The 57,671-nt window shown below is 42.1% G+C and carries 41 protein-coding genes and 2 pseudogenes (2 of these 43 running past the window's edge); 12 read left to right on the top strand and 31 right to left on the bottom strand.

The features are described from left to right. From CJF29_RS05355 to CJF29_RS05320, 8 genes are all read right to left on the bottom strand, one after another. Positions 1 to 378 carry the start of an acyltransferase family protein gene (locus CJF29_RS05355; RefSeq protein ID WP_099146373.1) on the bottom strand. The gene continues 738 nt to the left of window position 1, outside the view, so only the first 378 of its 1,116 coding nucleotides appear in the window; it begins with the start codon at positions 376 to 378; the stop codon falls past the left edge of the window. 21 nt (positions 379 to 399) lie between these two features. Continuing rightward, entirely contained in the window at positions 400 to 2,028 is a 1,629-nt protein-coding gene (locus tag CJF29_RS05350; RefSeq protein ID WP_004296726.1) for a beta-N-acetylhexosaminidase, read from the bottom strand. A gap of 20 nt (positions 2,029 to 2,048) precedes the next feature. Next, positions 2,049 to 4,559, bottom strand: coding sequence for a family 20 glycosylhydrolase (locus CJF29_RS05345; protein WP_099146372.1), 2,511 nt, complete (start codon positions 4,557 to 4,559; stop codon positions 2,049 to 2,051). A 38-nt stretch (positions 4,560 to 4,597) separates the two neighbouring features. Continuing rightward, positions 4,598 to 5,980, bottom strand: coding sequence for a DUF5016 domain-containing protein (locus CJF29_RS05340; protein ID WP_099146371.1), 1,383 nt, complete (start codon positions 5,978 to 5,980; stop codon positions 4,598 to 4,600). A 33-nt stretch (positions 5,981 to 6,013) separates the two neighbouring features. Continuing rightward, positions 6,014 to 7,489 carry a RagB/SusD family nutrient uptake outer membrane protein gene (locus tag CJF29_RS05335; RefSeq protein ID WP_099146370.1) on the bottom strand — a complete coding sequence of 492 codons (1,476 nt, stop codon included), beginning with the start codon at positions 7,487 to 7,489 and terminating at the stop codon, positions 6,014 to 6,016. A gap of 11 nt (positions 7,490 to 7,500) precedes the next feature. Beyond that, the gene (locus tag CJF29_RS05330) at positions 7,501 to 10,743 is read right to left on the bottom strand and encodes a TonB-dependent receptor (protein WP_032849568.1); all 3,243 of its coding nucleotides are present in this window, start codon (positions 10,741 to 10,743) and stop codon (positions 7,501 to 7,503) included. 226 nt (positions 10,744 to 10,969) lie between these two features. Next, a complete protein-coding gene (locus tag CJF29_RS05325) occupies positions 10,970 to 11,965 on the bottom strand; it encodes a FecR family protein (protein WP_004326057.1) in 996 nt (331 codons plus the stop codon). Between the two features lie 97 nt (positions 11,966 to 12,062). Continuing rightward, positions 12,063 to 12,629 (bottom strand): RNA polymerase sigma factor, encoded by a 567-nt coding sequence (locus CJF29_RS05320; RefSeq protein WP_004326058.1) that lies wholly within the window; start codon positions 12,627 to 12,629, stop codon positions 12,063 to 12,065. 269 nt (positions 12,630 to 12,898) lie between these two features. On the opposite strand from CJF29_RS05320, the gene CJF29_RS05315 reads away from it, so the two are divergent. From CJF29_RS05315 to CJF29_RS05300, 4 genes are all read left to right on the top strand, one after another. Further along, positions 12,899 to 15,190, top strand: a complete 2,292-nt coding sequence (locus tag CJF29_RS05315; RefSeq protein WP_099146369.1) for an NADP-dependent malic enzyme — start codon at positions 12,899 to 12,901, stop codon at positions 15,188 to 15,190. Continuing rightward, positions 15,187 to 15,363 carry a hypothetical protein gene (locus CJF29_RS05310; RefSeq protein ID WP_004297674.1) on the top strand — a complete coding sequence of 59 codons (177 nt, stop codon included), beginning with the start codon at positions 15,187 to 15,189 and terminating at the stop codon, positions 15,361 to 15,363. The genes CJF29_RS05315 and CJF29_RS05310 overlap by 4 nt, the downstream gene beginning before the upstream one ends. Positions 15,364 to 15,610: 247 nt before the next feature. Next, complete coding sequence (locus CJF29_RS05305; protein ID WP_074638512.1) at positions 15,611 to 16,945, top strand: NADP-specific glutamate dehydrogenase; 1,335 nt, start codon at positions 15,611 to 15,613, stop codon at positions 16,943 to 16,945. Positions 16,946 to 17,199: 254 nt separating this feature from the next. Further along, positions 17,200 to 18,660 (top strand): catalase, encoded by a 1,461-nt coding sequence (locus CJF29_RS05300; RefSeq protein WP_099146368.1) that lies wholly within the window; start codon positions 17,200 to 17,202, stop codon positions 18,658 to 18,660. A gap of 1,218 nt (positions 18,661 to 19,878) precedes the next feature. On the opposite strand, the gene CJF29_RS05295 is transcribed toward CJF29_RS05300, so the two are convergent. The 9 genes and pseudogenes from CJF29_RS05295 to tnpC form a co-directional block, all read right to left on the bottom strand. Then, entirely contained in the window at positions 19,879 to 21,006 is a 1,128-nt protein-coding gene (locus CJF29_RS05295; RefSeq protein WP_176553120.1) for a PCMD domain-containing protein, read from the bottom strand. Next, positions 20,996 to 21,649: a calycin-like domain-containing protein gene (locus CJF29_RS05290; RefSeq protein WP_255299341.1), complete on the bottom strand. Its 654-nt coding sequence runs from the start codon at positions 21,647 to 21,649 to the stop codon at positions 20,996 to 20,998. The genes CJF29_RS05295 and CJF29_RS05290 overlap by 11 nt, the downstream gene beginning before the upstream one ends. Positions 21,650 to 21,657: 8 nt before the next feature. Beyond that, the gene (locus CJF29_RS05285; protein WP_099146365.1) at positions 21,658 to 21,894 is read right to left on the bottom strand and encodes a hypothetical protein; all 237 of its coding nucleotides are present in this window, start codon (positions 21,892 to 21,894) and stop codon (positions 21,658 to 21,660) included. Between the two features lie 312 nt (positions 21,895 to 22,206). Continuing rightward, positions 22,207 to 22,803: a calycin-like domain-containing protein gene (locus CJF29_RS05280; RefSeq protein ID WP_176553119.1), complete on the bottom strand. Its 597-nt coding sequence runs from the start codon at positions 22,801 to 22,803 to the stop codon at positions 22,207 to 22,209. A 117-nt stretch (positions 22,804 to 22,920) separates the two neighbouring features. Next, positions 22,921 to 23,151, bottom strand: a pseudogene (locus CJF29_RS05275) (IS66 family transposase); the annotation flags it as partial. 85 nt (positions 23,152 to 23,236) lie between these two features. Continuing rightward, positions 23,237 to 24,502, bottom strand: coding sequence for a group II intron reverse transcriptase/maturase (ltrA, locus tag CJF29_RS05270; protein WP_099147667.1), 1,266 nt, complete (start codon positions 24,500 to 24,502; stop codon positions 23,237 to 23,239). 10 nt (positions 24,503 to 24,512) lie between these two features. After that, positions 24,513 to 24,866, bottom strand: coding sequence for a hypothetical protein (locus CJF29_RS05265; RefSeq protein WP_141561043.1), 354 nt, complete (start codon positions 24,864 to 24,866; stop codon positions 24,513 to 24,515). Beyond that, positions 24,866 to 25,237 carry a hypothetical protein gene (locus CJF29_RS05260; RefSeq protein WP_413544526.1) on the bottom strand — a complete coding sequence of 124 codons (372 nt, stop codon included), beginning with the start codon at positions 25,235 to 25,237 and terminating at the stop codon, positions 24,866 to 24,868. The genes CJF29_RS05265 and CJF29_RS05260 overlap by 1 nt, the downstream gene beginning before the upstream one ends. A gap of 120 nt (positions 25,238 to 25,357) precedes the next feature. Next, positions 25,358 to 26,770, bottom strand: a complete 1,413-nt coding sequence (tnpC, locus tag CJF29_RS05255; RefSeq protein WP_229112578.1) for an IS66 family transposase — start codon at positions 26,768 to 26,770, stop codon at positions 25,358 to 25,360. A 174-nt stretch (positions 26,771 to 26,944) separates the two neighbouring features. Here tnpC and istA point away from each other — a divergent pair, with 174 nt between their 5' ends. Both istA and istB read left to right on the top strand, forming a co-directional pair. Further along, entirely contained in the window at positions 26,945 to 28,540 is a 1,596-nt protein-coding gene (gene istA / locus CJF29_RS05250; protein ID WP_369689161.1) for an IS21 family transposase, read from the top strand. Positions 28,541 to 28,552: 12 nt separating this feature from the next. After that, a complete protein-coding gene (gene istB / locus CJF29_RS05245) occupies positions 28,553 to 29,323 on the top strand; it encodes an IS21-like element helper ATPase IstB (RefSeq protein WP_004322674.1) in 771 nt (256 codons plus the stop codon). A 79-nt stretch (positions 29,324 to 29,402) separates the two neighbouring features. Here istB and CJF29_RS05240 read toward each other — a convergent pair. From CJF29_RS05240 to CJF29_RS05190, 11 genes and pseudogenes are all read right to left on the bottom strand, one after another. Beyond that, positions 29,403 to 30,863, bottom strand: a pseudogene (locus CJF29_RS05240) (IS66 family transposase); the annotation flags it as partial. A gap of 72 nt (positions 30,864 to 30,935) precedes the next feature. Continuing rightward, a complete protein-coding gene (gene tnpB, locus CJF29_RS05235; RefSeq protein ID WP_099147663.1) occupies positions 30,936 to 31,271 on the bottom strand; it encodes an IS66 family insertion sequence element accessory protein TnpB in 336 nt (111 codons plus the stop codon). Continuing rightward, positions 31,265 to 31,618, bottom strand: a complete 354-nt coding sequence (locus CJF29_RS05230) for a hypothetical protein (RefSeq protein WP_099147662.1) — start codon at positions 31,616 to 31,618, stop codon at positions 31,265 to 31,267. Before CJF29_RS05230 ends, tnpB begins: the two co-directional genes overlap by 7 nt. 250 nt (positions 31,619 to 31,868) lie before the next feature. Further along, complete coding sequence (locus CJF29_RS05225; RefSeq protein ID WP_074638717.1) at positions 31,869 to 33,461, bottom strand: PCMD domain-containing protein; 1,593 nt, start codon at positions 33,459 to 33,461, stop codon at positions 31,869 to 31,871. A gap of 2 nt (positions 33,462 to 33,463) precedes the next feature. Continuing rightward, positions 33,464 to 34,693: an efflux RND transporter permease subunit gene (locus CJF29_RS05220; protein WP_081352753.1), complete on the bottom strand. Its 1,230-nt coding sequence runs from the start codon at positions 34,691 to 34,693 to the stop codon at positions 33,464 to 33,466. Between the two features lie 4 nt (positions 34,694 to 34,697). Then, complete coding sequence (locus tag CJF29_RS05215; RefSeq protein WP_074638718.1) at positions 34,698 to 35,543, bottom strand: hypothetical protein; 846 nt, start codon at positions 35,541 to 35,543, stop codon at positions 34,698 to 34,700. Positions 35,544 to 35,555: 12 nt separating this feature from the next. Continuing rightward, on the bottom strand, positions 35,556 to 36,299 hold the full coding sequence (locus tag CJF29_RS05210; protein WP_004306842.1) for a hypothetical protein: 744 nt from the start codon (positions 36,297 to 36,299) through the stop codon (positions 35,556 to 35,558). 7 nt (positions 36,300 to 36,306) lie between these two features. Next, positions 36,307 to 38,478, bottom strand: a complete 2,172-nt coding sequence (locus CJF29_RS05205) for a DUF4493 domain-containing protein (RefSeq protein WP_099147096.1) — start codon at positions 38,476 to 38,478, stop codon at positions 36,307 to 36,309. Continuing rightward, positions 38,475 to 39,746, bottom strand: coding sequence for a DUF4493 domain-containing protein (locus CJF29_RS05200; RefSeq protein ID WP_074638723.1), 1,272 nt, complete (start codon positions 39,744 to 39,746; stop codon positions 38,475 to 38,477). Before CJF29_RS05200 ends, CJF29_RS05205 begins: the two co-directional genes overlap by 4 nt. 8 nt (positions 39,747 to 39,754) lie before the next feature. Further along, a complete protein-coding gene (locus CJF29_RS05195; protein ID WP_099147097.1) occupies positions 39,755 to 42,283 on the bottom strand; it encodes a DUF4493 domain-containing protein in 2,529 nt (842 codons plus the stop codon). Between the two features lie 291 nt (positions 42,284 to 42,574). Beyond that, positions 42,575 to 45,550, bottom strand: a complete 2,976-nt coding sequence (locus tag CJF29_RS05190; protein ID WP_099147098.1) for a PEP/pyruvate-binding domain-containing protein — start codon at positions 45,548 to 45,550, stop codon at positions 42,575 to 42,577. A 171-nt stretch (positions 45,551 to 45,721) separates the two neighbouring features. Between CJF29_RS05190 and CJF29_RS05185 the strand changes: the two genes are divergently transcribed. The 5 genes from CJF29_RS05185 (at position 45,722) to CJF29_RS05165 (ending at position 53,995) form a co-directional block, all read left to right on the top strand. Further along, entirely contained in the window at positions 45,722 to 47,839 is a 2,118-nt protein-coding gene (locus tag CJF29_RS05185; protein ID WP_004326065.1) for a prolyl oligopeptidase family serine peptidase, read from the top strand. A 200-nt stretch (positions 47,840 to 48,039) separates the two neighbouring features. Next, positions 48,040 to 49,377 (top strand): NADP-specific glutamate dehydrogenase, encoded by a 1,338-nt coding sequence (gene gdhA, locus CJF29_RS05180; protein ID WP_004317267.1) that lies wholly within the window; start codon positions 48,040 to 48,042, stop codon positions 49,375 to 49,377. Between the two features lie 233 nt (positions 49,378 to 49,610). After that, positions 49,611 to 50,774 (top strand): M24 family metallopeptidase, encoded by a 1,164-nt coding sequence (locus CJF29_RS05175; protein ID WP_008998777.1) that lies wholly within the window; start codon positions 49,611 to 49,613, stop codon positions 50,772 to 50,774. Between the two features lie 82 nt (positions 50,775 to 50,856). Then, a complete protein-coding gene (locus CJF29_RS05170; RefSeq protein ID WP_008998778.1) occupies positions 50,857 to 52,419 on the top strand; it encodes a sulfatase family protein in 1,563 nt (520 codons plus the stop codon). Between the two features lie 49 nt (positions 52,420 to 52,468). Continuing rightward, entirely contained in the window at positions 52,469 to 53,995 is a 1,527-nt protein-coding gene (locus CJF29_RS05165) for an arylsulfatase (RefSeq protein ID WP_099147099.1), read from the top strand. A gap of 466 nt (positions 53,996 to 54,461) precedes the next feature. Here CJF29_RS05165 and CJF29_RS05160 read toward each other — a convergent pair whose 3' ends face one another. After that, the gene (locus CJF29_RS05160) at positions 54,462 to 55,895 is read right to left on the bottom strand and encodes a CCA tRNA nucleotidyltransferase (RefSeq protein WP_074558791.1); all 1,434 of its coding nucleotides are present in this window, start codon (positions 55,893 to 55,895) and stop codon (positions 54,462 to 54,464) included. A 95-nt stretch (positions 55,896 to 55,990) separates the two neighbouring features. Between CJF29_RS05160 and CJF29_RS05155 the strand changes: the two genes are divergently transcribed. Continuing rightward, positions 55,991 to 56,827, top strand: coding sequence for a hypothetical protein (locus tag CJF29_RS05155; protein ID WP_099147100.1), 837 nt, complete (start codon positions 55,991 to 55,993; stop codon positions 56,825 to 56,827). A gap of 175 nt (positions 56,828 to 57,002) precedes the next feature. Here the strand turns inward: CJF29_RS05155 and CJF29_RS05150 are convergent, their stop codons facing one another. Continuing rightward, the gene (locus CJF29_RS05150; protein WP_099147101.1) at positions 57,003 to 57,140 is read right to left on the bottom strand and encodes a hypothetical protein; all 138 of its coding nucleotides are present in this window, start codon (positions 57,138 to 57,140) and stop codon (positions 57,003 to 57,005) included. Positions 57,141 to 57,180: 40 nt separating this feature from the next. Beyond that, on the bottom strand, positions 57,181 to 57,671 hold the 3' portion of the coding sequence (locus CJF29_RS05145; protein WP_074558788.1) for a DUF3843 family protein. It continues 499 nt past the right edge of the window; only the last 491 of its 990 coding nucleotides appear in the window; its start codon lies off the right edge, out of view; the stop codon is at positions 57,181 to 57,183.

Here is a 57,671-nt window from a genome sequence, read left to right as displayed (position 1 = left end):
GAAATAAGCCAATGCCAACCGCTGCAACACTCCCAGAATACGTATGTGCGAGAAAGGTTGTTCTACTCCTGTGCACACCAACGAGAACCAGGAAAGAAAAAGTCCCAACAAAAACAAGATCACCGTGCGCCGTACCAGTTTGATGATAAAACCGCGACTGAAATGATGATCGAACCGGGATAAGGCAAAACTCATGGAAACGCCCATTATAAACATGAAGAACGGGAAGACCAAATCAGTCGGAGTCAGTCCGTTCCATTCGGCATGTCGCAAGGGTGCGTAAATGGATTCCCATGTTCCGGGGTTGTTCACCAAAATCATTCCGACAATGGTGATTCCCCGGAGTATATCTAATGAAAGTAAACGTTCTGATTTCATATTGTTCTTAGTGTACCGGGATTAAAGAAATCCCGGTTTGGTGAAATAGAATCCATTCGCATTCAACCATTTAACATGCCATTTCAGGCGATTGGTAAAATCAATCCAGTTACGGCTACTTCCCCACGCCAACTCCGAAAATGCTTGAAGAGAGGGAAACACGTGCTGGCCAAACTTCCGTTCATTAGGAATCATCTCCGTCCATACACAAGCCTGGAAGCCTAATACATTTTGCTTCACGATGCCGGGAAACTGGGGTTCGAACTCGAAGTTATACAAAGAGCTTAATCCTTCGTCTGAAGGCGTTGCACTCAAATAGAAACGGGACCATTCCATGAATATAATCGGATAACCTTTCTGGGTAATCTTTCCCGGCTGATCGGGCAGCCAGTCACGCCAATAAGTATAAATCAAATCCTGTGGCTCTTTTTCAAGAAAAGCATCGTCCCATCCCATCACTTTCTTGCCTTTACCCTTCACATAGTTCGTCATAATCTTCACAAAACGGTTTTGCAGTTCATCCACTTTCTGATAACCTTCCTGCTGCATCAATCGCTGACAAACTTCACACTGTTCCCAGTTATCTTTCTCCACTTCATCTGCTCCGATATGGAAATATTCCGAAGGGAAAATCTCGACCATCTCATCAATGATGGACTGCACGAACTGATAGTTCTCCGGGCGCGAGGGACAGATAGGATAAGAGAATTCTTCTCCCCATCCGGCTTCTCCCGTGCACGACAACTCGGGATAGACTTTGATAGCCGCCGAGAAATGACCTGGCATGTCAATTTCGGGTACAATATCGATCCCTCTTTCCAACGCATAACTTACCAAACCTTTCATCTCTTCCTGCGTATAATGACCGCCATATTGAGAACCGTTTCTCACGAAACGGGGATCTATCTCATAGTTATAATCCTGTTGGGAAAGTTCTACGCATCTCTTGTCATATTCGTCAAAGTCGCGCCAGCTGCCTTCCTGCGTCAGCAACGGATATTTTTTCACTTCAATGCGCCAACCCTGATCGTCCGTCAGATGCAAGTGAAGCTTGTTTATCTTGTAGAAAGACAAACAGTCTATCACCTTTTTCAGATAATCAACCGTAAACATGTGGCGGACTACATCGATATGAAATCCGCGCCAATCATATTTGGGAGCATCTTTTATATCGACCATCGGAAGATATTTAGCACTTCCGGAAGTGAAGAAATTTGCTTGTTCGAGCGCTTGTCTCAATGTCTGGATTCCCCAGAGAAGTCCGGTTTCCGTTGAATAATAAACGCAGGCTCCCTCTTTGGTAACGGTGAGCCGGTAAGCCTCTTTTGCCAAATCCGATTCCTGTTTCACACGGATAAAGGCACGATCGTTGGAGGCATCACTGACGGAAAGAGAAAGTTTCTCTTCCAGGGTGGATTTCAACAGTTGCGACGTGGAAGCCGGAATGTTCTGGCTGACAGTCACATTCTGCGGAAGAGAGACAACCGATTCTTTATAATCGACTCTTTCCGGCAAAGGCATCACCGACAGGCGGGTGGGCACTCGCTCCGGGTAGTTCGCGTTATCATTATCATTGCACGACAACGATGTGATCGCACCTATTCCCAACAAGAATAATATTCCGGTTCTTTTTATCTTATCATAGTTCATAACTTATCTACTTTTGTGGATTAATCTACTTTGAGAGTGCTTGTTACACTCTCTTTATTTAAATGAAACAGTTTCGCTTTCACAACGGAAGCATCACAGGCTACGGGAGCTTTCCAAAGTTCCGAACGAAGGGTCGGTTCCGTGCCATCGGTCGTATAGCGTATTTCGCCTCCCCGGATAGGGGTACTGGCATGGAGTTGCCCTTCTTTGATGCAAAGTCCGGGATGAGGTAAACGGAAATTGATACTTCGGGACGCCCAGTGAGGCATTTCTTTCTCACTCACTTTGGAGTAGAACAGGCCCAGTTCTTTATTGAAAGCCTGACGTTCTTTCTCTCCTGTTAAAGTGCTCCAGGCGGGAAAAGCGTTCCAACCGCGTTCCACCAATCCGAGGATTTTGGGGAAGGTGTAATATTCCACCCATTCAAAATCACGGATGGTTTCAGCAAATAATTGTGCCTGCACTCCCTGGATATGTTCCTTTCCGGAAGCGGTCAAAGTCGTTTTTCCCTTTCCTGCGATGTCCGGATCGACCGGATTGCCTGCCATATCGGTACGCGAAGAACGATAAATGCTATATGGAAGCATGGAGAAACCTTTGGACTCGTCGACATATCCCGCCCACGAGAGACCTCTTTCGTCGGGATGAGCGTCATAGGCCAAATCCAGATAGAAATTGTTCACGTTGCAGAGAATCACCGGATATCCTTTGTTAGCTATCTGGTAAGGTATTTCATCCGCTTCCCATTCAGGAACCGTATTCCAGCAATACACTCCTGCTGCAAGTTGGTTCAAATGCCGATCGGTTGTTTCCGGATGTCCCAACGCTACTTCCTGCCAGCCGCTGAATTGCAAATGATGTTGTTGCAGATAGTCTGCCATCTTCGTAATATAGTATTCAGACAGTTCGTGGGCACTTGTCATCCCGTTTTCATCCATAAACGTCCGGCAGACAGGAGAACCCATCCAGGCTCCTTCGGGTACTTCATCGCCACCTAAATGAATCGTAGTCAAAGGTACCTCCGCTTCCTCATACATGGCTATCAACTCACGAATCACTTTTTCCATAAACCGGTATGTAGAAGGCAATGCTACATTCATGACATTATCCGTATAAGACTGCGCGGAAACATAACGGGAAGTGTCTTGTGCGTCACTTAATAAATATTCGTTGGCCTTTTCAGGGGCAGTATTCACATACTTATGATAGCGCGCTTTCATGGACACGATTGCCGCACGGGCATGTCCCGGAGACTCAATCTCCGGAATCACACGCACATGTCTTTGAGCTGCATAACGCAATAAATCGATAAATTCTTCACGGGTGTAATATCCGTTGCCGGAGGTAGCTGCAGACGGATCATAGTTGCCATCGTAGCCCGGATATAAACATTCCAGTTCATCCGTGGTATGTCCCCGGCGTGCGCCAACCGAGGTCAATTCTTCCAAGCCGGGAATCTCCAGACGCCAGCCTTCATCATCCGAAAAATGGAAATGCAGTACGTTCAGTTTATAAGAAGATATTACATCTACCAGCTTTTTCAGATGTTCAACAGTCGTAAAGTTCCTGGCAATATCGAGCATTTGCCCGCGATACGGCAAATCGGGATAATCGCGGATGGAGAGAGCTCCCAAACGGAACGGCTTTTCCTGACCTTTCAACAGGGAGAGCAAGGTTTGCGTCCCATTGAAAATGCCATGTGAAGTGGAAGCTGAAATATTTATCAGCCCGTTTCCCGTATCAATCCGATAATATTCGCCGTTCACTGCTGTTTCCCGTTCCGGCAAATAATCCAGATGAACTGTTACCGGTGCTTCGGATACAACTTCCAGGCCATGGATGGTTGCCAGCTTTTCTTTCAGTAATTCAGCTTCGTTGGCAAAATCGGGATGGAAAGTCAGTTTTACTTTATTTTCTATAGCAAAACCCTCTTTGCCGGTAGCCGGCACCGCTTCTTTCACTGACGGAAAAATATCAGTTTGCTGCAACTGGGCTGTAGTCTCCAACGCCAAATTCGAAGCATATATCTTATCAGGTGCGGGATACCAGTCTTCTGTCTCCATTCCTTTCAGCGGCTGTATGGTCAGTCCGACAGGCAAGGGAATACCTTGCTTACTGCCTGACTGACTCACCCAGTAAGTGCCTTCGGGAGCATGTGACATTTTTTTCAATCCGTTGGTACAACAGAATTTGACGGTCAACGAATCTCCCGGAGCCAGTGGTTGAAAATTTTCTGCCGGATACATCCGGAAGAAGTTCGCATTCACCACTTCCACTTTGACCGGAGCAGACTCTTCCTGCAGAATCTCACGAGGCAGCTGCGAATAATAGATGATCCAATCCTTTCCTAAAGGAACATCTGAGATGTTCTTCAGGACAAATGAATTCTCATAGTAACCGGGCTGTACTTCCACAGCTCCCATCTTCCAAGTCAATGACACGGGGGCTTTCGCCCCGTCAGTCGATTTACAACCGGAAATGACCAGCAGGAGGCACAGACTTCCCCATATTGTATATAGCATATTTCTCATAGGCTTTCCTGTTTTTCTATATATCATTCTTTTAGGTATTAATCACTCAATCGTTCGATGTGCAAAGTTTCTTTGCCTACTCCCTGCGAGGCGTCGAAAGTCAGACGATAATAGCCGGGAACGAAACCGTCGCCACTCGTTATTCCATTGGAACCAGATAGTTCAATTCCATCCGTATCACCGGACAATGAACCCTCTTGCAGTAGCATGCCTTTATCTTTATTCCATTGCAAATCGCTGTAAATTTCAATTTCGAAGGATTCCCATTCATGAGTGTTACTCAAATACACGGTGGTCTGGTATTTCTGTTCACCGATTGACACAATATATCCTAACTGTGATATGTCTTCCAAATTCCAGCCTCCACTATTATATGCTTCATTCCAGACGGGTGCGCATGTAAATCCGTGTCCTACCAGCCAGAAGCAAGTGGGAGCCGTATCACCCATCCGTGCCACCCAGATATAATTATACTTAGAAGAATAATAGATCTCCCAGGTTCCTGATTTGCGCAAGAAGGTAAACTTGCCATTATTCGGATTATAGCTAAAGAAGTCGCGATTGTAAGCGTGTTCCACATCTTCAAATCCACTCATTTCGAACTCTTCCCCCTGCGTAAAGCTAATCTGTGCACGGAAAAATCCCTCACTGGCTATCAACTCGGTTTCTTTAATTTTCAGGTTCTTTTGGTAGCCGACTACTCCCAGTTCAAAAGTCATCACATTGAAAGTGATTTGTTCGACAAACCAATCCCGGTAATCAAAAGCAAAGCTGGGTCCCGACGCTTCAATAAGGACTGCCGTATTGCTTGCTTCGGCAGCTCCCCAAATCAGTTTTGCATCATCCAATGATGCTGTGGTTGAGATCTTTCCGGATAGCTCCATCGGATAACCCTCTTCCGAATCGGAAACTTCCGTAAGGTACAGGTAAGGATTGTCCTCACTCCGGGTCATTTCTACCACCTCACCGTTATAGTGAAGATAAAGCACTTCGGGAATCTGCGGACGGGTTATATGGAAATCAAATGTTTGAGTGACTTCACTACCTTCCACATTAATGGCTGTCAGAATCACCTTCGCTTCCTGATTCTCTTCAAGTCCGGCTTCAAACGGGATATAAATCCCTTTTTCAACAATCGAAACATCAGTGCCTTTCGTACGGATCGACTGCGAACTGACCAAAGTTTCACCTGTCATCAATTTCACTTCCAGCGTAGACAAAGGAGTCTGCGGATCGTGAATCTTCACAGAAAAATAAAGAGAATCGGCAGCAGGTGTCTGATCGGTAGTTGAGAATTGCAGTTCCGATATTTCGGGACACGAATATGGATACGTCACCCGGCCATCTTCTTCGCTGCATGAAGCCAGCCAACAAACAGTCAGCCCCAGCAGCCATAAAAACAGATTATTGTGTTTCATCATTTTTTCTTTTAAAGTTTTACGTTCCTCTTTTCATTAATAGCCTTCATTTTGAGTCAGATTGGTGTTCTTATCTTTCTCTCCTTGAGGAATCGGCCACAACTGCCGAAAAGCCTGCAAACCTGCAAACAGCAATCTGCCGTCTTTGTCTTTATGCTTCTGCATCACTTCCAGCAAACGATCATTGCGTACCAGGTCGAACCAGCGTTGACCTTCCATATACAACTCTAATTGGCGTTCGTTCTCTACCGCCAGGCGTCCTCTGGCCTGCCCCATATTTTCATCTAAAGAAGAAGGAGCAAAACCGGCACGTTCTCTAATACTATTTACAATCCGGATGGCTTCCGGGGTGCGGTCCAACTCTACCAGTGCTTCGGCTTTCAACAGCAGTATATCTGCCAACCGCATCAAAATGATATTGGAAGTCTTCTCGCGAATCTTATAAGACAACGGGTAACTGTCTGCCGGCCAATAGGTATCATAAGGCACTGATTTCCAAAGAATACTGGATGCATAACGGGTATCTTTCTCTTTGTCAAATTTAGCAACCAGATCATGAGTAGGTGTACAATAACGTCGCCAGGTTACTGATCCGTCATCTTCTTTCAGCAATACCCAGTAAGCCCAGTTGGGTGCATCGGAGGTGTAATAGACTTCAAAGATGCTTTCTGAAGAAAATTTCTTGTCGGGTTGCCACAACTCGTCAAAATTGCTGACCAGCGTATAGCCTTCTGCTATTACTTTGTCACAAGCCTCAACCACTTTGGTATAGTCGCGTGTTGATTTCTCCCCTCTCGTTGCTAACACTTTGGCACGTAAGGCATAGGCTGCTCCCTTAGTTGCCTGGAAAATTCCTTTATTCTTGCTTACCAGGTAACGAATGGTATTTTCTTCATTCAGGTCGTCCAGGATCTGGTCATATATTTTATCTGTGGCAGAACGTTCCGGATACATCACCGGATACCATTTATCGAGGTTTTCGGCTGTAATGGTCGGAATCAAATCCAGCACCATCGGGGCATCACCCCATAAACGGACAATATCAAAATACGCCCATGCCCGCAAGAACTTGGCTTCTGCAATAACACGATTACGTTCTTCTGCTACGGTAGAAGTAGGATCCATCATCTTCGTATTTTCAATCACACTGGTTGCAGTGCCCGCCATCGAATAATACTGTGACCAGACCAGTTCTACTTTATAATTGGTAGAGGTCAGTTTCAACAAATCAAACTCCTGTTCGGCCACACCATCTCCGCCGATATAACAATTATCGGACTGCACATCTCCAATAGTATAATTTTCCGACTGGAATATATCTGCTTTAAAACTCTCATACACACCCTGCAACTCGGCCTGTGCATCTGCCAGACTTCCATATTTAGACTCCTGATCTTCCGTTCCGGTACCTTCCTGCATAAAATCCGATTGCGGTTTCTCATCTAGGAAACTACTGCATGAAACGACTAATGTACAGAGTACGACATACACTAAATTTATTATGTTTTTCATTTTTGCAGCTATTAAAATTCAACATTCAAACCAAAAATTACCGCCCTCGATTGAGGATAAGTACCATAGTCCACTCCTTGAGCAACGGAGTCTCCGCCAAAAGCATTTACTTCAGGATCGTATCCTTTGTATTTTGTCAGTGTGAAGAGATTCTGTCCGGTGACGTAAGCCTGCAATCTGGACAGATGTATCTTATTCAACCATTTCTTAGGAAAATTATAGGATAAAGTGACTGTTTTCAGGCGCAGGTAAGATCCATCTTCTACAAAACGGGAGGAGTTATGATTATTCTCTGTATTACCAACGCGGGGGACATTGGTAATCATACCCGGTCGTTTCCAACGATCCAACACACGAACCGACTGGTTTCTAAAGTCTGTCATGCCTTCCATATCAATACGCGATGCATTAAAAATCTTATTGCCCTGACTTCCCTGCAAGAATACAGACAGGTCGAAACCGGCATACGAAAATGTATTCGTCATACCGTAAATGAACTTGGGCTGGGCATTTCCCAAAGTAGTGCGATCTTCCGGATCGATAAAACCGTTACCATTCAAGTCACGATAGATAATATCTCCGGTTTCCGGATCAACGCCTTCTGATATATAACCAAAGAATGTGCCTAACGGAAGACCTTCTTTCAGGATGACGGCTTTCTCCTTGGATTCGTACATTTCAGCATAATAATAAACTTTATTCAAACCGAGCTTCGTCAGCTTATTCCGGTTGAAAGATATATTAAAATCGGTATTCCACTGAAAGTTACCTTTAAAATTCTGGGAAGAAAGAGTGAACTCCATACCTTTATTCACCATCTCACCGTCGTTTCTTGTCACACTGCTCGGCACCACATTCTCCGGCAGGCTGACTGTCAATAGTAAATCGGTGGTCTTTTTGTAGTAAGCATCAACCGAGAAGGATAAGCGGGAATCAAACATGGTCAGGTCGAGTCCCAGATTCCATTGGCTTGTTTTTTCCCAGGTCAGTTCTTTATTGGCTGCCGAGCCGGGTTTAATGGCAAGTCCCGGATATAAGTTTCCCTCCGAAACGGGCAGTTTACTGACGCTCATGGAAGCCATGTAAGCGTAGTTTCCAAAACCGCCTTGGTTACCATTCATACCCCATCCGGCACGTAATTTCAAGTCGGTAACAATGTCTTGCAAAGGTTGCATGAACTTTTCGCCTGAAATTCTCCAACCTGCAGAAACAGAAGGGAAAGTACCCCAACGATGTCCCGGGGCAAAACGAGAAGAACCGTCTGCACGGAAGTTAACTGTCAGCAAATAACGACTGTCGTAATTGTAGGCTACACGACCCAGAAAAGAGGCCAGCGTCCATGCGGAAGCAGAAGAACCGCAAGCATCCTTATCCAGTTGATTGGCGGCACTGATGGAATGAATATCGGGATAAGACTCTGCCAGGTCGAAACCTGCCATCCACGAACCGTTATATTGTGCACGCTGCTGGGTAGCCCCTCCCAAAATAGAAAGGTTATGTTTGTTGAATGAACAATCATAGGTCAGCAAATTTTCAAAAAGCCATTCGAAGTTTCGTGAGAAACTCTCTTCCACACGCCCTTTTGTACCCCGTCCGTCCGAAGTTGAAATCGGGTCCAGATAGTAGTCCCAATGTTCATTGGTCAGTTCAATGCCAAAAGTGGTTTTAAACTTCAGTCCTTTGAGTATGTCAACCGTGAAGCCGAGTGAGCCATTTATATGGTCTGTATTCGTGTTACTGTCTGCGGCATTGGCAGCCAGCGGATTCAGAATACGTGCACCGTAAGCCTGTTCATCATATTCGTTCGGATCATACGGATTCCGCTTCTGCATAAACGGAGGAGTATTCACAACGGATAAGATGGAACCGGCACGCAAAGAACTACGGCTTTCGTTCACCCATTGTCCGCCTGTATGCGAATATGCAAAATTGAGTGCCATCTTTAGCCATTTGGTCTGCTCACTATCCAGGTTTGCACGGAAATTATACCGATTGAAATGTGCTTTTTCCACGATACCCTGTTCGTCGGAATAACCTCCGGAAACAAAATATTGCAGTTTCTCGGTTCCATTTGCCACAGACAACTGATAATTCTGATTGACACCCGTACCGAAGAATAAATCAGTCCAGTCCACATAGCGCGTTTCACTTTCGGGGATATTGGGGGCAACATCCGAAACTGCTTTCAAGTCTTTCATCAAGTCTTTATATTGTTCTGTATTCAACGCATCTATTTTTTTCCCTAATTTAGAGAAACCCACATAAGCACTCATTTTCACTTGTGGTGCACCGATCTTTCCTCTTTTAGTCGTAATCAACACTACTCCGTTTGCCGCACGTGCTCCGTAAATAGCTGCCGATGAGGCATCTTTCAGAATTTGCATGCTTTCAATATCATTCGGACTGATATTCGAAATGTCATCCGACGGCAAACCGTCCACCACATACAACGGTTCATTGGATGCCTGTACCGAAGTGGCTCCTCTCACCCGGATTGTCACTCCGGAACCCGGCATACCCGACGGCTGCACAACCTGAATACCGGCTGCCTTTCCCTGAATAGCCTGTGCAGCTGTCATAATCGGACGTTCTTCAATATCTGCCGTGGAAACGACAGATACCGCAGTCGTAATATCTTTCCGTTTCATAAAACCGTATCCCACTACGACTACCTCTTCCAGTACCTGCGAATCTTCGCTCAATGACACATTGTATATGTTCTGCTTATTGACCGTATGAGATTGGGAAACATAACCGATATAGGAGAAACTGATTTTTGCCCCCACAGGAGCTTCCAAAGAGAAACGACCGTCTATATCGGTAGCGGTTCCAATATTCTCTCCCTCCACTCTCACTGTGACACCAATCAAGGGTTCTCCCCTCCGGTCGGCCACAACACCGGTGATTGTTTTCTTATCGCCTTTCTGGGGGGCGTTCTGTTCACTTTTCAGAGTAAGCACCACTTGCTTACCCGATTCTATTTTATAACTAATAGATGATCCTTTGAAAACTTTTTCTAAAACCGCATCAATACTTTCATTACTCACTGTCAATGAAATTTTTTGATCTAATCCGGGAAGCTTATCCGTATAAAAAAAGCTGTAATCAGCCTTCTTTTCAATCACTCGTATCGTCTGGCGTATCGTCTGATTCTTCACAGAGAAAGTGATCTGCGCACTTGCCTCTTGAGACACAAACAACAAGATACAACTGAACATAACAAGCCTGAATATGATATGTAATTGTTTTCTCATTAGTAATTAGCTTTAAATTCTTTAAAATATAAGTCTGAAAATTAGACTTTTTATTATCTTTGTAAAATCGTGAAGCAAAAAGGATTCCCTTTCCCTTATCCGCATAAGGAAAATTTCTTTTTTACTATCATGTATAAACCGTATTTGATTTCGGGGTGGAATTATGCTGCTACATAATTCTACCCTCTTTATTTTATTATGAGGTGTCTTCCATAAATCGTCCTTTTTAGTTAATACTACTTCCTATTCTCACCGTATCTCCTTCTAACTCATAGGTTAAAGGATAAGTAAGGCTTATAATGTAAAATACATTATGCAAGCTACTGTTCCGGATGGTTCCGGAAAATAGCACGTTCTTCAGTTTCTCGGAGTCAAACACGACTTTCACTCCGTACATCCGCTCCAGCGTAGTCGCGATCTCCGCTAAAGAGGATGAATTAAAAATCAACATATTGTTCCGCCAAAAGTCGATTTCACGCATATCCGAGATTACAGATTTAGTAAATGTCTGCTTGCTCTTATGGTATTCTACCTTTTCCCCGGGTTTCAACAAGGTTACGTCCGTTTTATTAGAAACCTTGACGCTTCCTTCTGCCAGCAGTGTTGTGACAGAATGATCGTCACAATAGCCTTTCACATCAAAGGTGGTTCCCAACGCTTCTATCTCCAGATCATTGCAGCAGACGATAAAACGTTTATCTTTGTTTTTCGCCACTTCGAAATAGGCTTCTCCGTCCAAATAGATTTTCCGGTCGGATTTGTTGTACTCCGCATCATAAGAAAGATGAGTAGCCGAATTTAACCAGACTTTCGTTCCATCGGGCAAAGTCAGATTCGCTTTCTGTCCATAATCGACAGCCACCATGAAAGGGTCCTGTGACACCTTATTCATGTGTTCTACCCCAAAGTAAGTGGCCAGTCCCAAACAAACCGGTAATAAGATAGTGGCTGCCACCTTATATATAATAGGTTGCCAGCGCCGTTTCTTCGGAGATAGTATCTTGGGCTCATCCAGATTCCTCTGCAGATGGTTCCACATTTCTTCTTCCACTGTCTTATCGATTTCGACGGCTGCTTCTTTCCACATTTGCTCGCAAAGCAGATTAAACTCATTACGAATTCCGGGTTTACGAATCCATTCAATAAGTATCCTTCTTTCTTCAGAAGAGGCCTCCTTTTTGAAGAATTTTTCCAATAGTACTATGTAATCGTGTTGCTCCATAATTTTCCTGTTCTATTTATACTAGTCTTGAGAGACAGAAAAGGACTACAGAGAAATCGAAATAGTTCAGATATTAACTTTTATTAAAACTTCTATATTAGATATCATGTAAGAAGAGAGAGACTGAAAAGGTAATTATTCCCAGTTTGTCACGCAAGAAATCCAAAGAACGGTGTACCTGTGTGGCAACAGTCTTTTCCGAGATATTCAACTGGTCGGCTATCTCACGATAGTTCAACCCTGATTTCCAGTAAAGCATAAAAACTTCCCGGCGCGCAGGAGGCAGTTCTTCTAAAAGTTTCAGGATATATTCTTCCAAAAACAAATAATCCAGTTCTTCATCTATCTCTACGGATTCGTCAGATGACTCATTCGCAAGCCTGTCTACATAATTTTGAAGCAGGAGTTCGCGTCTTACATAATGATATACCATGTTTTGGGATATTTTAAAAAGATAGCCGTCAAAATTCCCTTCCAGATCGATATTAAGCCGCTTCTCCCAGATATGGAGAAAAATATCTTGTGTGATATCTTTCGCCACCCCGGCATTGCTCACCATAGAAAGGACAAAATTATAAATGCGAGCATTGTATCCACGATACAATGCCTCAAAAGCATTTTTATTTCCTTCTTTCAATAATTGAAGTTGCTGGGTGGTAATCATTATAAAATAAGGTTAAATCATATATCGATTCAAAAATAGCGAAATAACTAAAGCCGATAACCAAAGCACTTGTTAAAATTTCAATAAATCAATATCATAGCATTTAAAAGGGAATAGAATACAAAAACACATCCTTGACATATCATATCATAAATTCAGCCATTTTGCTATAAAATTAATAGAAATTATTAATCAACAGCTACAATTTCGAACTTTTATTCCTACATTTGCGGTCAAATGATAACTTATTAACAAATTTCATAAATACCATGGCTAAAATAACGAAAGAAGCCGCTTTGCTCTATCATTCACAGGGCAAACCCGGTAAGATTGAGGTAGTGCCTACCAAACCTTACAGTACACAAACCGACTTATCACTCGCATATTCTCCCGGTGTAGCAGAACCTTGTCTCGAAATTGAGAAGAATCCGCAAGATGCGTATAAATATACGGCTAAAGGTAATCTGGTAGCCGTTATTTCCAACGGTACAGCCGTACTCGGACTGGGTGATATAGGTGCATTGAGCGGTAAACCTGTAATGGAAGGTAAAGGTCTGCTTTTCAAAATTTACGCGGGCATCGACGTTTTCGACATCGAAGTGGATGAAAAAGATCCGGAGAAATTTATTGCTGCAGTAAAGGCTATTGCTCCTACTTTCGGAGGTATCAACCTGGAAGACATCAAAGCTCCCGAATGTTTTGAAATCGAACGTCGCCTGAAAGAAGAACTGGATATACCTGTCATGCACGACGATCAGCACGGTACTGCTATTATCTCCAGTGCCGGTTTGGTGAATGCCCTGCAAGTGGCCGGAAAGAAAATCGAAGATGTAAAAATCGTTGTGAACGGTGCAGGTGCATCTGCCGTATCTTGTACTAAATTGTATGTGTCACTGGGTGCACGTCTCGAAAACATCGTCATGCTGGATAGTAAAGGTGTTATCAGCAAAGCACGCACGGATCTGAACGAACAAAAAAGATATTTTGCAACCGACCGCACGGATATTCATACGCTGGAAGAAGCAATCAAAGGTGCAGATGTATTCCTCGGCCTGTCGAAAGGAAATGTGTTAAGCCAGGATATGGTGCGCAGCATGGCTCCGATGCCGATTGTGTTCGCATTGGCTAACCCGACACCGGAAATCTCTTACGAAGATGCCATGGCAGCACGTCCTGACGTACTGATGGCTACCGGACGTTCCGACTATCCGAACCAGATTAATAATGTAATCGGTTTCCCGTATATCTTCCGCGGTGCTTTGGATACTCACGCTAAAGCTATCAACGAAGAAATGAAGATTGCAGCCGTACACGCTATCGCTAACCTGGCAAAACAGCCGGTACCCGATGTAGTCAATGCGGCATACCACGTGAACAACCTTTCTTTCGGTGCAGAATACTTTATCCCGAAACCGGTAGATCCACGCCTCATCACTGAAGTTTCCTGTGCAGTGGCAAAAGCTGCTATGGAAAGCGGAGTGGCTCGCACAGAAATCAAAGACTGGGATGCTTACTGTGTTCACCTGCGCGAATTGATGGGTTATGAATCCAAACTGACCCGTCAGCTGTATGATACAGCCCGCCGTTCACCGCAACGTGTCGTATTTGCCGAAGGTATCCATCCAAATATGCTGAAAGCTGCCGTTGAAGCGAAAGCCGAAGGTATCTGTCATCCTATCTTATTAGGAAACGACGAAGCTATTGGAAAACTGGCAGAAGAAATGGATCTTAGCCTGGAAGGTATTGAAATCGTCAATCTCCGTCACCCGGACGAATCGGACCGCCGCGAACGTTACTCACGCATTCTTGCAGAAAAACGTGCACGCGAAGGCTTTACTTATGAAGAAGCCAACGATAAGATGTTCGAACGCAACTACTTCGGTATGATGATGGTGGAAACAGGAGATGCGGATGCTTTCATCACCGGACTTTATACAAGATATAGCAATACGATCAAAGTGGCCAAAGAAGTAATCGGTATCCAACCGGGCTTCAAACACTTCGGAACAATGCATATCCTGAACTCCAAGAAAGGTACTTACTTCCTGGCAGACACACTGATTAACCGCCACCCGGATACGGAAACATTGATTGACATCGCTAAACTGTCTGATAAAACAGTTCGTTTCTTCAATCACACGCCGGTTATTTCCATGTTGTCATACTCCAACTTCGGTGCTGATACCGCAGGTAGCCCTGTGAAAGTGCACGAAGCTGTTGCCCATATGCAGGAAGAATATCCGGAACTGGCTATCGACGGTGAAATGCAGGTTAACTTTGCCATGAACCGCGAATTGCGTGATACCAAATATCCGTTTACCCGCCTGAAAGGCAAAGATGTAAATACATTGATTTTCCCGAATTTGAGTTCAGCAAACGCCGGTTACAAGCTATTGCAGGCAATGGACCCGGATACGGAATTCATCGGCCCTATCCAGATGGGATTGAACAAACCTATTCATTTCACCGATTTCGAAAGCTCTGTCCGCGACATTGTCAATATCACAGCTGTAGCCGTGATCGACGCCATCGTTGACAAAAAGAAAAGAGGAGGTAAATGAAACGTCCGTTATCCAAATCACAAATAGTTTGCATCAGCCTGCTTTGGTTGGCGCTTTGCTATCTAGTTCTGACAAAAGCCGAACGAATTGACGGGATGACGGTGGTAATGCTTGGCATTTCGGCAGCATTAGTATTTATTCCTGTCTATAAGTCGATCAAAAAGAACAAATAAATATCTTTTTTCCTATTTTTAATGCGATAAAATATCAAATTTGATGTTTTATCGCATTTTTCTTTATAAAATGTTTGCTAGTTCAATTTTTATCTTTACTTTTGCAACCGAAAATAAATATCCGATGTACCCATACGCAGATGTGCAAATCTGCTATATAGCACAAAAGCACATAGTCAAACGGTATATTAGCAAATTGTCAAATTAGCACTTTATTTATATCAACCAATTAAAGAAAAAAAAGATTATGAATGCAGCAAAGGTATTAGACGATCTGAAAAGAAGATTTCCCAATGAACCGGAGTATCATCAAGCAGTAGAAGAAGTACTTTCTACTATTGAAGAAGAATACAACAAACATCCGGAGTTTGATAAAGTAAACTTGATCGAACGTTTGTGTATTCCTGATAGAGTATTCCAGTTCCGTGTGACTTGGATGGACGATAAAGGTAATATTCAGACCAATATGGGTTACCGTGTTCAGCATAACAACGCAATCGGCCCTTACAAAGGCGGTATCCGTTTCCACGCATCTGTGAACCTTTCTATCTTGAAGTTCCTTGCCTTTGAACAAACATTCAAAAACTCACTGACTACTTTGCCAATGGGTGGTGGTAAAGGTGGTTCCGACTTCTCTCCTCGTGGAAAGTCAAATGCTGAAGTAATGCGTTTCGTACAGGCATTCATGCTGGAACTGTGGCGTCACATCGGTCCTGAAACTGACGTTCCTGCTGGTGACATCGGTGTTGGTGGCCGCGAAGTAGGTTTCATGTTCGGTATGTACAAAAAACTGGCTCATGAATTTACCGGAACATTCACAGGTAAAGGCCGCGAATTCGGTGGTTCACTGATTCGTCCGGAAGCTACCGGTTACGGTAACATCTACTTCCTGATGGAAATGTTGAAGAAACAGGGCACTGACTTGAAAGGTAAAGTTTGTCTGGTTTCTGGTTCTGGTAACGTTGCTCAATATACAATCGAAAAAGTAATCGAACTGGGTGGTAAAGTAGTTACTTGCTCTGACTCTGACGGTTATATCTATGATCCGGACGGTATCGACCGCGAAAAACTGGATTATATCATGGAACTGAAAAATCTGTACCGTGGCCGTATCCGTGAATACGCAGAAAAATATGGTTGCAAATATGTAGAAGGAGCTAAACCTTGGGGTGAAAAATGTGATATTGCTCTTCCTTCTGCTACTCAAAATGAATTGAACGGTGACCACGCTCGTCAGTTGGTAGCAAACGGTTGTATCGCTGTATCTGAAGGTGCTAACATGCCTTCTACTCCAGAAGCTATCAAAGTATTCCAGGATGCAAAAATCCTTTACGCTCCGGGTAAAGCTGCTAACGCTGGTGGTGTATCAGTATCAGGTCTTGAAATGACTCAAAACTCTATCAAATTAAGCTGGAGCGCTGAAGAAGTAGACGAAAAGCTGAAAAGCATCATGAAGAATATCCACGAAGCTTGCGTTCAGTATGGTACAGAAGCTGACGGATACGTAAACTATGTGAAGGGTGCTAACGTAGCCGGATTCATGAAGGTTGCTAAAGCAATGATGGCACAAGGTATCGTATAATCAGCAAAGGATATATAAGCTATAGTTTATTTAAAAGCTCCCGCCTTCCGAAAGGAAGTGCGGGAGTTTTTTATGCAATAAAAAATAACAGGTAATATATACACAATTCATAGTTATTCTCTATCTTTAGATAGAAATTTTCTGTTTGACAAGTGAGCAAAAGAGAGCTATCTTTGTTACATATTATAAACCCCGGATGAAAGAATAAAAAGGCACAGTCTGCTTATACTTGTATCCGACTAAAAAATCTATTTATGGAAAAGAAAAAACTAACAGCTGCGAACGGCCGTCCTATCGCCGACAATCAGAACTCGCAAACCGCAGGTCAACGCGGACCTGTAATGTTACAAGACCCCTGGCTTATTGAAAAACTTGCCCATTTTGATCGTGAAGTGATTCCGGAAAGACGTATGCACGCTAAAGGTTCAGGAGCTTACGGTACTTTTACCGTTACTCATGACATTACAAAATATACCCGTGCAGCTATTTTTAGTAAAGTCGGAAAGCAAACAGAATGTTTTGTCCGTTTCTCCACTGTAGCCGGAGAGCGTGGAGCTGCTGATGCAGAACGTGACATCCGAGGTTTCGCCATGAAATTTTATACGGAAGAAGGTAACTGGGATTTGGTGGGTAACAACACTCCTGTATTCTTCTTACGTGATCCGCTTAAATTTCCGGATTTGAACCATGCCATCAAGCGAGATCCGAAAACGAATATGCGTAGCCCGAACAGCAACTGGGATTTCTGGACACTTTTGCCGGAAGCTCTGCATCAGGTTACCATCACCATGAGTCCTCGCGGTATTCCTTATACATATCGCCACATGCACGGTTTCGGCAGTCACACCTATAGTTTTATCAATGCAGAAAATCAACGTATCTGGGTTAAATTCCATCTTCGCACCTTGCAAGGCATCAAGAATCTGACTGACCAAGAAGCAGAAGCTATTGTTGCCAAAGACCGTGAATCTCATCAACGCGACCTCTTCGAGAGTATCGAAAAGGGTGACTATCCCAAATGGTTGTTCCAAATTCAGTTAATGACGGAGGAAGAAGCGGACAACTACCGCATCAACCCGTTTGACCTGACTAAAGTGTGGCCGCACAAAGATTTCCCTCTGCAAGATGTCGGCATCCTTGAACTGAACCGTAACCCGGAAAATTATTTTGCTGAAGTGGAACAAGCTGCTTTCAACCCGATGAATATTGTAGACGGTATCGGTCTGTCTCCCGACAAAATGTTACAAGGTCGTTTATTCTCTTATGGCGATGCACAACGTTATCGTCTAGGAGTGAATGCAGAACAAATTCCGGTCAACAAACCTCGTTGTCCTTTCCACGCCTATCATCGTGACGGTGCTATGCGCGTAGACGGTAATTACGGTGCTACCAAAGGATATGAACCGAACAGTTACGGCGAATGGCAGGATTCTCCTGACATGAAAGAACCGCCACTCAAAGTTACCGGTGAAGTTTACAACTATAATGAACGGGAATATGACGACGATTATTATAGCCAACCGGGCGACTTATTCCGATTGATGCCGGCTGAAGAACAACAATTATTGTTCGAAAACACAGCTCGTGCCATGGGAGACTCCGAACTATTTATCAAACAACGTCATACGCGTAATTGTTACAAAGCTGATCCGGCATACGGAACAGGAGTTGCCAAAGCGTTGGGAATTGATTTGCAAGAGGCTTTGAAAGAGTAAAGAAATAAAAAAATAGTTTATTAGAGGAATGTGTCAAAACCCTTATTTCGTTGAAAAAAGGCGTTCTTGACACATTCTCTTTTTATAAATTCTCTATCTCCTTTTCCGGTAATCCTGTGCTCTGCATGATTATTTCCGTGAGATGCTCTTCGTAGGCACATTGCTCAACAGGTGACAGACTAAAGTAAGTCAGCTTCTGCTGTGCTTCCAATCATATCACAAACCGCAACTTTATTCATTGCTCATTTTACTCATTTGTATTCATGATTTAAGCAAAACCGTCTGATAGCTTTGGGTAATACATTGTGATTTGTACCCCTTTTATTGTCAATCTGTCAGGATGGCACCCAAGTATCTGAATATCAGTTTTATATATCCTGACAATAGATGCTGACAATAGGCTGATAATAAAATATATATACTCCTATTGTCAACCTTGATTTTTTATCAGGTAGCTTGTTGTGAGGTTAATAAAGTGAGACTTTATAATGAGAGATGCCGGTACGGTTGCGTTGAGAAGCCTGTATAGTTGCGCTGAGATGTCGGTATTGTTCCATTAAAGTGTCGACATTGCTAACTTCCCACGGCCGTGACAAGATCTTCCCACGGCCGTGGTAGGAACTCTTCACGGCTGTGGGAAGAAGCTACCACGGCCGTGGTGAATTAGCTATATCGGCATCCCGATCGACAAATAGTTACTGTATGATGGAAGTATAACGGTTGTATAACGATTGTTTAATGGGGATTTGTCACAAAAGCTAAGTAGAACCGGATGGATAAGCTTACTATCGGAGTGATGTGAATACCATCGGGATGTTGTTATTGTTCATTTCCGCACCGTTTTGAATAAAATAATGGAGTATTCTGAAAACGTTGTGGTAAATCTGAAAAAGACGATTGAGTTTTTAAGATTCCCCGTTATCTTTTTATTATAAGATATGGGTCAAGGGTGAGGGATGGTGAGGGTAGATTTATAACTTTCGTATTTTTTTTATAGATAAAAAAGGAGATAGTATAGAAAATAATAAAATAAAAGGTTATAAATCTACCCTCACCATCCCTCACCCTTGACCTATTCACTAGCGCACCGTTTAACTCGTTTCTGAACAGTTATGAGGAAATTATAAATAGTAGTTTGTTTTCAAGTACTGATAGATAAAAAAATAGCAGGAACAATTATATTCCTGCTTATTTCTATTTATCATTGACGACAGAATTCTAGAAAGATACTTTCAAATCATCAATATATAATACACTATCCGGTGCACCGGAGAACTTATCTCCGTCTTTACTTGAAGAGCACACAATAGCTAGCTTATATTTATTTGAAGCATTCCATGATTTACCATCTTTCCATTCAAACGATACATTAAATGTAGTCCACTCTGCTTTCTCACCAGCATCCTTTACAGAAGCAATCGCTACTATTTTTTCAGACGTCAACAAATTTGTTCCATCTAAATAATCAGCCATATAATCCGATACTTCATACAATACCGCATTCATAGCCGGGGCATCTGTTTTTGACTCATCCAAGTTTGCGACATTAGCTTTTTTCGGATCTGGACATACATAATATTTTTCTCCGGCTGTATATTTATAAACTCCAGAGAATGCTTTCGGCTCTTTATCACAAGGCTGTCCGAAACGTGTACTCTTTAAGGTGTTAGAAATTTCCGTAATAAATACCCCATTAAACAAAGAACCGGAAGTAACATACGGAACCATTGCCAAGGCTGAACCACTTGAATTAAGTGTTGTCAACTTAGCTGCTTTACCTGAATAACCTGCTGCTTCTTCATGTACAGCATAAGGTTTTGTTTTATCATATTTAGTAAAAAGACTCATTGATTTTAAATATTCAACTCCTGGATTCGAAGTTGTCCACCCGCCAACCGGTTCATAATACTTCATATGTTCATCATCAGTATTATTCTTCAATTCCCATTGTTCCAAATCGGTTGCAAAATTCAAAATACCGCAAGATATAATATATTCTTCTCCAGTTGTCTTGCCTTCGCTGTAATCTTTCTCTGAAACAATATTTATTCTTTGCGTCTTAGAACAATCAATGGCACCTCCGTCATAAAGTTCACCATTATAAAACACCTTTGCACCATCTGAAACAACTAACTTCGGCACAATTTTCAATTGTTCTGCCTGTGCATCCGGTTTTGCATAAAGAATAATCCAGTTGCCTCCCATTGAAGAAGTAACAATAGAAGGTTTATAAGCAAGTACATCTTCATTGATGGTTACACTCAAAAGTTCTTTCTCTGTCTTTAATACACCAGAAACAAATGTATAATTTACATTATATGTTTCTGACTTTATATTAATTTTCAACGTCATTTCTTTGTCGCTGCTGATAGAACCTGAAATTGTATACTCGGTTTCTATTAGCAACTGCGGTTGTGGTTCCTTTATACTCTCCAATAGTGAAAGAGCCGTCTGCCTGCTTTTCGATAGCCACTTCATCAGCCTTCAAACCCTGATATTTATAAGCACTCGCCGAAAACCCAGGTTTTACAGGGAAAGACACACTAAATGATGAAAGACTAATTTTATTATAACCTTTGGCCACCATAGTGATCCCTTTAGAAGGTTCAGTCAATTCAAATCCTTCACCTGTGTAGTCACAAGTAAAACCATTCTCCGTACGTGGATACCAACCTGCAAATACTGTTGAATAATCAGCATCATCCGCTTCCGTACTAATACGGGTACCCGTAACTTTCACTTCAATATTCATTGTAGTAGACGGATCTTCTGGCATATGTTGAACCACATTTATTGTCATATTGACTTTCTCTGCAACCACATTTCCTGATACGGTAATGTCCAATGTACCTAAATCTGCATGTTGTATTGTGGTCTTAGTTTCCTGCAATACTACTTGAGAAGCATCACCTTCCAAAACAACACCACCAACTATAATATCCCCTACAGTTAAAGGAGCACCAGCTATATCTATCGCAAAATTACGCAAAGACACCGTTACTTTGTTCTCGTCTTCCGATTTAACAAATATTCTTTGAGAAATTGGGCACTTTCTATCAAATCCACTCCTTCCAAGAAGACTTTCAACTGACTATTATAAGTTCCTACCACATAACTATTAAGTCCAAGTCCTTCTCCTCCATCGTTACCGTTTTTATCATCATCACTACAAGATGTAAACAATGCCACTGTACACAATACAGTAAACAAGTAATAAAATAAATTCTTTCTCATTTTTTAATTCTACTTTTAATTAATAAAAGCAAATACGTGATATTCCCATCACACAGATGCCTGAATTTTACAGGCGCAAAGTAACTATTATTTTCAGATCCCCACAAGGTCTATATTTCTTGTTTCTGTTCCATTTTTAAAGAAATACACCTAAAATAGGCTATAAAAAAGCATAAATTCCCGCTGATTATTAAATAGAAATATTCTCTTTTTAATAATCAGCGGGAATCTACAGTTCCAATCTCACACATTGATATATCAATACAGCCTACTTACAGGCTGTTCATTTATGACACTCAATGTTCTATTGTTTTATTGTTTCACACCAGTATATTGAACATTTACATCCATAAACTTTTCGCCTCCAGACATACTTACCCCTACAACGATCGGCAGACTCAAATTCTTACCACCCACTGTTGCATCAGCTATGTCAACTGTACAATCGACAGGTAGCTCGGAAGTTTCAGTTATTGGAACTTTTATTCCTTTCAATTCCGTTGCACCACTAAAAGTATATTTACCATCTTTCTGGGTCAAAGCACATTTCTCTACTTTTAAATCGCCCAAGCTTACTGGTATAGATGCTTCTCCTATAGATACACTCAAAATAAAATCTTTGATAACTACATTTACTGCGTCATCGCCATTCTTTACCAGAGATAAAGATTTGGTTTCATTGGCTACTTCCTGCCCCATCAACTTAACAACTAAATTACCATTATACGTACCAGCTACCTTTTCAGAGGCAACAGTAGTATCATCGTCATCATCGTCACTACAAGACATTAAAAAACTCATTGAGCCAATTAACATTGCAAACAAATAAAATGAAATTCTTTTCATAACATTCTCTTTTAATTTAAAAAAACTTCTCACTTCTAAAGAAGATAAAACAATATCTTCCATGTTTTTTCTCAAAACATAGGTGCAAAGTAACTGTAAGCACTCAATTAAGGGCATACCCTTTAATTTGGGCACTGTTGAAGTGCCCAAACTGAGTTTCGTTAAAAAATCGTTTTCAATTTAGCATTCACTTGTAGACAAAGAAATCTTACCGGGTACCATATTAACATAGTCCCTGCACCCGTTAAAGATTTTTTTGAAGAAAGTTCCGATAAAATTCCAAACGGAACTACCGTGAAGCTTCACTGTACTAATTACACTATGGTAGGTTGCCGCCATCTCAGCACCGGCATCACTGCCGTAGTGCAGGGAATTGTTTCGCTGAGTAGTCAGCTTTCGGATGGTTCGCTGTCGAGTAGACCAAGGGAATTTCACCCTCAGCCTCTCTCGGAACCGTACGTGAAAGTCTCCCTTCATACGGCTCTTCGCATTCAAATCATTTCTTTTGACGTGCATAGGGTACATATCCTACTTGCCAATGATAAAACAGATTGGGTTCTTTCTGAGCTATATAGGCTAACCAATAATGAGCAGATATGACACCTCGACGACGAAGTCTTTTATATTTCGTCTTTGCCCAATAAGCAATAGAGCGATTCAGATGGCACATAACTTTCCAAAATTCTGTTTTACCAAATTTCTCATAATAGTTTATCCATCCTCTTACGACATCATTAATATATGCTGCCACAAATCGTAGACTTCGATTATGGAGACGTTTGAGATTCCATGATTTTATTGTTTCATGTATTCTGCTTACCGATTTCTTGCTTATAGCAGGCAAATAACTTGTGAATAAGACGTTGTTGCGTTTATCTTTTGCTGCTCTTGATCTAAAAGTAAAGCCTAAATAATCAAAAGAAGTACAATGATAGTGCTTTGATGAACGACTGCTCATTTTACAGAATACTATTTTTGTCTTTTCCTCATTAAATTTCAATTTACATTCAGTAAAGCGTTCTCCAAGCCTTTCCTTTATGTATTCAGCTTGAGCCAATGTACTGCAATGACAAACACAATCATCAGCATATCTCTCAAAAGGTATGTGAGGATATTTATAAGACATCCATTTATCAAAGGTATAGTGTAGGAACAGGTTTGCTAAAATTGGACCTATGACTGAACCCTGCGGTACTCCCATGTCCCTCTTTACAATTTCTCCATCACTTCTCTGATAAGGGACAGTCAACCAACGTTTTATATAGAGAAGTATCCATTTTATATTGATATGCTTCTCCACCGCTTTCATTAATAAGCCATGGTCGATTGTATCAAAGAATTTGGATATATCTATATCTAAAACCCATGCATACTTCCAACACCGTCTTTCTGCCTTGGCTATGGCATCATGAGCAGAGCGATGCGGACGATAACCAAATGAATCTTCATGAAAACAGGGTTCGATGAGAGGCTCAATTACATTAACAACAGCCATTTGTGCAATACGGTCTTCAATAGTGGGAATCCCTAAAGGTCTTTTACCACCATTTGATTTCGGTATTTCTACAAGTTTTACTGCTTTAGGCATATAACTGCCGGAGCTCATGCGATTCCATAGACGATAAAGGTTGGAACCTAGGTTTTGCTCATAAGTGGTCATCTCTATACCATCAATGCCTGAACTACCTCTATTAAACTTTACTTTCTTAAAGGATTCAAAGATTATTCTTTTGTCTATTTGAAATGGTTTTGCTTCTTGCATTGTGTCCTCCTTAGTTTATCAAGTTGCACAATACAGTCCGCTGAATACGTTTCCCCCTTCGCTCCCTTCTCATTACAAGAACTTCAACACTACTACGGAGAAATCCGCCACAAATTGAGACTTTGATACTTTCTGCCTTACGTGTCATGCGTCTTTGGCATTTTCTCTTGACATTCTCAATCTGCTTCTCACGTTCCATCAAAGAGCCTATATAATGGTCTTGCCGCCTACACACCGTACACCAAAGGGACAGTAAACAGGTAACCTCCCTTCTTATCATAGAGCGTAGCAGAAGCCCTATTTCTGATGTAATCTGATAACAATAACGATGCTTCATCAACGGTTCATTTACATTCAACTCCATTATACATACCTTACCATATCTTCTGACTTATTACACACAACGTTCACCACTTTTTGATTGCTCAAAACGCAGCTTGTGATGGTTTGCAACCTGTTCCTGTAAACCGATTGCGAGGGACCTACCCTCATCTCTTTGATAGTTGCAGACAAAATTTCCATGATACCAGCCAATAGCATCATGTTATAATGCCCTCGTGACACACCAGCCAGATTATTATCTATGGGGAATTCCCCGGCTTTTAAATAGGCAAAGATCTCATCCCAAAAGTGATTCAGATAGTTTAAGGCTTCCGTGTAATATTGACTCCGGTATTCTGAATCGGTGGCCAACTCACCGTCTAAACGACTACGGATCTGTAAATAATAACCCAAAAGTAGTCCACCATAATAATTGAAAAGTATACCACTAGGTTAGTAAATGGAGTCTGTTTTTTACTATTTCCCTATCGTAATTACAGTAACTACTCAGGTATAAAGTCATATTGATACTTCTCACTGTTCAAGAACAGCAAGAATAGCCTTGTATTTAGAATTTCCGTTTTTCTTAGCGGTTTCAGCAACGGAGTGGACGTTCATAAAAGTGTTAGCCCCTTTTTCTGTACGAAAACATCCGCTGACTTTTTGCTTTACCTTTATTTTTCGAATACCTCTTTCGCTGGCATTATTATCATAAGGAACATCTGGGTTTTGCAGGAAGGTAAAAAGATAATCCTTACATTTGAAGAGACCATTTTTGAACTTCTGGAAATCCTCATGCAGATGTGCTACGCTTTCATTTAGCAATCGGTCCAATCTGTCTTTTATAGTGGTTATTGGTATTACTTCAAAGCTTGTAGTCTTACGGATGTGTATCGCCTCTCTAAGAAGTGTACTCACTTTTTTAGACCAGTTCTGCTTAGGGTCAAGTTCAGTAAGGTATTGAATGTTCCTTAACAGATGTGCAATGCATACCTGATGATTCTTTACTTCCATATTGAAATAGCTACCATGTCGATCTGTGACTAATACAGCATTGGGCAATCCATCAGGAAAATGGTTGTTTATAGCCTTCATTCCTCTGGACTTGTCTTGGTATACATAGGTTAACTGATCCGTTTGGAATATCCATGCCCAATTAAGTGCACTATTGACATATAGTCCCGTTTCATCAGCGCCAACAACTGTGGATTCGGCTATGCGCCTGCGAATTTGGTCACAAACAGTTTTTGATTTAGTCCCTATTTTAGTAAGCATGTTCCGCACTGTACCTTGACTAATAGACAAAGAGAAAATTTCTTTGAGTATTTCACAGATACGTTCAAATGAAACACATTGAACATGGCTAAGAAAAGACACCAGAGACTGAATAGTCTTGCCGTATGAAATCCGTTTACTACATTCTTTGGGGAGCGGGCATTTATTAATGTGGCCGCAAGAACAAGTCACATCAAAAGAGCGATGTTCTTTTACTTGGGGACGGGGTAAAGGTATATCAACCACTTGGGAGACTCCGCTACAAATAGACTCAGCCCCAGTCAAAGAACTGCCGCAACATTCACAATAGTCAGATTTATGTTCTTCGATAAAATCAGGAGAAGTGCTCGTTTCTAAAGTAGAGCCGGGATGACCAAATTGACCACCGTTCTTACGGTCTGACTTCTTGCGCAAAGACTGTGTCCGACGGAGGACTTTGGCAGGAAGCGATTCTTGGGAAGGAGGAATACTACTATTATGACTATCCTTATCAGGTCCTTCATATTTGGATAAACGTTTCTTTAATACATGAATCTCTTTATCCTTCTGATCAATAATACGATAAAGACGGCTAATATCAGCACCTTGCTCAGATATAGTTTGCTCCATCGAAGAGAATTTCTCGTTCATCTCCGATAAGAACTTAGATATGTCTGTTACCTGCTCAATCATTGAATGCAAAAGTAATATCTAGGGGATAATAGAGAAAGGGGATTGGCATAAAGTTATCAGATACATTTCAACAGGTAAGAGAGTTTGGATTACTTTTTCAATTTTCAGGAAAAGATACCTGAGTAGTTACTTCCTTTGTGGTTCAACCAATAAGGAAGTATAAACATGATAACCATGGTGGATAAACAAACCATAATTCATTTGTATAGAAGTCGTGGGCTCAGCAAACGTGCCATTGCCCGCGAACTGGACATCAGCCGTAAAACGGTACATAAGGTAATCCAGGAGTATGAGAGTACATTGTCTTCTGATACTCCTTCAGTAAGTTTAGAGACAATTTTGACTACTGCGCCCCGGTATGATAGCTCTAAACGTAGCCGTAGAGTAATCACAGGACAGGTACAATCCATTATAGATGATTGCTTAGCTAAAAATGCCAGCAAACGTGCCAGTGGTCTAAAGAAGCAATGTATGTTAAAGAAGGATATTCACAATCTTCTTCTTTCACGAGGATTCTCAGTCAGCTATCCGAGCGTATGCAAGTATATCACGGGGATTGATACTCAAAAGTCCCGTAAACGGGAAGAGGCTTTTATCCGGCAGTACTATATCCCGGGAGAGAACTGCGAGTTCGACTGGGGAGAGGTAAAACTCCGCATACATGGTAAGCTTCAGCGTTTCTTTCTGGCTGTGTTTACTTTTAGTCACAGCAATGGGCGTTATGCCTATCTGTTCCGTCATCAGAATACGCTGGCCTTTATGGAATCACACCGTAATTTCTTCCGCCAGGTCAAGGGAGTTCCCTATGTCATGGTATATGACAATATGCGTGTGGCGGTCAAGGACTTCGTAGGGACAGATAAGACTCCCACGGAGGCTTTGAGCCGTATGTGCGCCTTTTACCGGTTTGATTTCCGCTTTTGCAACGCACGTGCCGGATGGGAAAAAGGACATGTGGAACGTAGCGTGGAGTATGTCAGGCGCAAGGCGTTCTGTATGAAGATGGATTTCGACTCGGTAGAAGAAGCCGGCAAACACCTGCAAGAGGTATGTGAAGGACTTAACACACAAGCCGGAAGTATCTCCACCTTGGACAAGGTAGAGTCGCTCGCGGCTGATCTGGCAGCCTTGCAGCCACATATAAACGAGATGGGATGCTTTCAAATGGAGGATTATAAAGTTGATAAGTGGTCTACTATCTGTATGAAGAACATCCATTACTCCGTTCCCGACACATTAGTGGGGAAAACGGTTTCTGTCAAGATATACAGCGAGAAGGTTGTTATCTTCCATGGGCAGGTGAAGGTGGCAGCGCATGAACGTGTGTATGGCGTGGCAGACTGGAAAATACAGTTGGAGCATTACGCTCGTACCCTGCTGCGCAAGCCGGGGGCGGTACAAGGATCGTTGGCACTCATGCAGATGCCCGCTAAGATACAGGAACTCTTCCAGATACATTTCCAGGATAATGGAAGGGACTTTGTTCTGTTAATACAGTATGCCGCAGAGAATGGATTTACAGACAAGGATATCATACGTTCCTATGAGGCTTTGAGACTGCGTGGAGTACACAAGGTATCGGCAGACCAGATTAAAGCCTTTATGCACGCTAATAATGAGCCGCAGGATGGAAATGGGGAAAATGTGCCTGCTCCGGAGCACCGACAGCAATCACGGCAGATAGAGGATGCGGCAATGGGGATCCTTGTGGACCTGACCAGGATGATGGACAGCACACAGGCTTTAACTCAAATAGATTCTTTAAACTAAAAAAATATTGTTATGGACTACTTGTCAGAAAAAGAAATGATTACAGACTATGCCAGAGAACTTAAAATAAATGTTCTACAGAACGAACTGGAGGACTTTATCACATTGGCAACGCAGGAGAACTGGGGATGCAGGACATTGATTGCACGCATACTGGAAAAGGAAATGGAAATAAGGGTAGAGAAACGAAGAAAACAACGGGTAAGGATAGCCGGATTCCCGCAGATGAAGTATTTGCAGGAGCTCATAAGAGAGGATTTGCCTAAAGACGCACAGATGGTCATACCTGAACTGGAAACACTTGAATTTGTTAAAGAAGGAAGAAACGTGGTGTTATATGGAAATCCGGGAACAGGAAAGACACATATAGCCACCGCATTGGGGATCAAGGCGTGCATGGAAGGATATACGGTCTTTTTTACATCTGTACCGCATCTGCTAACACAAATAAGGGAATGTAGGTCACAGAAGAGTCTAAGACAACTCGAACTCAGGTTTGAAAAGTATGATATGGTCATTTGTGATGAATTTGGATATGTAAGTTGTGATAAGGAAGGAGGAGAACTATTGTTTAACCACCTATCACTCAGAGCCGGGAAAAAAGCGACAATCATTACCACAAATCTATCTTTTGACAGATGGGGAGAAATTGTAAAAGATAAAGTTCTAGTCGCTGCAATGGTAGACAGACTAACCCATAAAGCACATCTGGTGAACATGAGCGGACAATCATATAGAGTTAAAGAAACACAAAACATGAGGAGATATGTATCACAAAAATAAAAGAATTATATCCTTTGCATAACGAAACTAGTGGACTACTTTTCAATTATTATCTGGTATACTTTTCGATTATTATATACAGACTACGGATCCTTATCAATATTTCTTTCGTTGCTAAACTTTGCCGCTCCTTCAATCGTTCTTCAGGAGTAAGACGGGCTTCATCATACTTACGCTCGTTTCTAAAAAGCTCTTTCAAATCCGCGGCAAATAAGGCCGCATGATCTTCTTTTCCTTGATTGGAAGCTTTGACGAATTTATTGCAGGCGTGAGACATACAAACCTGATGTACCGTAGCCTTGAATTGTGCTGATTTCAACTCATTGCCTATAAATACGTATGCATTGTAGCCGTCTGACATGATACTTTTCAACTCTGAATCTCCTAGAAAATCGGTAAGGACATCACGACTGCGAGAACCTTTTTCATAGAAGAAAATAGCAACCTTCTCGGACTTGTTTACGAGTACCCAGATATAACACTTCTTGTAGTGGTCATACTTGCGAACTTTGCACCACGTCTCATCACAGTTCACGATGGAATCCTTCTCTAATGCGACAGACTTCAAAACACAGACCAACTCATCCAAGTACGTCTTCCCCTTCTTCAACCAATTGCGTAAAGTATTGGGAGAGATGCTCATACCCATATCGGTAACCCATTGGTGAAGAAGACCGAAAGTCACATTCTTCACATAAACCTCATAAGCGATTGCCTGTAGGAATTCAGGAGTGCCCTTCGTTCCTTCAAACTTTGTAACAACCTCAGGATGACCTTCACATGGGAAATAGCCCCATTGGGGGTTCAGACCGGGAGCCGCATAATGAACCATTTCAAAACGTTCCTCGATCAGGCTGGTCTTCAAGCTAAACACCTGAACTGATTTCCTTTCGATTATACGTCCGGGGACTTTTGACAAATCTGAGGGATGGATAATCGGATCACCGGCCAACCCCATTCTGCTATACTCATCCGGGCGATGGGACAAGTCACGTTCCTGCTTGGGGGATTGAGGCACATCATGGGACAGGTTATTATCAACAGAGCCGGTACGGAGTGTACCGCGGGTTCCATCAAAACCTTCTTTTTCATCCTCACGGTCAGGAGCCGGGTTTTCCGGTTCACCGGATTGCATCTTTTTCCTGACCTTCTGCCGTCTATCGCCAAAACGTTCTTGTTTGGCATAGTCGAGTTGCTCTTGAAGTGTCTTTGCTTTACGCTCTGCGGTTTTTCGTTTTTTACGCTCCTCGGACAACTGATCCTTCAGTGCCTGCTGCTGCTCCAGCTGTGAACGTTGCAAAGCTTCAAATGAAGACATACGTTCTTCCAGAACCTTTTGTTTAGCAACGAAATCTTCAAGGACAAGCTCCATTGCTTTCTCCGTCAAAATATGTTCCTGGTTCTGCTCAGCCAAGTATTGAATATACCGGTCTTTTTGATCATCTGACATACCTTCACTATAATTTATAGGAGTACGTGAGTAGGTTTCCCTTTTCAACAACTCCTTTTTGGATTCTATGATATGTTGCAGTTCGATCATTCCAAAGCCTTTGATTTACAGACATAAAGGTACTAAAATAATCATAAAACCGCAAATATATAAACATGATAATTATCTGACTTTCAATATTTTAACTATCGGATTCTCTAATATCAAAACTACGTCTTTCCAGTCTATCCTATACACTTTATCAGCCCCTTTTCGTTCCACTTTCAGAAACTGATAGCCGGAGACAAACTTCTTTTCAAACAAACGGTATGAACGACTGTCAAAAGCAAACATTCGGACGATTCTACGGTTACGAGACATGACTATGAATACATCGCCATCACTTGGCTCTCTATGAAGCTGCTCACGAATGATAGACAACACACGACTGTGCTTGCAGCGCATATCTGTAAAGTCACGGACATAATAGAAATGATTCAGACCGGTAACACTCAACATAATCCCTCCAACTTCTCTACCATACGAACTAAGTCCTGATAGCTTAAATTCTTCTGAGTCAAATGAAGACCGTTACTTATGCGAATATCAATCCATATACGTATCGGATTAGGACTGAATTTGTTTGTTGATTGAGGTTCAACCGTTGGATTACCGTTATCCGAATCCGCCGGAAAACCTGAAACTTTCACTTCGACTACTTTCTTACGAGTGTCCTTATACCATTTTTCAAAAAGGTTATAAGGTACTTTATTCTTAACACAAAAAGATTGGAGAGATTCTCCATGAGGCAAAGCCTCCGTTTGGTACTGAAAGTAAAACCTTTCAAGATCTTCACTGCTATACATACTATTCATTTTTTGATTTGCAGCGAAGGTAGAGATTTTATTATTGAGCCTTTTTTTGAGTGCTTACAAAGTAACTATTATTTTCAGATATTTGCAAGGTCTATTTTTCTTGTTTCTGTTCTATTTTTAAAGAAATATACCCAAAAGGACTTATAACATACCATTTTACAAATTAAAATGATGATTTAAAAAAGGAAAGAGAGTTTATATCTCTGAACCCATTTATCTTCGTTATATGCTATAAAGCCAATCAGTTATCATAATCGTATTCCAGACTAAACTCATCCACATAAAGCACACTACCGGACGCTCCAGTAAAGAAATCACCATATTTGCTTGCAGAACATACCAGGACGATATAGGTTGGTTTTCTGTTCGTAGCCCTATATTCCAGTTTCAAGTCAAATTCCTTATACACGGCAACAGGAGTTCCCGATGTAAATTCAGCATAAGCAATCACATGCTTATCATTTTTATCAAACAATTTCCGGTTAGAAGGTTTGGTGCGTATTTCAATCGGACTATCCCAATCACCAATGGCAATATAGATCGAGCAGGTATCTGTCCTTCCTTTTAAATAATTATATTCAATGGAAGAGTTATCAATGACTCCGGGCTGGTACTTATAATATCCTTTCAGATGAGTAGGATAAGCAGAGAACGATTGCCCAAAGTTCAAGATACCATTTGTTCCGTCGGTTGCCACATATTTACCGACAAAGAGGTTACCGGCAGCTAATTTCCCGGCAGAACCTACTCCCACAAACTTAGACTCAAGCTTCGCAGCCATACCGGTTGTTTTACCCGACCATATATCTTCGGTAGGAACAGAGTTGCTGTCACCTAAGGTTGTAGCTCCCTGATTTCCGGTATCCCAGAAAGGAGTTTCATTACTTCCCCACGGGTTCCAGACTTTACCACTCTGATTCCAATTATCAAATGTACCACCTGTTAAAGGAATCGCAGCAGTCGTTCTAAAAGTAATCTCTTCACCACGATCTTCTGTTCCATCTACCAAAGCACGACATACATATTCCGTGTCCGCTTTCAAATGCGGAACACAAACATAGAAATTTACTCCATTCTGTACAACGATATCCTGATCTACCCTTGTCCATTCTTCTGATGAAGCTTCACGTATTTCAAAGCCGTTCACTACATCCTCCTGTCCTTCTCCATAAAGCCATGCTACATTAGTCCAGCCATCCGCCGAATTAGTAAAGACAACCTTATCCGTGATGAATGCGTACAAACTCCACTCTTCGGTTTTTCCTTTAAATGTCACATTTACTTTCTGCTCTTGTGTAAAGTCCTTCAAAGTGGTAAAGTCAGGCGAAACGGTAGAACTGATCGGCCCCAGCTTCAAATCTTTCACGGTTATTTTGTTGAGCATCGTATTTTTATTGACATAAACGATAGCTTGTCGAGCTTTTTCGTCAATCACGGCTCCTCCGACCTGATTCTTGACGCTAAATACGCGTTCGACGGTCTGGTTGGCTATAATCTTCCATCGATAATCCTGATACAAAGACAATACCACTTCTTTAGGAGAAGACAAATCAATCGTTGTATTCACCTTCAAATCCGTATTAGCCTCTTCCGAATAATCGAAACGGGTGACAATCACTTTCTTCAAATCCACAGAATCGAGCAAGTCTACTGTTACTGTACGTTCTTCATTATTAATGACTGCACTACCAATCTGTCCATTCACCTCAAAGCCGGTAATAGACAATCTGACAACAGGATACGGCAAATCGTTCTTGACGCATGATGAAAAAGCAAATGCAATGCAAATGCATATAATTAAGGATAAAAGTCTATTTCTGCCTTTACTTTTCATGATTACATACTTATAGTTAATCCTAAATTAATATCAAACAAATTTATTTTAAAGTTGGCTCCACCATTCGTACGGGAACCCTTCTCACCAAGATTATTCACCTGACTTTCCTTACGGTATTTCAAGCCTATCACTCCCACACTACATTCCACACTCACATTTTGCATAATAAAGACAGCCACTCCGGGATTAATCCCCAACTGTGCCTCAAATATATTCGTTTTGGTATTCTTCAAACTCTCGCCCGAACCTCTTGTAAACTCCGAATGTCCGAATCCCAAACGCAGATTGGTTTCATTGAACAATCCGAAACGTTTTCCCGGATCCAACCCGATATAGGAGCTATGGAAAAAGGTGCAATTATACAACTCTTCTTTCAATTTCAATTCCTTGAGAGTGAAATTCACGTCATCATCAATCTTAAAACTAACATTGCCTAAATGACCGTCCGTATGCTTATAACCGAGCTTTACACCCACTACCTGATTATCTTTGAAAAAATAACCGATAAAAGGAGCCACATTAATGGTACGTGCTTCAAAATCAAAATCATCGAGGTAAGTAAACAATAATTTGGAGTCCTCACTGTTATAATCCCAAAATGAAAAATCCGTACCAAACATCCATTTTCCTTTAGGCATAAAACGATAATTCACAATGCCACGATCAAACCGCCCTACCCTTTTGATTCTCAATAAATCAATGCCTCGCTTGGTCTCTAACGTATCACTTTTCCAATCGAACTCTCTTTTAACCGTTTCAACCGTGTGAACCGGAAGTGCAGCTGTTATTTTACTATCCTGTTTACGCTCCGATAATACAAGGTCACAGATAGTTCCTTCTAACTTCAAAGGAGTATTGACAACATCAGAAGCCAATTTTATATCCGTTGAAGAAACCGGCGGAACAGCTACTGCTTCTCTCTTAGACGCAACCTTCTGCCTTTTATCTGCCTGCTTTTTATCTACAAACTTCTCCACTGTTCTTTCTTCAGGCTTCTTCACAACCTTTTCCACAGAATTCTCTGCTGGAGACACGTTTTCCTCCACTTCTCCAATTATCTGGCGGGCAGAGTCCACAGCAGCTTCAGGTACCTGATGAGTATCCTCTACTGATGACAATACCTCCTGTTTGTCTTCCTGTCCCTCACTTTTTATTCCATAAAAGAATACCAAGCCGGCACATACAACCAGAAGCAGGAACAGTAATATGTATTTTTTTCTATGTCTCATAAAATCATAAGCAAATCGTCAATCCTAAACTAATATTGAAAGGATTCACCCTAAAGTTAGATCCACCCGTCATCCGTTTTCCCGTCTCTCCCAGATTATTTTTCTGTTTTTCCTGCCTGTAACGAATGCCGGCTATTCCGAGCGAACATTCAATACTTACATTTTGCATGATAAAAACAGCCAATCCCGGATTTATTCCCAATTGCACCTCAAATATATCTGTTTGAGTATTAACCAGATTTTCTTCTACACCACGGTCGAATTTAGACTTTCCAAAATTGAACGTCAAAGCAGTCTCATTGAACAATCCAAATCGTTTACCGGCATCCAAACCTACATAAGAGCGATGAAAGAACGACACGTTATACAAATTTTGTTCCAACTTTAAATCTTTCAAAGAGAAATCGACATCATCATCAATTTTCAGCGTGATATTATTCAAGGCTCCCCGCATATTCCGGTATCCGAACTTCAATCCCAACACCATATTATCACGGACAGCATAGCCTCCATATACAGAAAAATTCAGATTACGCCCATTACAATCAAAATTATCAAAATAGGCAAACAGCAGTTTATTATCCGCACTATTATAATCCCAGTATGACATTGTGAAACCAGAGATCCACTTCCCTTTAGGAATGAAACGATAGTTCATGATTCCACGATCATAACGTCCGATACGTTTGATTCGCAGGAAGTCCAAGCTCCCTTTTACCGGTAGCGTATCCTTCTGAAAAACGGGGACAGAATCTTCTACCTCCAACGATTGACAAACCGTTTCCGTCTTTCCCCACAAAGAGAAAACGAACACAGACACCAGTACTGTTACCAATAACCGTTTATACATTCGTCTTGTTTTTTAAAGGTAAAAAGCTATTCCCAGTCCTATACTGAAAAGATTAATTTTAAAATTGGCACTCATCGACGAACGGTTGCTTTCGTAAATCCGGTCCGTCACTTGATGGGTTCGACTGACATTCAGTCCCAACACACCAATGCTTACTTCCACTGCCGTATAATTATTGATAAAGGCAACCAAACCTGGACTCAAACCAACACTTGCATCCAAAGAAGTCTGATATACTCCTGTCAGGTCATCCCCTTTACCGTTCACCACTTTTGAAACAGAACCTCCCAACTCTAACTGCACTTCATTGAATAATGCAAAACGCTTGCTAGTACCTAAATTGATGTAATTTCTCAAAACAGCAATTCCCGAATAAGAGTTCTTCAATTCATACAGGTTACTAATATCAAAGTTGGTATCTTCATCAATATTTACACTGATATTATTTAGCTTGGTATACGTCCGGCTATACATAAAACGTCCACCTGCAGCTACATTATCCTTAAAAGCATAACACAATACCGGACTCACTTTAAAAGCATACCCTTCCCCACTCAAATTCTCTATCACCAGAAACTGATAGTTATCATTTGAGTATTGAGAATAAGAAACTGAACTACCCACAATCCATTGTCCCTTAGGAATGAAAGTTCTCATTTCTATATTCCGTTTGAACTCCTGTTGCGCGCATGTTTGCGTCGTTCCAACAATTATTCCCAAGATTATCAGGAATGAAGTTTTGATAAAGTAATTCATACTTTGCTTATTCATAAATTAATTCCAAATCATCAAGCCACAAAGTACTGCCCGTACTTCCGGTAAAATAATCTCCATATCTACTTGCACTACCCACTAAAATAATATCAGTCGGTTTACGGTTAGAGCGATAGTTAATCGGGATCTCCAGTTTAATCAATCCCTCACCCTCCGTCGACTCTTTAAGAATACACTCTCCATAGCCTATCACATTCGAAGAATTTGAATCAAAAAGCTGCCTGTCAGCAGGCTTTGTCTTAACAAGTACCGGTATATCCGTTTCTCCTTCAAAAGTCTGATGTGGCCAGTCACCCAATGCTACATAAATAGAGCCCATGTCTTTACTGTTTTTCGGCAACTCGCTCAATGTTGAATAGTCCACCGTACCAGCTACATATCTATAATAAAGCACCAATTTCGATGGACGTGAAGTGAAAGGACGTCCAAACCGTAAGATACCGTCTGTTCCATCTATTTTCAGGAACTTCCCGACAAATACATTTCCGGCAGCAAAAGCACCAATTCCAAAAAGAGCCACATATTGAGACTGTAATTTTGCAGAATAATTCCCGCTGTGCTTAATGGTTGCATCATACGTTGTCACATTCTTATTCAATGTGGCAGAACCTGTATTACCACTATCCCAGAACATTTCTCCACCACTCTTATAAATATAAAGAGGAGAACTTCCATGCCAGTCTTCAAACCCGGCATTCGGTAATTGTGCAGGAGCTTCTGTAGTGAATTGTTTTGTTTCTTTCGCTGCAACAGTACCAGCCATTGCCTGATATTCATAGGTTATACCAGGTTCAAGTCCGGTTATTTGACTCGTAAATATTTTATTATTCAACACAGCCTGATTCGAATACATCCAATCATTGGAACCAAGCGCCCGGTAACGGAAATTCATTTCTGTAACTGAAGCAACCAGACTACCATACAGAGTGGCTTTTGTTGACCAAATATCGTTCTGTGTAGCAATATCCTCGGTAGCAACCAAAGCATCTGTAGCGATAACCGTCAACGTTTTCGCTCTATCTTTTCCATTCCGGTCCCTTACTTCAATGTCAAATCGATAGGTGTTATTACCGTCGTCAATCGAATTAGTCATTATCTCTCTCAAGTTTTCCTTAAATGCAAACTGAACCTTTGTCATATCCGCATTAAATTGGATACTAAATCCAAGATTATCCAGTTCTCTTATCTGAACTTCAGTCAATTCCATCAAGTCGAAAGAAGAAAAATGGGTAATTCCCAACCGTGCAAAATCCGCACTCGTCACTTTCAATTCAGTAAAAGGCACACTGGCAGCCATCCGCACAACAATAGGTGTTTCCTTGTCGAATTGCGCACGATAAACTGCATTATCCAACTCATAAATCTGATCATTCTCGATTATCTTAATAACAGGACGTGCCAGTATATCTACTTTCTCATCCGTCGTCAAAGCTGTTTCAACCACATTTACAGAAATCATGCCACCACCCACTTCAGAGGAAGAATTACTAAAAGTCAAATCATATCTGGTTGCTTTCCGCACCAAATTAATAACTCCACTTTTGGTTATTTCTGTTTCACTGCCGTTAAGTTGCCCAACAAGATTCCATCTTAATTGGTTTTCATCATCCAACAGCATAAAATATCCTAGTTGGGATATATTATCCTGTGTATATTCCAAGGTCCCCAATCGGTTACTCACCGTAATTTTATAAGTAGGAAATGCCTCCTGTAATTCGTCAGACAGAGCCAGACTGACTACTGTATTACGAATGCCACACACTACTGATTCCGAAATAGCCGTCCCTTTTGAAATTGTAAACTCTTTCGTCCCCTTGAAATAAGAATCGGTAAAAGATGCAGCTACGGAATCACCCGCAGTAACTTCCGCTTTATAATTGTCGGGAACTAACAGTATTTGTTCCGGCATTTCATCCAAAGTGGCGAATTTACGCACCAAGCCCTCCGCGTTACGGATATACACTTTACACTTCTGAAGCAATTCTTCATCAGTAAGCGTAGCTCTCGTCTTTCCGGCAGAAACAGTGGGTAATTCACGTTGAACACCTATCTTTAAAGATAATGCACCCTCTCCATTATTTGTCAGGTCACTTTCACGGCAGGAGACACAAACAAGTCCAACAATGAAAGCTATAACTAATATATGTATCAGTTTTTTCATTCTGTTTTCTTTGCTATTGATTTCAATGCTAAAGTAGCTGTTCTGGTATTATTTGCCTGATCGACAACGGTAATAATAAAATTATGAGAAGCAAGTCCATACAATCCGAGTAGCGGCGTAAACTGTGTAATATCAAACACCAAATATTTCACTCCGATCACTTCACTGCTCACCGGGAAACCTAAGCTCTTCAACGCTTTCTCCAAATCTGCATTTGCAGGGTGAGCCAAATCAAATTCGGAAGACAAGCCTACCGACTTCAGAATTTCAGGTGTCAAAGTCTCCGAATCAATCTTCACTTTCAAATTTTGAATACCATTATCTGCCGTGATATTAACAATAATAGTTTTGGTTTCGTCTTTCTCTACTTCTATCTCATCCATTATATTGAAACCTTGTCCTACGATTGTCGGTGCACTTGTACCAGGATTTACAGATGGATCTTCCGGCAATATATCTTCTGCTCCCGGATCAGCCCAAGCGAGCAAATCCACTTTCTTACATACTGCATCCAGCTTTACGCTTAATCCCATGTCACCCACTGAAGGTATCTCCAGATTAAACACAATGTTCCGGTGCTCTCCACCTTTCACATTGCTGAAACTGGTTTGGTCTTCTGTCCATTCCCCATCTACCGTTCCCTGGAAATGAACAATGATGATATTGCCTACTTCGGCAGCTTCAAAGAATCCGGCACGTCCACTTCCAATATCGTTATTATTAAAAGTCAGTTCACCTGTACCGACTTTTATTGTAATGGATTGGTCACCACCGACTTTCTGCTTCAAATCATCATTGAGATCGACTGTCACCATTATATTCTGCAAGAAGCATTTAATTACATCAACCGATGTAACCTCATCTTTCTTTATTGTAAAAGTTTGGGTTCCTTTATAGAAAGGTTTTTCCCATTCAGCAGGTTTTACGTCATGTGATAATGCTTCAATCTTATAGTTACCCACATTCAAGGTTAAGATTTCAGGCATATCTCTATATCTTGTATATTCCTTTACCAATAAATTATTATCAGTTGAATAAATCCGAATGATATAATCATCTGTATTGATTGCTTTACCGTCCGCACGTGACAGCACATCCACAGAAACAGAAACACTTGTTCCCGCAAGTCTTACCTGTCCTTCGCCTTGATTTGTATTCCCGGTTCCTTCGTCGTCCCTTCCAAAATCAGGATTATCATTCATACAAGCACTGCATAAACCTAAGATGCTTGCCAAACATATAAAAACGAGTTTTTTTATTGCTTTCATATTACTCATTACTTATATTCTAATATTATATTTTTATCTATATACAATTCACTACCAGTAGAAACAGCTTCACCCTTATTATCCGTTGTTTTAATCTTACTGTCTTCAACACTTTGAGTGTTTGAAGCATTGGAAGAAGAGGCAAACATCACTCTTAAATGAGTCGCTTTTTTCTCAAACATCGTATTATAAGTTAAGTCCACCGTGAAGTCCTTTTGAGAACTCGTCGCTGTTAAGACTTCACTACCTTCGGCCAGCTTTAATGTTTGTCCTCCTTCGCGGTTTTCTACTATTACAGTTACAATACCGCCCTGATCGTTATTAGCTACATAAGTATAAGTACCCTTTAGCTTTATCGGACGGGAAGTGAAGGATATACCTTCATTATAGATTTCTACATTAGTAGAATGGTTATAACTATAACTTCCCAGGAAAAGCTTACCGGCAGAACGATGACCATGCGTAGGAGGCGTAAGACTTGTTAACTGATCTGCACTAAATCCACCACTTCCTGAAGGAGGATCATTAGAGGTTATAGTCCATGCCACATTGCGCATCAAAACTCCATTATTTTGCTGCATACTTGAAAGAACCATATACCAAGTATTTTTATTACCTGTAGTTGGTACAGTTTTACTATTTACTGTCGCCCAACTTGCACTACTTTCAAGATCAAGGGCCGTTAAAACAGTTGTATCAAATCTATTATCTCCCCAAAAACCTTTATGGTAATATTTACCTCCCTTATTAATAGTGCCACTAAACAGAGTAGTCCCCCATCCTTGCGTGAAATCCGGAAGCTGTACTACACTCTCTGTTGTCTGCATAACAGGAATTGAGAAAGTCGCACCATCATCACAAGTCGTTCTGAAATAATAAGTAGTTCCCGGAGTAAGTCCTGAAATGACAGCCTTTCCAGTGGTTACATCCAGTTTCAAATCTTTGGCATCCACTTTCGTCCACGTACTTCCATTCAAAGAAATATATGCTTCAATAGCACTCATCACATTAGACATATCTTCGGCATATTCAGGTATAATCGTCATTTCAGCCGTGTATGACCACACATCAAACGGTTCGAGGATAACACTATAAGAAGGTATAATAACAGCTACGGAAACGATGGCTGATTTCAAACCATTATATTCAGCCTGGAAGTCTTTGGCTACAACTCCCATATCAATACCACTTGCTTTTATATTGTAATATCCTTCTTTTCCTTCTATCGGAGTGATAACCGTATTGTTAATCAAAGTCATCACACCATAATAACGATAATAAAGTTTAATATTCTGCGGATTGCCTTCTTTCAGTTTCACCGGAATCGTCACTTCTTTACTCTTCATCTTCACAGGCTCCGTAGGCAGCAACATAAAGTTCTTAGGCGTTGTTATATTCAACACATAATCTTCACTTTGCTTACCATAAGTACTGGTGGCACTCAAATAGAATAAATGAGTATCATTATTATCCGTGATATTCAGATTAGGAATCAAACCAGTAAAATTAATAATACCCATCTGATCCTGATTAATACCAAAGCCAATCAACTTCACACCTGATTTGTCCAACAATGCTTGATCTTCAGGAGTAAGTGCCGCCAGATTAAATCCTTCCTCCGGCCAATCGGGTAAATTAGGAGAAGTAGTTCTAAGAATACATTTCGTAAAACCGCCCAAAGAAGTCAACAAAGCCGATAACTGATTCGATTCAATCGGATTACCGTCCCACTGATTACCATCATTACTTGTTTTCTCAAATCCGGTCAATGTAAAATAAGGAGGTTTAATATTCAATGCTTTATCCGAAATATCCAAAGTAATGGGTCTGACTTCCGTTACACGGTCAAAAACAATGCTCAACATGGCTTTACCAGCGTCCACATTCATTTGCAAATGATAATGATGTTGAGCTAACGCCTCCTCAATGGTAGCCACTTCAATAGTAGTCGGACTTAGTCCGCCATTCACTTTCGTGAAAGTCAGTTTTACTGAAATTCTACCCGGCTTCACAAAAGCAGCACGTGTTTCTCCGGACGAAAAAGAAACTTCACTTCCCAACTCTGCCTGTACGGTAGGAGAATAAGTCTTAAAATACTGTTTGAAATCATCCGTGTATTCAATACTTATTTTAGTATTGGCCAACTTACAAGTAGTTTCTACGGGAGTAGTCTCGCCACCACGGATGTTAAAATCGGTAGTACCCTCATAATAAGGAGAATCAAAGCCTTCCTTCTCAATGTCACCATAGAAAGCTTTCAAGGTATAACTTCCTACCGGAAAAGTAGTGTCTTCATCATAGTCACTCAACTTATCCCAGGAAGCCTGCACTTTGTCACCTTGCAACACAGAAATAGAGAAATCTTGTATGGAAGGCAGTACTTCCTCACTTGAGCGTGTCGTAACATCTGTCACCGAAGAATTTGCGGATAGATGCAAGCTCATTCCGCCAAAGGCACCCGAACGCTTTTCATCGTTTACACAACTGCACAACAATACAATCTCTAAAAATAAAATAAACTTCAAAATACCCTTCATACCGAATTAAATACGCCTTTAAATAATACGGAGTCCCTCTCTCTGAAATCAAAGATAAGCTTAAATACCTAATATACAGGTGCTATCTTGTAAACTGGCCGCAAAAATACAGTTTTATTTCTTTATAATAAAGTATCTAAAGAAAGTTTTATTTTTAAATATGAAAAGAAGACCACAATTAAGGCCTGGAATATGAAAAATGAAACATTTTTAAGAGATATAACATAGAAGTTCTGTCTTTCAGATGAAAAACAGAACTTCATTATGTAATAGATCAAACGTTAATAAAGCTTATTTATCGACACCTGGCATCAAGACTACTCCCAGCTTCTTCTTGCCGTCCATCTTGACTATCACAGGCTTTTCAAAACGAACATGACGGAGATAGTTCGTTTCCTGCACTGCTGGTTGTGCATTGAGGAAATCCTGATTATAAACTCCATCATTCATAAAGGCGTTGATCGTGAAATATCCCACCCCGAAAGAAGTCAGGTTCTGGAAAAAGTGTGTCCCCTGACTGGGATCTACCCGATAATTAGTCAGACCGGCTTCCACAATCACACGGGCAGCCGAAATATGAGGCCACTTCACCGGAATACCAAGCCATGTATCACTACTTCCCCAACGTCCCGGGCCAACTAATACATAGTTCTTTCCTTCGTTCAGGAACTGTTGATTGATCTTTTCTATCTCCCAGGCAATCGTCTGATTATTGGAAGCACTATAATTGTCGGTTTTTACATAAACCACATCATATACCTCATTCATAATACCGTGTCCCAACGAATTATACGAACGGAGAATCACATCTTCATCAGGAATCTCGTTCAAATCCTCGTCCAGCATTTCTTTGCTGTCTACGATAGGACGGATCTGCAACAGATAGAAAGTTCCGGATTTATCATGTTCGCGACTTAACGTTGCTGCAAATTCAATTTCAACCGGACGGCGCATCTCCTGTTCACCATATTTCAATACTAACTGCAGAATACGAGCTAACGGGAAAACATCATGTTGCAGGATATTAGCAAAAGTAATCACCTTACGTCCTCCCGGATATAAACCATCACGAATGATCTGATCGTACGGATCGTAGGTAGAAGCAATATAACGCAGAGCACCGTCACTTTCTGCCTCTTTGACATGAAGTTTCAGCAAATTAAAACCATCGTCGATAGAAAAATCATGTCCGGCATTTTTCAAATCCAATGCATAGAAACGGGTTTGAGTCTCCTTGAGAGCAATTTCCATTTCGCTGGTCTGTAACACCTGATTAGGATGATAAGGAGAAAAACGAAGGGTCATGCCACCGTCAACAATATATTTTCCTAATCCCAAAGCCAGATTCACCGTTCCCTCTTCTGCCTTTTCATTCCCCAACGGATAATAATTGAGCGAGCGTGCCACACCGGACATGGAAGGATAATAACGGTCACCATACTGATTGCCAACTACTTCCTGCAAGATAACAGCCATTTTCTCCTGATCGATTACATTCGACGTAGCTTGCATATACGCTTTGCTGTCACGGAAATAAACCGAAGCATACACCCCTTTGATGGCATCGGAAAGCATCCGCAACATTTCATAGCGGTCGTCCAGATAAGGAATCATGTAGGTGTTGTAAATTCCTGCAAACGGCTGATAATGTGAGTCCTCCAACAAGGAAGAAGACCGAATGGCAATCGGAGACTTCACTACATCGAAGAAAGTGAAAAAGTCCTCTACCAACCGGTCCGGCAATTTAGCCTTCAAAAAGTATTTCAAAATCGTATCATCATCCGCATCCGACAGTGCAATCTGATACAGATTGTTGGTGTCCATGAACTCATCAAAGACATCCGTGCAAAGCACCACTGTTTTCGGAATAGCAATACGCGCATTTTCAAACTCGTCAAACTCCGGATGACGCTTCACCATATTATCAATAAATGCCAGTCCACGTCCTTTTCCTCCGAGAGAGCCATCCCCGATACGGGCAAAGTTAGAATAACGGTCGAAGCGGTCGCGCTTAAAGACCGCCACGACTCCCTGGTTCTTCATCTTACGATACTTCACAATCGCCTCAAAGATGATTTTACGGTGAGCATCGACATCCTGAAGACTATTCCAGGTTATCGGTTTCAAAAATTCAGCTACCGGGAACATGGCACGCGAATAAAACCAACGCGACACGTGATTCCGGCTGATATGATATAAGAAGGACTCCGCAGGTACGGCAAAAAGAATATTTTGCAGCTCCTTCAAATTCCGGACGCGGGCAATCTCCTCCCCGGTATCCGGATTGCGGAAAATAAAATCACCAAAACCAAAATTATCGGAGACGATACGGCGCAAATCAACGTCCATCTTCTTGGAGTTCTTGTCGATAAAGCTAGCACCATACTTGGCTGCATAAGACGAATTTTCAGATTCGGAAGACTGGATAATCAAAGGAACAAACGGATCATTCTTACGTATCTCCGCACACAGCTTGATACCTGCCAGACCGTCTTTCTCTCCCCGTTCCACTTTCGGGAAACGGACGTCAGTGATTACCCCCAATATATTATTCTGATACTTATGATAGATCTCCATCGCCTCCTGATACGTACGTGCCAACACTATTTTAGGACGTCCGCGCATACGAAGCGTACGCTGGTGTGCATTCAAGGCTTCGGTAGAGAATTCCTGACTCTGCTTCAACACGAACTTATACAGATTCGGCAAAATGGAAGAATAGAAACGAATGCCATCTTCCACCAAAAGAATCAGCTGTACACCGACCTCCTGTACATCGTGTTCCAGATTCATCTTGTCCTCTATCAACTTAATGATAGACACCAACAGGTCGGTATTACCCAACCAGCAGAACACATATTCGAACGCACTTAAATCTTCATTGATAATCCGTTTGGTAATACCATGGCTAAAAGGAGTCAGTATGACGATAGGAATATGCTCGTATTTCTCTTTAATGTGACGGCCGATATCGAAACTGTCATTATCCCCCGTGCTCGGCATACAAATCACCAGGTCGAACGACATATTTTCCAACTGTGACAGTGCTTCCTCCTCCGTAGATACCTGCGAGAAACGAGGTGGATAGCGCAGAGACAAAGAAGTGTATTCATTGAAAATCTTCTCATCAATGCGCCCGTCATCCTCCAACATGAAAGCATCGTAAGGATTAGCGATTAATAACACGTTAAAAATCCGCCTTGTCATCAAGTTAGCGAATTGTGTATCTTTGAAGTAAAGCTGGTTTAATTTATATTTACTAAGCATAAAGTCATTCTCCTTTCTTATTTCAAATCGTCTATCTGCAGAATCACATTTTGCAAAGTTAATTCTTTAAATCTCATTTTCCACCATCTTCTTTATAAAGTTTACTTGTTTATCTCTTATTATTTTGTAGATTTGTAACTTTAAGTTTATTCAAAAAGACTTTTTATTCACATGAAAAAAGTAACTTTATTAATGAGTGGAATCATGGTGATGTCATGCGCTCCCCAACAGAAAAAGCTAGTCTACCCCGAGACGGCAAAGGTAGACACCGTAGACGTGTACTTCGGTACACAAGTTCCCGACCCTTACAGATGGCTGGAAAATGACACCAGTGCAGCTACTACTGCCTGGGTAGAAGCACAAAACAAAGTAACGAATGAGTATCTAAGTCAGATTCCATTCCGGGAAAACTTGTTGAAACGATTGACCACACTGGCCGATTACGAGAAGATCAGTGCGCCAATCAAGAAACATGGCAAATATTACTTCAGTAAAAATGATGGCCTGCAAAACCAGAGTGTATTCTACGTACAGGATTCACTGGACGGCGAGCCTCGCGTTTTCCTCGACCCGAACAAGCTCTCGGACGATGGCACAGTGGCACTGACCGGTCTTTACTTCTCAAACGACGGCAAATATACCGCTTACAGTATCTCACGCAGCGGATCGGATTGGTCTGAAATATTTGTCATGGACACTGAAAGTGGCAAGTTATTGGAAGACCACATCGAATGGGCCAAATTTACCGGTGCCGCCTGGCAGGGAGACGGCTTCTACTACAGCGCCTACGATGCTCCCGCCAAAGGAAAAGAATTCTCCAACGTAAACGAAAAGCACAAAATCTATTATCACAAAATAGGTGAACCGCAATCGAAAGATAAACTGATTTATCAAAATCCGGCTTATCCGAAACGTTTCTATACAGCCAGCACCAGCGAAGACGAACGTATTCTCTTCCTCACAGAATCCGGTGCCGGAAGAGGCAACAACTTATTTATAAGGGACCTGAAAAAGCCGAATTCTCCTTTTATCCAGCTGACTACCGACCTCGACTACCAATACTACCCGATTGAAGTGATCGGCGATCAGATGTATATTTATACTAACTATGGCGCACCGAAAAACCGGATCATGGTAGCCGACATCAACCGTCCGAAACTGGAGGACTGGAAAGAACTCGTTCCCGAATCGGAAGCCGTTCTTTCAAACGCAGAAGTGATCGGTGGCAAACTGTTCCTTACTTACGACAAAGATGCTTCGAACCATGCATACGTTTACGGCCTCGACGGCAAACAAATTCAGGAGATTCAACTGCCGTCACTCGGTTCCGTAGGCTTTAGCGGCAACAAAGACGATAAAGAATGTTTCTTCGGATTCACTTCATTCACCATTCCGGGTGCCACTTACAAATATGATATGGACCAGAACACCTACGAACTATACCGTGCACCGAAAGTACAGTTCAACTCGGATGATTTTGTGACGGAACAAGTATTCTTTGCCAGCAAAGACGGTGTAAAAGTCCCGATGTTCCTTACCTATAAGAAAGATCTGAAGAAAGACGGCAAAAATCCTGTATTCCTCTACGGATACGGTGGTTTCGGCATCAGCCTCAACCCGGGTTTCAGTGCAATGCGCATCCCATTCCTCGAAAATGGCGGTATCTACGCACAAGTCAACCTGCGTGGTGGCAGCGAATACGGTGAAGACTGGCACGTAGCCGGAACTAAGATGCAGAAGCAGAATGTATTCGACGACTTCATCTCTGCTGCCGAATATCTTATCAACGAAAAATATACGAATAAAGACAAAATCGCCATTGTAGGTGGCTCCAACGGTGGTCTGCTGGTAGGTGCCTGCATGACACAGCGTCCGGACCTGTTCCGTGTAGCAATTCCGCAGGTAGGCGTGATGGATATGTTACGCTATCATAAATTTACTATCGGCTGGAACTGGGCAAGCGATTACGGAACAAGCGAAGACAGCAAAGAAATGTTTGAATACCTCAAAGGCTATTCTCCATTGCACAACCTGAAACCGGGCACGAAATATCCGGCAACACTAGTGACCACTGCCGACCATGACGACCGTGTGGTTCCCGCCCATTCATTCAAGTTTGCCGCTACGCTGCAAGCAGACAACGACGGTACAAACCCGACACTGATCCGCATCGACAGCAAAGCAGGTCACGGTGCAGGCAAACCGATGGCAAAAGTACTTGAAGAACAGGCAGACATCTACGGTTTCATCATGTACAATTTGGACATGAAGCCGGATTTTAAGAAGTAAAAAGTACAAAGTATTAAATTCAGGTATCAAGTATTAAGTATTAGCACTGAATACTTGATACCTAATGCTTTCTCTACTATCATTTTATCATTATTTAATCAAAATAATGGCATAAAATCAATCGCATCTGAAAAATTTTCCTATATTTGCAGTGAGTTAGTTGACATTTTATCAGAATTAACCTTTTAAAATATAGTATCATGAACATCCAGAAAATCATGTCCTCTTTGGAGGCTAAGCATCCCGGTGAATCTGAATATCTTCAGGCAGTGAAGGAAGTTCTTCTTTCTATCGAAGATATATACAATCAACATCCTGAATTTGAAAAAGCTAAAATCATAGAAAGATTGGTAGAACCTGATCGTATCTTCACTTTCCGTGTGACGTGGGTGGATGATAAAGGTGAGGTGCAGACCAACCTCGGTTATCGTGTACAATTCAATAATGCGATAGGCCCATATAAAGGTGGTATCCGTTTTCATGCATCCGTTAATCTTTCCATTTTGAAGTTCCTCGGTTTCGAACAAACATTCAAGAATGCACTGACTACCTTGCCTATGGGTGGCGGTAAAGGCGGTTCCGATTTCTCTCCACGCGGAAAGAGTGATGCTGAAATCATGCGTTTCTGCCAGGCATTTATGCTGGAGTTGTGGCGTCATCTCGGACCGGACATGGATGTGCCTGCCGGTGACATCGGCGTAGGAGGACGTGAAGTGGGCTATATGTTCGGCATGTACAAGAAACTGACTCGTGAATTTACCGGTACATTCACTGGTAAAGGATTGGAATTCGGCGGTTCATTGATTCGTCCGGAAGCTACTGGTTTCGGAGGACTGTATTTTGTCAACCAGATGCTTCAGGCAAAAGGGATTGATATAAAAGGTAAGACAGTGGCAATCTCCGGTTTCGGCAACGTTGCCTGGGGAGCAGCTACTAAAGCTACCGAACTGGGTGCAAAAGTGATTACGATTTCCGGTCCGGACGGATATATCTACGATCCGGATGGTATCAGCGGCGAGAAGATAGACTATATGCTCGAACTTCGTTCTTCGGGTAACGATATTGTGGCTCCTTATGCTGAACAGTATCCGAACGCAACCTTCGTAGAAGGAAAACGCCCGTGGGAAGTGAAAGCAGACATCGCACTTCCTTGCGCCACCCAGAACGAATTAAATGGAGAAGATGCTCAAAATCTCATAAAAAATGACGTACTTTGCGTCGGAGAAATTTCCAATATGGGATGTACCCCTGAAGCTATCGATCTTTTCATTGAACATAAGACGATGTACGCTCCGGGTAAAGCGGTCAACGCAGGTGGTGTAGCCACTTCCGGCTTGGAAATGTCTCAAAACGCAATGCACCTTAGCTGGAGTGCTGCCGAAGTGGACGAAAAACTCCATGCAATCATGCACGGCATCCATGCACAATGCGTGAAATACGGCACGGAACCCGACGGATACATTAATTATGTGAAGGGTGCCAACATTGCCGGATTTATGAAAGTAGCTCACGCAATGATGGGGCAAGGCGTTATTTAGAAGACTTTGTTTAGTTGTATTTGTATTTGTGGTTTGCGCTGCTCGTCTCCTGTGACAGGACGCGGGTAGCGCTATTTTTTTTGAGATTAACATTATTTTCGCTGGAATTAATTATCTTTGTAGCATGATAGGTTAAATAATAGTTTGTGAATTTGTTATATGCGATAAACAACTCACAACTAATAATTTACCATTATTGGTTTTGTAATTAATAATCAAGTAATAAATAAAAAATGCTACAACCCGAATTGAAATTTCGCCGTGACAAGATTCGCAGTCTGATGGTGTCGCAGGGCATTGATGCCGCACTTATCACGTGTAATGCAAATTTAATTTACACGTATGGCTGTGTAGTCAGTGGCTATCTTTACCTCCCCCTTCATTCGCCTGCACTATTATTTTTTAAACGTCCTAATAACATCACAGGAGAGCACTCATTCTCTATCCGCAAACCGGAACAAATTGTTGATCTGCTGAAAGAACAAGGATTACCGATGCCAACCAAACTGATGTTAGAAGGTGACGAACTTCCTTATACGGAATATTGTCGTCTGGCCAGTCTCTTCCCGGAAACGGAAGTGGTAAATGGTACCCCGTTGATTCGCCAGGCACGCAGCGTGAAAACACCTGTAGAAATTGAAATGTTCCGCCGCTCCGGCATTGCTCATGCAAAGGCTTATGAGCAGATTCCTGGTGTTTATCGTCCCGGTATGACGGACATTGAATTTTCCATCGAAATAGAACGCCTGATGCGCCTGCAAGGTTGCCTCGGAATTTTCCGGGTATTCGGACGCAGTATGGAAATATTCATGGGTAGCGTACTGACCGGAGATAATGCCGGTTACCCCTCTCCTTATGATTTTGCCTTAGGCGGTCAGGGACTTGATCCTGCCTTGCCGGGAGGAGCAAATAAAACTCCGTTAAAAGAGGGACAAAGCGTTATGGTGGACTTAGGTGGCAACTTCAACGGCTACATGAACGATATGAGCCGTGTATTCTCTATCGGCAAACTGCCCGAAGAAGCTTACACCGCCCATCAGGTTTGTCTGGATATCCAGGAAAAAATTGCTTCCATTGCCAGACCGGGTATTGCCTGTGAAGTGCTTTACGACACAGCAGTCGAAGTGGTCAAAACAGCCGGATTTGCCGACAAATTTATGGGAACAGGACAACAAGCCAAATTTATCGGTCACGGCATCGGGCTTGAAATTAACGAAGCTCCGGTACTGGCTCCCCGCATAAAGCAACAATTAGAACCGGGTATGGTCTTTGCCCTCGAACCGAAAATCGTTATTCCGGGTGTAGGTCCCGTAGGTATCGAGAACTCTTGGGTAGTGACCAACGAAGGAATAGAAAAACTGACGAACTGCAATGAGGAAATCATTGAATTAAGTTAAACAGACGATGAAAAAGATGTGTCCGGCAAAGAACAGGCACATCTTTTTCTACTAATAATAACACACTTAACCCCCAAAACCAATGAAACAACCTTTCATTCTAACCCTTGTATCCTCTGTTGCCTGTGCTGCAACAGCCGCCAACAAAGCACCGGAAAACACCACACCGACAAAGTCAAAAACACCCAACGTTGTATTTATCTACGCCGACGATCTCGGCTACGGCGATCTGGAATGTTACGGAGCTAAAAACGTACAGACACCCAACGTCAACCAACTGGCAAAATCGGGAATCCTTTTCACCAATGCTCATGCAACAGCCGCCACCAGCACCCCTTCCCGCTACTCCATGCTAACCGGAGAATACGCATGGCGCAAAGAAGGAACGGATGTAGCGGCAGGAAATGCCGGAATGATTATCCGCCCCGAACAATACACCATGGCAGATATGTTCAAAAGTGTCGGTTACACCACTGCCGCAGTAGGCAAATGGCATCTGGGACTCGGAGATCAAACCGCCACTCAAGACTGGAATGCTCCGTTACCGTGCGCACTGGGCGATTTAGGTTTCGACTATCATTACATTATGGCAGCCACAGCCGACCGTGTACCCTGTGTGTACATCGAAAACGGGAAAGTAGCCAACTATGATCCGAGTGCTCCCATCGAAGTCAGTTATCAAAAGAACTTCGAGGGTGAACCAACCGGAAAAAGTAATCCTGAATTACTTTATAACCTCAAGCCAAGTCACGGTCACGACATGTCGATCGTTAATGGAATTTCACGCATCGGTTTTATGAAAGGCGGTGGAAAGGCACTCTGGAAAGACGAAAACATTGCTGATTCACTTACCACACACGCCATTCAATTCATCGAGGAAAACCAAAACAAACCTTTCTTTCTCTACTTTGCCACCAATGACGTACATGTGCCCCGCTTTCCTCACGACCGTTTCAGAGGAAAAAATCCGATGGGATTAAGAGGCGACGCTATCGTACAGTTCGATTATTGTGTCGGTGAAATCCTGAATACACTCGAAAAACTGGGATTAAGAGAAAATACACTCATTATTCTTTCAAGTGACAACGGCCCGGTAGTAGACGACGGATACGATGACAAAGCAGAAGAACTACTCAACGGTCATAGTCCTGCGGGACCACTACGGGGCAACAAATATAGTGCCTTTGAAGGAGGAACCCGTATTCCTGCCATCGTCAGCTGGCCTGCAGGAGTAAAAAAAGGAATGACTTCAGACTTATTGGTTTCACAAGTGGACTGGCTCGCCTCTCTCGCTTCCCTGACCGGAGCTACGATGCCTAAGAATACCGCACCGGATAGTTACAACTATCTGGGAAGTTGGCTGGGTAAAGAAAAGACAGACCGCCCGTGGGTAATAGAGCAGGCTTCTAATCACACGCTTTCTGTCCGCACCAAAGACTGGAAATACATCGAACCGAATGACGGACCGAAAATGATTCAATGGGGACCGAAGATAGAAACCGGAAACTCTAAAGAACCCCAGCTTTATAAGATGAAAGAAGTGAAAGAGGTAACCAACTATGCAAAGAATATGCCGGAGAAAGTGGCAGAACTGCAAAGTATCCTTCAAAGCGTACGCGAAGGAAAGGACTTAATCGGGAAATAATTCCAGATATGAAACACTGAAACGCTTTTATTTTAATGACAACAATATCATGAATTATCAATCAATCCCGTTGATAGGCAGTGCCCTGCTCCTATCTACCCTATCTGCCAACGGACAGAAAAAAAATACCCAGCCCAATATCCTCTTCATCCTTTGTGACGATATGGGATATGGAGACTTAGGATGCTACGGTCAACCATTTATCCGTACCCCTCATATAGACGCCATGGCCGGTGAAGGAATGCGTTTTACGCAAGCATACGCAGGAAGTCCCGTCAGCGCCCCTTCCAGAGCTTCATTCATGACAGGACAACATTCAGGCCATTGTGAAGTACGAGGTAACAAGGAGTACTGGAAAAATGCACCGATCGTGGAATATGGACAGAATAAAGAATACTCAATAGTGGGGCAACACCCTTATGATCCCGACCACGTAATCCTGCCGGAGATAATGAAAGATAACGGCTATACCACAGGTATGTTCGGTAAATGGGCCGGAGGTTACGAAGGTTCCTGTTCCACTCCCGACAAACGGGGGATAGACGAATACTACGGTTATATCTGTCAGTTTCAGGCTCATCTTTATTATCCCAATTTCCTGAACCGTTATAGTAAAGCGTTGGGTGACACCGGAGTGATACGTGTAGTGATGGATGAAAACATCCAATATCCGATGTATGGTCCCGACTACCTGAAACGTCCGCAATATTCGGCCGACATGATTCACCAGAAAGCATTGGAGTGGCTGGATCAGCAAGACGGCAAACAGCCGTTTTTCGGCGTATTGACTTACACCTTACCTCATGCGGAACTCGTTCAGCCGGAAGATTCTATCCTGAATGAATACAAAGCTAAATTCAACCCGGATAAAGAATTTAAGGGAAACGAAAGCTCACGATACAACGCCATCACGCATACACACGCCCAATTTGCCGGAATGATTACCCGCCTGGACTATTACGTAGGCGAAGTTTTGAAAAAACTGAAAGAAAAAGGACTGGACGAAAACACATTGGTTATTTTCTCCAGTGACAACGGCCCTCACGAGGAAGGCGGAGCTGATCCTACTTTCTTCGGCAGAGACGGAAAACTACGCGGACTGAAACGTCAATGCCACGAAGGAGGAATACGTATTCCATTTATCGCCCGTTGGCCGGGACACATACCTGCAGGCGAAGTAAACGATCACATCTGTGCATTTTATGATTTAATGCCGACGTTCTGCGAAGTTGTTGGTATCAAAGACTACGAAAAGAAATACCGCAATAAGGAAAAAGAAGTCGATTATTTCGATGGGATTTCTTTTGCTCCCACACTGCAGGGTAAAAATAAGCAAAAGAAACATGACTTTCTGTATTGGGAGTTTGATGAAACAGACCAGATTGCCGTACGCATGGATGATTGGAAAATGGTAGTGAAAAAAGGAACACCGTTCCTCTATAATCTAAAAACAGATATTCATGAGGATCATGACATAGCACTCCAACATCCGGATATCGTAGAAAAGATGAAGGCTATCATCTTTGAACAACATACTCCGAATCCTCATTTTTCGGTGACGTTGCCCAAACGATAAACACACAGATAAAGAAATAATGAGTAATCAGCAGTTGGAAAGCAAGTTATCATTCATTCCTATACGGTTTTCACCACAGAGGACACGGAGGGTACAGAGGTGAATCTTGTTCATGCCGGTACTGAAATGAACTAATTTCGAGCTTGTGCAGATTTATTTTTGATACCTAATGGGGTTATGGCTAATGATACATGAATTTATTCGTCTGACAATTGTTGTTCTTTCGTCTGACAATTGTCAGACGAAAAAGAAACAGCTGTCAGACGAAAGTTCAACAACTGTCAGACGAATAAATCTATGTATGATGAATATTAAATCATCGCATATTACCAATTAAATCTTAGAAGAACTAAGATTAGTTCATTCCTGCCTTGTTTTACTCCAATTCAACTACTGATTCGCATAAATCAGTGTCTGAATACTATAGGATTACGATGCCTGATTTTATATCTGTTCCGTCCTTCTATCAGCGAATGGGCGTCATTCCCATCTTCTTTGCCCGTTCCAGCATGAAAGCATGAGCCGCCTCATATTCATTCGGAATCACTCCATCCAAGATTGCATCTTTGATAGCACTCTTCAAGACTCCGACTTCACGACAAGGTTCCAAGCCGAAAATCTCCATAATTTCTTCTCCGCTCACAGGTGGCTGGAAATTACGGACACGGTCTTTCTCTTCCAAATCCTTCAGTTTCTGTCGAACCAACTGGAAGTTATTCAGGAAACGCTGTTTACGTTCCATATTCTTGGAAGTAATATCCGCTTCGCAAAGCATCATCAAGTCGTCAATGTCATCACCCGCTTCAAAGAGCAGACGACGTACAGCCGAGTCTGTCACGACATCATCCGCGATAACGATCGGGCGCATGTGCAGGCTGACCAGCTTTTGTACATACTTCATCTTCTCATTCATCGGCAACTTCATCTTGCGGAAGATATGCGGAATCATCTTTTCACCGATAAAGTTATGATTATGGAACGTCCATCCCACTTTAGGCTCCCAACGTTTCGTGGCAGGTTTGGCAATGTCGTGCAACAAAGCAGCCCAACGCAGCCAAAGGTTATCAGTCTTCTTGCTGATATTATCCAGCACTTCCAACGTATGATAAAAATTATCCTTGTGAGAACGTCCGTTCCGTGTTTCCACACCCTGCAAGGCGGCAAATTCCGGAAAAATCAACGACAGCAAACCGCTACGCTCCAAATCAATAAATCCTTTTGAGGGGATTGGAGAAAGAATAATCTTATTCAGTTCGTCCGCAATACGTTCACGGGATATAATTTCAATCCGTTCCTTATTCCGGCAAAGCGATTCGAAAGTATCATCGTCAATGTAAAAACCCAATTGCGTAGCAAAACGGATGCAACGCATCATGCGCAAGGGATCATCGCTGAAAGTAATATCCGGGTCGAGGGGCGTGCGGATTGTCTTTTCCTTCATATCCTCCAAACCTCCAAACGGATCTACCAATTCACCAAAACGTGCTTTATTGAGACATACGGCCAGAGCATTGATCGTGAAATCGCGACGATTCTGATCGTCTTCCAGCGTGCCGTCTTCAACAATAGGTTTACGCGAATCCCGTTGATAAGATTCTTTACGTGCACCAACAAACTCTACTTCCGTGCCTCTATATTTTACTTGTGCTGTTCCGAAATTCTTGAAAACAGAAACATGAGCACCACGTCCCAACTGTTTTCCAAGGGCTTCCGCCATTGCAATTCCACTTCCTACAACTACTACATCTATATCTTTAGAGGGACGCTGCAGAAAAATATCACGAACGTAACCACCTACCACATAACACTCCATACCGAGTGTATCAGCCGTTTCGGCTATCTGTCCGAAGATGGGTTCGCTAAAATGCTGCTTCAATTCCTCTTGAGTCAACTCTATCATTCTTTTTAGTTATAAGTTTTGAGGGGACAAAATTACAAAAATAAGGGATATATTTGTATTTTTGCCGCTAATAAAACCAGTAAATAGAATTTGTGATGAAAAAACTGATTATCCTCTTTTGTGGTACGCTGGCATTAGCTGCCTGCGGAAATGGCTTTGAGAAAAAAGCCAATGAAAAACTGATGGTTGCCAAGGCTGCCTACGAACGTGGCGACTATGAAGAAGCTAAGTTACAAATTGACAGTATCAAGATTCTCTATCCCAAAGCGTTCGAAGCACGTAAGGCGGGACAGGCACTGATGCTCGATGTTGAAACAAAGGCACAGCAAAAAACGCTTGCTTACCTGGATAGCGCCTTTCAGGCAAAGACAGAAGAATTCAATGCCATCAAGGACAAATTCAAACTAGAAAAAGATGCCGAATATCAACAAGTCGGCAACTACCTCTGGCCTACACAGACCATTGAAAAGAATATGCACCGTTCGTACCTCCGCTTCCAAGTGAACGAGCAAGGTATAATGAGTATGACTTCCATCTACTGTGGTGCCGGCAATATTCACCATACAAAAGTGAAAGTGATTGCTCCTGACGGCAGTTTTGCAGAAACTCCAAGCTCCAAAGACAGCTACGAGACAACGGATATGAACGAGAAAATAGAAAAAGCTGACTACAAACTAGGGGAAGACGGAAATGTGATCGAATTCCTGAATCTCAATAAAGACAAAAATATCCGTGTGGAATATATAGGCGACCGCACCTATAAAACGACAATGAGTCCAACCGACCGCCAGGCCGCAGCAGGTATTTACGAATTAGCACAAATCCTCTCGGCCATGGAACAGATTAAAAAAGAACAAGAGGAAGCCAACCTGAAAATCGGATTCATCAATAAGAAGAAAGAACGGAAAGCACAGGAAGAAATTACCGATTAGTAAAAGGGAAACCATCCACCAGAAAAAAACATTGGTTAATAATAAAAAGACGGGAATAGTTGTTATTTTTCATAAACGACAACTATTCCCGTCAAATGCATAATGAGACTCTTAATCCTCTGCGTGAAAGAAAAGGCGTTTCCTGGTAGGGAGAAACGGCGTGGTCTACACACCTTTATTCCACCCTTCTATTCAACTGATTATTAGCCTTTTCCTGCTTTGATTTTCCGACCCGTTTTCCGGTCGTCTTCTTTTTACCGACTGCAGGTTTTGTCTTTCCGGCAAAAGGATTGTTACTTTTTTTGATTGGCATAGACAGCACTTATATAGACAGTACTTATTTCTTATAATTCCTATTCTCCTTCGTAATACTCACCCAAAAACCAGCGAGCCACAAAATCCCAGTTTTCCCGCAACAACTCCTTTCCGTTCTCAAACGGGAACTGTGCTTCCGGCAACAAATCATGTTCCATTCCATATTTCAGCAGATCGAACGGACACAAGCCTTCTTCACAAAACAGCTCGTATGCTTCCTCTTCAGCCAGTTCGGCATTGTAGAGCGGATTACGTTTGTCTGCAAAATATTCGGCTACATCAGGACCGATCAACAACCCTTTCGGATTGGCAAAAACCACAAAGTTACCGAACTCCTTTAAGTCAGGCAACAAAGAATCCTCTTCATCTTCCCACTTCAACGACTGCACAAAGAAAAATTTCAGCGCTTCGTAAGAGTCAAAGTATAAAAGCGGTTCACCTTTGCTCGCTTCAAGGAAACGTTCTACGTTCGTAGGCATCTTTTCTCCCGGCAAAGCTACCGGCAGAGGCATCCGCTTCTTTTGCATCA

Origin of the sequence: Bacteroides celer, assembly GCF_002632415.2 — a bacterium.
In the GTDB taxonomy this organism is placed as follows: Bacteria; Bacteroidota; Bacteroidia; order Bacteroidales; family Bacteroidaceae; genus Bacteroides.
This window is presented reverse-complemented; position numbering and strand designations above follow the sequence as displayed.

Excerpts from the sequence above, each read along its gene's own strand:
- CJF29_RS05170 (WP_008998778.1), top strand. The coding sequence starts at position 50,857 with ATGAAACAACCTTTCATTCTAACCCTTGTATCCTCTGTTGCCTGTGCT.
- gdhA (WP_004317267.1), top strand. The coding sequence starts at position 48,040 with ATGAACATCCAGAAAATCATGTCCTCTTTGGAGGCTAAGCATCCCGGT.
- CJF29_RS05200 (WP_074638723.1), bottom strand. The coding sequence starts at position 39,746 with ATGAAAGCAATAAAAAAACTCGTTTTTATATGTTTGGCAAGCATCTTA.
- CJF29_RS05205 (WP_099147096.1), bottom strand. The coding sequence starts at position 38,478 with ATGAAAAAACTGATACATATATTAGTTATAGCTTTCATTGTTGGACTT.
- CJF29_RS05330 (WP_032849568.1), bottom strand. The coding sequence starts at position 10,743 with ATGAGAAAACAATTACATATCATATTCAGGCTTGTTATGTTCAGTTGT.
- CJF29_RS05190 (WP_099147098.1), bottom strand. The coding sequence starts at position 45,550 with ATGCTTAGTAAATATAAATTAAACCAGCTTTACTTCAAAGATACACAA.
- CJF29_RS05195 (WP_099147097.1), bottom strand. The coding sequence starts at position 42,283 with ATGAAGGGTATTTTGAAGTTTATTTTATTTTTAGAGATTGTATTGTTG.
- CJF29_RS05300 (WP_099146368.1), top strand. The coding sequence starts at position 17,200 with ATGGAAAAGAAAAAACTAACAGCTGCGAACGGCCGTCCTATCGCCGAC.
- CJF29_RS05350 (WP_004296726.1), bottom strand. The coding sequence starts at position 2,028 with ATGAACTATGATAAGATAAAAAGAACCGGAATATTATTCTTGTTGGGA.
- CJF29_RS05155 (WP_099147100.1), top strand. The coding sequence starts at position 55,991 with ATGAAAAAACTGATTATCCTCTTTTGTGGTACGCTGGCATTAGCTGCC.
- CJF29_RS05285 (WP_099146365.1), bottom strand. The coding sequence starts at position 21,894 with ATGAGAAAGAATTTATTTTATTACTTGTTTACTGTATTGTGTACAGTG.
- CJF29_RS05305 (WP_074638512.1), top strand. The coding sequence starts at position 15,611 with ATGAATGCAGCAAAGGTATTAGACGATCTGAAAAGAAGATTTCCCAAT.
- CJF29_RS05325 (WP_004326057.1), bottom strand. The coding sequence starts at position 11,965 with ATGGAGCAACACGATTACATAGTACTATTGGAAAAATTCTTCAAAAAG.
- CJF29_RS05160 (WP_074558791.1), bottom strand. The coding sequence starts at position 55,895 with ATGATAGAGTTGACTCAAGAGGAATTGAAGCAGCATTTTAGCGAACCC.
- CJF29_RS05340 (WP_099146371.1), bottom strand. The coding sequence starts at position 5,980 with ATGATGAAACACAATAATCTGTTTTTATGGCTGCTGGGGCTGACTGTT.
- CJF29_RS05280 (WP_176553119.1), bottom strand. The coding sequence starts at position 22,803 with ATGGAAGATATTGTTTTATCTTCTTTAGAAGTGAGAAGTTTTTTTAAA.
- CJF29_RS05175 (WP_008998777.1), top strand. The coding sequence starts at position 49,611 with ATGCTACAACCCGAATTGAAATTTCGCCGTGACAAGATTCGCAGTCTG.
- ltrA (WP_099147667.1), bottom strand. The coding sequence starts at position 24,502 with ATGCAAGAAGCAAAACCATTTCAAATAGACAAAAGAATAATCTTTGAA.
- CJF29_RS05335 (WP_099146370.1), bottom strand. The coding sequence starts at position 7,489 with ATGAAAAACATAATAAATTTAGTGTATGTCGTACTCTGTACATTAGTC.
- CJF29_RS05185 (WP_004326065.1), top strand. The coding sequence starts at position 45,722 with ATGAAAAAAGTAACTTTATTAATGAGTGGAATCATGGTGATGTCATGC.
- istB (WP_004322674.1), top strand. The coding sequence starts at position 28,553 with ATGGACTACTTGTCAGAAAAAGAAATGATTACAGACTATGCCAGAGAA.
- CJF29_RS05165 (WP_099147099.1), top strand. The coding sequence starts at position 52,469 with ATGAATTATCAATCAATCCCGTTGATAGGCAGTGCCCTGCTCCTATCT.
- CJF29_RS05210 (WP_004306842.1), bottom strand. The coding sequence starts at position 36,299 with ATGAATTACTTTATCAAAACTTCATTCCTGATAATCTTGGGAATAATT.
- CJF29_RS05215 (WP_074638718.1), bottom strand. The coding sequence starts at position 35,543 with ATGTATAAACGGTTATTGGTAACAGTACTGGTGTCTGTGTTCGTTTTC.
- CJF29_RS05315 (WP_099146369.1), top strand. The coding sequence starts at position 12,899 with ATGGCTAAAATAACGAAAGAAGCCGCTTTGCTCTATCATTCACAGGGC.
- CJF29_RS05150 (WP_099147101.1), bottom strand. The coding sequence starts at position 57,140 with ATGCCAATCAAAAAAAGTAACAATCCTTTTGCCGGAAAGACAAAACCT.
- CJF29_RS05230 (WP_099147662.1), bottom strand. The coding sequence starts at position 31,618 with ATGTATAGCAGTGAAGATCTTGAAAGGTTTTACTTTCAGTACCAAACG.
- CJF29_RS05220 (WP_081352753.1), bottom strand. The coding sequence starts at position 34,693 with ATGAGACATAGAAAAAAATACATATTACTGTTCCTGCTTCTGGTTGTA.
- CJF29_RS05345 (WP_099146372.1), bottom strand. The coding sequence starts at position 4,559 with ATGAGAAATATGCTATATACAATATGGGGAAGTCTGTGCCTCCTGCTG.
- tnpB (WP_099147663.1), bottom strand. The coding sequence starts at position 31,271 with ATGTTGAGTGTTACCGGTCTGAATCATTTCTATTATGTCCGTGACTTT.
- CJF29_RS05310 (WP_004297674.1), top strand. The coding sequence starts at position 15,187 with ATGAAACGTCCGTTATCCAAATCACAAATAGTTTGCATCAGCCTGCTT.
- CJF29_RS05320 (WP_004326058.1), bottom strand. The coding sequence starts at position 12,629 with ATGATTACCACCCAGCAACTTCAATTATTGAAAGAAGGAAATAAAAAT.
- tnpC (WP_229112578.1), bottom strand. The coding sequence starts at position 26,770 with ATGATTGAGCAGGTAACAGACATATCTAAGTTCTTATCGGAGATGAAC.
- istA (WP_369689161.1), top strand. The coding sequence starts at position 26,945 with ATGGTGGATAAACAAACCATAATTCATTTGTATAGAAGTCGTGGGCTC.
- CJF29_RS05265 (WP_141561043.1), bottom strand. The coding sequence starts at position 24,866 with ATGGAGTTGAATGTAAATGAACCGTTGATGAAGCATCGTTATTGTTAT.
- CJF29_RS05225 (WP_074638717.1), bottom strand. The coding sequence starts at position 33,461 with ATGAAAAGTAAAGGCAGAAATAGACTTTTATCCTTAATTATATGCATT.